This is a genomic window from Zoogloea sp., from assembly GCF_028689785.1.
Lineage (GTDB): Bacteria > Pseudomonadota > Gammaproteobacteria > Burkholderiales > Rhodocyclaceae > Zoogloea.
Window position 1 is genome coordinate 1 of sequence record NZ_JAQVCN010000015.1, and the last position, 55,406, is coordinate 55,406.

Annotated in this window: 56 protein-coding genes and 1 tRNA gene (1 of these 57 running past the window's edge); 21 read left to right on the plus strand and 36 right to left on the minus strand. The window is 64.9% G+C overall.

Annotated elements, in window-relative coordinates; translation table 11 throughout:
• From PHI64_RS08940 to fliN, 3 genes are all read left to right on the plus strand, one after another.
• Positions 1–229: flagellar basal body-associated protein FliL (locus PHI64_RS08940; RefSeq protein WP_299881787.1), on the plus strand; the 229-nt coding region annotated here is incomplete at its 5' end.
• Between the two features lie 12 nt (positions 230–241).
• A complete protein-coding gene (gene fliM / locus PHI64_RS08945; RefSeq protein ID WP_299881789.1) occupies positions 242–1,234 on the plus strand; it encodes a flagellar motor switch protein FliM in 993 nt (330 codons plus the stop codon).
• 9 nt (positions 1,235–1,243) lie between these two features.
• Entirely contained in the window at positions 1,244–1,702 is a 459-nt protein-coding gene (gene fliN / locus PHI64_RS08950) for a flagellar motor switch protein FliN (RefSeq protein ID WP_299881791.1), read from the plus strand.
• 34 nt (positions 1,703–1,736) lie between these two features.
• On the opposite strand, the gene PHI64_RS08955 is transcribed toward fliN, so the two are convergent.
• Positions 1,737–1,955 carry a hypothetical protein gene (locus tag PHI64_RS08955; RefSeq protein ID WP_299881793.1) on the minus strand — a complete coding sequence of 73 codons (219 nt, stop codon included), beginning with the start codon at positions 1,953–1,955 and terminating at the stop codon, positions 1,737–1,739.
• Positions 1,956–2,125: 170 nt separating this feature from the next.
• Between PHI64_RS08955 and fliO the strand changes: the two genes are divergently transcribed.
• Genes fliO through PHI64_RS08990 form a run of 7 tightly spaced genes read left to right on the plus strand, consistent with a single transcriptional unit; the run spans position 2,126 to position 10,405 of the window.
• A complete protein-coding gene (gene fliO, locus PHI64_RS08960) occupies positions 2,126–2,542 on the plus strand; it encodes a flagellar biosynthetic protein FliO (RefSeq protein WP_299881795.1) in 417 nt (138 codons plus the stop codon).
• An 8-nt stretch (positions 2,543–2,550) separates the two neighbouring features.
• Positions 2,551–3,285, plus strand: a complete 735-nt coding sequence (fliP, locus tag PHI64_RS08965) for a flagellar type III secretion system pore protein FliP (protein ID WP_299881798.1) — start codon at positions 2,551–2,553, stop codon at positions 3,283–3,285.
• A gap of 9 nt (positions 3,286–3,294) precedes the next feature.
• Positions 3,295–3,564 (plus strand): flagellar biosynthesis protein FliQ, encoded by a 270-nt coding sequence (gene fliQ / locus PHI64_RS08970; protein WP_296565578.1) that lies wholly within the window; start codon positions 3,295–3,297, stop codon positions 3,562–3,564.
• 13 nt (positions 3,565–3,577) lie between these two features.
• Positions 3,578–4,381 (plus strand): flagellar biosynthetic protein FliR, encoded by an 804-nt coding sequence (gene fliR / locus PHI64_RS08975; RefSeq protein WP_299881801.1) that lies wholly within the window; start codon positions 3,578–3,580, stop codon positions 4,379–4,381.
• Entirely contained in the window at positions 4,378–6,219 is a 1,842-nt protein-coding gene (locus tag PHI64_RS08980; protein WP_299881803.1) for a PAS domain-containing sensor histidine kinase, read from the plus strand. Before fliR ends, PHI64_RS08980 begins: the two co-directional genes overlap by 4 nt.
• 53 nt (positions 6,220–6,272) lie before the next feature.
• The gene (locus PHI64_RS08985; RefSeq protein WP_299881805.1) at positions 6,273–7,319 is read left to right on the plus strand and encodes an HD domain-containing phosphohydrolase; all 1,047 of its coding nucleotides are present in this window, start codon (positions 6,273–6,275) and stop codon (positions 7,317–7,319) included.
• Positions 7,316–10,405, plus strand: coding sequence for a response regulator (locus PHI64_RS08990; RefSeq protein ID WP_299881807.1), 3,090 nt, complete (start codon positions 7,316–7,318; stop codon positions 10,403–10,405). Before PHI64_RS08985 ends, PHI64_RS08990 begins: the two co-directional genes overlap by 4 nt.
• Positions 10,406–10,449: 44 nt before the next feature.
• Here the strand turns inward: PHI64_RS08990 and gloA are convergent, their stop codons facing one another.
• From gloA to glyQ, 6 genes are read right to left on the minus strand one after another with little or no spacing between them, the layout of a single operon-like run.
• Complete coding sequence (gene gloA, locus PHI64_RS08995; protein WP_299881809.1) at positions 10,450–10,848, minus strand: lactoylglutathione lyase; 399 nt, start codon at positions 10,846–10,848, stop codon at positions 10,450–10,452.
• 17 nt (positions 10,849–10,865) lie between these two features.
• Positions 10,866–11,591 carry a SprT family zinc-dependent metalloprotease gene (locus PHI64_RS09000; RefSeq protein ID WP_299881811.1) on the minus strand — a complete coding sequence of 242 codons (726 nt, stop codon included), beginning with the start codon at positions 11,589–11,591 and terminating at the stop codon, positions 10,866–10,868.
• On the minus strand, positions 11,588–12,337 hold the full coding sequence (locus PHI64_RS09005; protein WP_299881813.1) for a 1-acyl-sn-glycerol-3-phosphate acyltransferase: 750 nt from the start codon (positions 12,335–12,337) through the stop codon (positions 11,588–11,590). Before PHI64_RS09005 ends, PHI64_RS09000 begins: the two co-directional genes overlap by 4 nt.
• A 9-nt stretch (positions 12,338–12,346) precedes the next feature.
• Positions 12,347–12,880, minus strand: coding sequence for a D-glycero-beta-D-manno-heptose 1,7-bisphosphate 7-phosphatase (gmhB, locus tag PHI64_RS09010; protein WP_299881815.1), 534 nt, complete (start codon positions 12,878–12,880; stop codon positions 12,347–12,349).
• A gap of 9 nt (positions 12,881–12,889) precedes the next feature.
• Positions 12,890–14,974 carry a glycine--tRNA ligase subunit beta gene (gene glyS, locus PHI64_RS09015; protein WP_299881817.1) on the minus strand — a complete coding sequence of 695 codons (2,085 nt, stop codon included), beginning with the start codon at positions 14,972–14,974 and terminating at the stop codon, positions 12,890–12,892.
• Entirely contained in the window at positions 14,974–15,882 is a 909-nt protein-coding gene (gene glyQ / locus PHI64_RS09020) for a glycine--tRNA ligase subunit alpha (protein WP_299881819.1), read from the minus strand. Before glyQ ends, glyS begins: the two co-directional genes overlap by 1 nt.
• A gap of 243 nt (positions 15,883–16,125) precedes the next feature.
• On the opposite strand from glyQ, the gene PHI64_RS09025 reads away from it, so the two are divergent.
• Positions 16,126–17,751 carry a methyl-accepting chemotaxis protein gene (locus PHI64_RS09025; protein ID WP_299881820.1) on the plus strand — a complete coding sequence of 542 codons (1,626 nt, stop codon included), beginning with the start codon at positions 16,126–16,128 and terminating at the stop codon, positions 17,749–17,751.
• 93 nt (positions 17,752–17,844) lie between these two features.
• Here the strand turns inward: PHI64_RS09025 and PHI64_RS09030 are convergent, their stop codons facing one another.
• From PHI64_RS09030 to miaB, 7 genes are all read right to left on the minus strand, one after another.
• Positions 17,845–19,218: a TrpB-like pyridoxal phosphate-dependent enzyme gene (locus PHI64_RS09030; protein WP_299881822.1), complete on the minus strand. Its 1,374-nt coding sequence runs from the start codon at positions 19,216–19,218 to the stop codon at positions 17,845–17,847.
• Between the two features lie 79 nt (positions 19,219–19,297).
• Positions 19,298–19,699 (minus strand): hypothetical protein, encoded by a 402-nt coding sequence (locus PHI64_RS09035; protein WP_299881824.1) that lies wholly within the window; start codon positions 19,697–19,699, stop codon positions 19,298–19,300.
• Positions 19,700–19,754: 55 nt separating this feature from the next.
• Positions 19,755–21,248, minus strand: a complete 1,494-nt coding sequence (gene lnt, locus PHI64_RS09040; protein ID WP_299881826.1) for an apolipoprotein N-acyltransferase — start codon at positions 21,246–21,248, stop codon at positions 19,755–19,757.
• On the minus strand, positions 21,248–22,090 hold the full coding sequence (locus tag PHI64_RS09045) for a transporter associated domain-containing protein (protein ID WP_296565518.1): 843 nt from the start codon (positions 22,088–22,090) through the stop codon (positions 21,248–21,250). The genes lnt and PHI64_RS09045 overlap by 1 nt, the downstream gene beginning before the upstream one ends.
• A gap of 88 nt (positions 22,091–22,178) precedes the next feature.
• Positions 22,179–22,661, minus strand: coding sequence for an rRNA maturation RNase YbeY (ybeY, locus tag PHI64_RS09050; RefSeq protein ID WP_299881829.1), 483 nt, complete (start codon positions 22,659–22,661; stop codon positions 22,179–22,181).
• Complete coding sequence (locus PHI64_RS09055; protein WP_299881832.1) at positions 22,658–23,653, minus strand: PhoH family protein; 996 nt, start codon at positions 23,651–23,653, stop codon at positions 22,658–22,660. The genes ybeY and PHI64_RS09055 overlap by 4 nt, the downstream gene beginning before the upstream one ends.
• Before the next feature lie 55 nt (positions 23,654–23,708).
• Positions 23,709–25,043 carry a tRNA (N6-isopentenyl adenosine(37)-C2)-methylthiotransferase MiaB gene (gene miaB, locus PHI64_RS09060; protein WP_299881834.1) on the minus strand — a complete coding sequence of 445 codons (1,335 nt, stop codon included), beginning with the start codon at positions 25,041–25,043 and terminating at the stop codon, positions 23,709–23,711.
• A 49-nt stretch (positions 25,044–25,092) separates the two neighbouring features.
• On the opposite strand from miaB, the gene PHI64_RS09065 reads away from it, so the two are divergent.
• Positions 25,093–25,169: transfer RNA gene (locus PHI64_RS09065), tRNA-Met, on the plus strand.
• A gap of 571 nt (positions 25,170–25,740) precedes the next feature.
• Here the strand turns inward: PHI64_RS09065 and PHI64_RS09070 are convergent.
• Together PHI64_RS09070 and PHI64_RS09075 are read right to left on the minus strand one after the other, a co-directional pair.
• A complete protein-coding gene (locus PHI64_RS09070; protein WP_299881836.1) occupies positions 25,741–26,499 on the minus strand; it encodes a hypothetical protein in 759 nt (252 codons plus the stop codon).
• Positions 26,500–26,581: 82 nt separating this feature from the next.
• Positions 26,582–27,010, minus strand: coding sequence for a hypothetical protein (locus tag PHI64_RS09075; RefSeq protein ID WP_299881838.1), 429 nt, complete (start codon positions 27,008–27,010; stop codon positions 26,582–26,584).
• A gap of 334 nt (positions 27,011–27,344) precedes the next feature.
• On the opposite strand from PHI64_RS09075, the gene PHI64_RS09080 reads away from it, so the two are divergent.
• Entirely contained in the window at positions 27,345–27,776 is a 432-nt protein-coding gene (locus PHI64_RS09080) for a hypothetical protein (protein WP_299881840.1), read from the plus strand.
• A 12-nt stretch (positions 27,777–27,788) separates the two neighbouring features.
• On the opposite strand, the gene PHI64_RS09085 is transcribed toward PHI64_RS09080, so the two are convergent.
• Genes PHI64_RS09085 through PHI64_RS09095 form a run of 3 tightly spaced genes read right to left on the minus strand, consistent with a single transcriptional unit; the run spans position 27,789 to position 30,136 of the window.
• Positions 27,789–28,049: a helix-turn-helix domain-containing protein gene (locus tag PHI64_RS09085; protein ID WP_299881842.1), complete on the minus strand. Its 261-nt coding sequence runs from the start codon at positions 28,047–28,049 to the stop codon at positions 27,789–27,791.
• The gene (locus PHI64_RS09090; protein ID WP_299881844.1) at positions 28,046–28,225 is read right to left on the minus strand and encodes a hypothetical protein; all 180 of its coding nucleotides are present in this window, start codon (positions 28,223–28,225) and stop codon (positions 28,046–28,048) included. The genes PHI64_RS09085 and PHI64_RS09090 overlap by 4 nt, the downstream gene beginning before the upstream one ends.
• Positions 28,226–28,228: 3 nt before the next feature.
• Positions 28,229–30,136 (minus strand): hypothetical protein, encoded by a 1,908-nt coding sequence (locus PHI64_RS09095; protein ID WP_299881846.1) that lies wholly within the window; start codon positions 30,134–30,136, stop codon positions 28,229–28,231.
• 355 nt (positions 30,137–30,491) lie between these two features.
• On the opposite strand from PHI64_RS09095, the gene PHI64_RS09100 reads away from it, so the two are divergent.
• Complete coding sequence (locus tag PHI64_RS09100) at positions 30,492–30,848, plus strand: hypothetical protein (protein WP_299881848.1); 357 nt, start codon at positions 30,492–30,494, stop codon at positions 30,846–30,848.
• Between the two features lie 57 nt (positions 30,849–30,905).
• Here the strand turns inward: PHI64_RS09100 and PHI64_RS23580 are convergent, their stop codons facing one another.
• The 13 genes from PHI64_RS23580 to PHI64_RS09160 all read right to left on the minus strand — a co-directional run bounded on the left by PHI64_RS23580 (position 30,906) and on the right by PHI64_RS09160 (position 41,220).
• The gene (locus tag PHI64_RS23580; RefSeq protein WP_366945164.1) at positions 30,906–31,220 is read right to left on the minus strand and encodes an HGGxSTG domain-containing protein; all 315 of its coding nucleotides are present in this window, start codon (positions 31,218–31,220) and stop codon (positions 30,906–30,908) included.
• A gap of 41 nt (positions 31,221–31,261) precedes the next feature.
• Positions 31,262–31,717: a hypothetical protein gene (locus tag PHI64_RS09105; RefSeq protein WP_299881850.1), complete on the minus strand. Its 456-nt coding sequence runs from the start codon at positions 31,715–31,717 to the stop codon at positions 31,262–31,264.
• Between the two features lie 154 nt (positions 31,718–31,871).
• Positions 31,872–33,251: a replicative DNA helicase gene (dnaB, locus tag PHI64_RS09110; protein WP_299881852.1), complete on the minus strand. Its 1,380-nt coding sequence runs from the start codon at positions 33,249–33,251 to the stop codon at positions 31,872–31,874.
• A complete protein-coding gene (locus tag PHI64_RS09115; RefSeq protein WP_299881854.1) occupies positions 33,251–34,084 on the minus strand; it encodes a helix-turn-helix domain-containing protein in 834 nt (277 codons plus the stop codon). The genes dnaB and PHI64_RS09115 overlap by 1 nt, the downstream gene beginning before the upstream one ends.
• Positions 34,085–34,244: 160 nt before the next feature.
• A complete protein-coding gene (locus PHI64_RS09120) occupies positions 34,245–34,538 on the minus strand; it encodes a helix-turn-helix domain-containing protein (RefSeq protein ID WP_299881856.1) in 294 nt (97 codons plus the stop codon).
• Complete coding sequence (locus PHI64_RS09125) at positions 34,538–34,768, minus strand: hypothetical protein (protein ID WP_299881858.1); 231 nt, start codon at positions 34,766–34,768, stop codon at positions 34,538–34,540. The genes PHI64_RS09120 and PHI64_RS09125 overlap by 1 nt, the downstream gene beginning before the upstream one ends.
• A 147-nt stretch (positions 34,769–34,915) precedes the next feature.
• Positions 34,916–36,298: a hypothetical protein gene (locus tag PHI64_RS09130; protein ID WP_299881860.1), complete on the minus strand. Its 1,383-nt coding sequence runs from the start codon at positions 36,296–36,298 to the stop codon at positions 34,916–34,918.
• Positions 36,299–36,397: 99 nt separating this feature from the next.
• Positions 36,398–36,685 (minus strand): helix-turn-helix domain-containing protein, encoded by a 288-nt coding sequence (locus PHI64_RS09135; RefSeq protein WP_299881862.1) that lies wholly within the window; start codon positions 36,683–36,685, stop codon positions 36,398–36,400.
• Entirely contained in the window at positions 36,682–37,023 is a 342-nt protein-coding gene (locus PHI64_RS09140) for a type II toxin-antitoxin system RelE/ParE family toxin (protein ID WP_299881864.1), read from the minus strand. The genes PHI64_RS09135 and PHI64_RS09140 overlap by 4 nt, the downstream gene beginning before the upstream one ends.
• Before the next feature lie 34 nt (positions 37,024–37,057).
• Positions 37,058–38,404 (minus strand): integrase family protein, encoded by a 1,347-nt coding sequence (locus tag PHI64_RS09145; protein ID WP_299881866.1) that lies wholly within the window; start codon positions 38,402–38,404, stop codon positions 37,058–37,060.
• Between the two features lie 395 nt (positions 38,405–38,799).
• Positions 38,800–39,042 (minus strand): hypothetical protein, encoded by a 243-nt coding sequence (locus tag PHI64_RS09150; protein WP_299881868.1) that lies wholly within the window; start codon positions 39,040–39,042, stop codon positions 38,800–38,802.
• Positions 39,039–40,370 (minus strand): leucine-rich repeat-containing protein kinase family protein, encoded by a 1,332-nt coding sequence (locus PHI64_RS09155; RefSeq protein WP_299881870.1) that lies wholly within the window; start codon positions 40,368–40,370, stop codon positions 39,039–39,041. The genes PHI64_RS09150 and PHI64_RS09155 overlap by 4 nt, the downstream gene beginning before the upstream one ends.
• Positions 40,371–40,401: 31 nt before the next feature.
• Positions 40,402–41,220, minus strand: coding sequence for an FCD domain-containing protein (locus tag PHI64_RS09160; protein ID WP_299881872.1), 819 nt, complete (start codon positions 41,218–41,220; stop codon positions 40,402–40,404).
• 283 nt (positions 41,221–41,503) lie between these two features.
• Between PHI64_RS09160 and PHI64_RS09165 the strand changes: the two genes are divergently transcribed.
• The 7 genes from PHI64_RS09165 to PHI64_RS09195 all read left to right on the plus strand — a co-directional run bounded on the left by PHI64_RS09165 (position 41,504) and on the right by PHI64_RS09195 (position 51,716).
• On the plus strand, positions 41,504–42,346 hold the full coding sequence (locus tag PHI64_RS09165; RefSeq protein ID WP_299881874.1) for a (Fe-S)-binding protein: 843 nt from the start codon (positions 41,504–41,506) through the stop codon (positions 42,344–42,346).
• Positions 42,343–43,017 carry a lactate utilization protein gene (locus PHI64_RS09170; RefSeq protein ID WP_299881876.1) on the plus strand — a complete coding sequence of 225 codons (675 nt, stop codon included), beginning with the start codon at positions 42,343–42,345 and terminating at the stop codon, positions 43,015–43,017. Before PHI64_RS09165 ends, PHI64_RS09170 begins: the two co-directional genes overlap by 4 nt.
• Positions 43,014–44,474: a LutB/LldF family L-lactate oxidation iron-sulfur protein gene (locus PHI64_RS09175; RefSeq protein WP_299881878.1), complete on the plus strand. Its 1,461-nt coding sequence runs from the start codon at positions 43,014–43,016 to the stop codon at positions 44,472–44,474. Before PHI64_RS09170 ends, PHI64_RS09175 begins: the two co-directional genes overlap by 4 nt.
• An 87-nt stretch (positions 44,475–44,561) precedes the next feature.
• Positions 44,562–47,342 carry an FAD-binding and (Fe-S)-binding domain-containing protein gene (locus PHI64_RS09180; RefSeq protein WP_299881880.1) on the plus strand — a complete coding sequence of 927 codons (2,781 nt, stop codon included), beginning with the start codon at positions 44,562–44,564 and terminating at the stop codon, positions 47,340–47,342.
• A 187-nt stretch (positions 47,343–47,529) separates the two neighbouring features.
• The gene (gene lldP / locus PHI64_RS09185) at positions 47,530–49,176 is read left to right on the plus strand and encodes an L-lactate permease (protein ID WP_299881884.1); all 1,647 of its coding nucleotides are present in this window, start codon (positions 47,530–47,532) and stop codon (positions 49,174–49,176) included.
• A 224-nt stretch (positions 49,177–49,400) separates the two neighbouring features.
• Complete coding sequence (locus PHI64_RS09190; RefSeq protein ID WP_299881886.1) at positions 49,401–50,714, plus strand: GGDEF domain-containing protein; 1,314 nt, start codon at positions 49,401–49,403, stop codon at positions 50,712–50,714.
• A gap of 225 nt (positions 50,715–50,939) precedes the next feature.
• A complete protein-coding gene (locus PHI64_RS09195; protein ID WP_299881888.1) occupies positions 50,940–51,716 on the plus strand; it encodes a ferredoxin--NADP reductase in 777 nt (258 codons plus the stop codon).
• Between the two features lie 69 nt (positions 51,717–51,785).
• Here PHI64_RS09195 and PHI64_RS09200 read toward each other — a convergent pair whose 3' ends face one another.
• The 4 genes from PHI64_RS09200 to eat form a co-directional block, all read right to left on the minus strand.
• Positions 51,786–52,634, minus strand: a complete 849-nt coding sequence (locus tag PHI64_RS09200; RefSeq protein WP_299881890.1) for a TorF family putative porin — start codon at positions 52,632–52,634, stop codon at positions 51,786–51,788.
• A gap of 48 nt (positions 52,635–52,682) precedes the next feature.
• Positions 52,683–53,480: an ethanolamine ammonia-lyase subunit EutC gene (gene eutC / locus PHI64_RS09205; RefSeq protein ID WP_299881892.1), complete on the minus strand. Its 798-nt coding sequence runs from the start codon at positions 53,478–53,480 to the stop codon at positions 52,683–52,685.
• Between the two features lie 12 nt (positions 53,481–53,492).
• Positions 53,493–54,875 carry an ethanolamine ammonia-lyase subunit EutB gene (locus PHI64_RS09210; protein ID WP_299881894.1) on the minus strand — a complete coding sequence of 461 codons (1,383 nt, stop codon included), beginning with the start codon at positions 54,873–54,875 and terminating at the stop codon, positions 53,493–53,495.
• 96 nt (positions 54,876–54,971) lie between these two features.
• On the minus strand, positions 54,972–55,406 hold the 3' portion of the coding sequence (eat, locus tag PHI64_RS09215) for an ethanolamine permease (RefSeq protein ID WP_299881896.1). It continues 954 nt past the right edge of the window; 435 of the gene's 1,389 nt are visible here — the last part of the coding sequence; the start codon falls outside the window, past its right edge — the gene reads right to left on this strand; it ends in the stop codon at positions 54,972–54,974.

A 55,406-nucleotide genomic window follows, 5' to 3' on the forward strand; every position in this document is an offset into this window, starting at 1 on the left:
GCTCTACATGCCCGAGCTCAAGCACCGCATCATCATGCTGCTGTCGTCCAAGAAGCCGTCCGACCTGGCCACCTCGGAAGGCCGCGGAGAGCTCGCCGACGAGATCAAGGAAGAAGCCAACGACGTACTCGGCTACGCCCCCAACCCGAAGAAGAAAAACAAGCGCAGTCGCCCGGAAGACGACGGGCCGGTGCTTGCCGTGCTGTTCAACCAGTTCATCGTGCAATAACGGGGTTTAGCCATGGCCCAGGACTTTCTCTCCCAGGAAGAGGTGGATGCCCTGCTAAAGGGCGTCACCGGGGAGAGTGACGACACAGAACACGCGGAGGAGAGCTCCAGCGGTGTCCGGGACTACAACCTGGCCACCCAGGAACGCATCGTGCGTGGGCGCATGCCCACCATGGAGCTCATCAACGAGCGCTTCGCCCGCTATCTGCGCATCGGCATGTTCAACTACATGCACCGCAACGTCGAAGTCTCGGTGGGGCCCATCAAGGTTCAAAAGTTCAGTGAGTTCGTGCGCAACCTGGTTGTGCCCACCAACCTCAATCTGTTCATAGCCAAGCCCCTGCGCGGCACCGGCCTCGTCGTTCTCGACCCGAACCTGGTGTTCCTGGTGGTGGACAACCTGTTCGGTGGCGACGGCCGCTTCCACACCCGGGTTGAAGGCCGCGACTTCACCCCCACCGAACAACGCATCATCCAGGGCCTGCTGAAAGTCACTTTCGACGAATACGCCAAGGCCTGGGCACCGGTGCAGAAGCTGGAGTTCGAGTACGTCCGCTCGGAAATGAACCCTCAGTTCGCCAACATTGCCACGCCCAGCGAGATCGTGGTGGCGGCTTCGTTCACGCTGGAGTTCGGCGGCTCCCAGGCGGAGATGCACTTCTGCTTCCCCTACTCGATGCTGGAGCCGATCCGCGAGACGCTCTACTCGACCATGCAAAGCGACCACATCACCCAGGACAACCGCTGGGTAAACATGATGGGCAAGCAGTTGCAGACGGCCGAGGTCACCGTGGTGGCCCGTCTGGGCACAGCCAAGGCCACCCTGCGGGATATCGTTCACATGAAGCCCGGCGACGTGATTCCCCTCAACATCCCGGAAACCGTTCAGGCGGAAGTGGACGGCATACCGTTCATGGAATGCCACTACGGCGTACAACGCGGTCAATACGCCCTCAAGGTCGAACGCTTCCTGGCCCAGGAAGAAGAAACCGCGGCCAAGGGCTAGGAGCACACCATGTCAGAAACCGACATCCCCGACGAAAACCAGATCAGCGACGACGACTGGGCTGCAGCCATGCAGGAGCAGGCAGCAGCAGAAGGGCTCACCGACCCGGCCGAGCCAACAGAGGACGACGGCTCCCCCTACCAGGCCAAGCCCGCCAGCCAGCTCTTTCCCGACTTCGGCCAGGCCGGGACCAAGGGCGGGTCGATCAATGACTACGACATGATCCTGGACATCCCGGTGCAACTTACCGTGGAACTGGGACGCACCAAGATCGCCATCCGCAACCTGCTGCAACTGGCCCATGGATCAGTGGTGGAACTCGATGGCCTGGCTGGCGAGCCAATGGATGTGCTGGTAAATGGCACCCTGATCGCCCAGGGCGAAGTGGTGGTGGTGAACGACAAGTTCGGGATCCGCCTGACCGACATCATCACGCCGGCCGAACGCATCCGCAAGCTCCGCAGCTGACCTGCCCCAACCGGGTTGCAGCAGACGTCCGCCCTCAACGTACAGGCGCCGCCTCGCCAGCCCTCGGGCGCATCAGCACCGAGCGGATCGGCCGCCGGTCAGGGGCATTGGCCCGATGCAGCAACCAGCGCTCCCCGAGAATCTGCAAGGCCCGCTGACGCTTGGCCTCGTAGGCGTTATCGGAAGCTGACTCCCCAAGCTTGTCTTCAGACGCGCCAGCCACCGGCTGGATGTCACGATGCCACAGCAACATGATCACACCTCCTGAACCCAACACCAGCTTTGATTGATAGCACACCGGGCAGTTCATCGACAACAGGCGCAAAGCACAAAAATATGCCCCTTTTGCACGCCTAATCGCCCCATACCCGGACGGATTTCACGGATAAGCTGGCGGCAGACTCCCCACGCTTCCCGAACCCCATGCACTTCCCGCCTCCAGCTGCAGGCCTGCTTTTCCTGACCGGCTCCGTCATTGCCGCGGACGGCGGCACCTTCGATGCCACCGGAAGTGTTGTCCAGATGCTGCTCGGGCTAGGCCTGGTAATCGGCCTTCTCTACGCCAGCCTGCATGCGCTGCGCCGGATCGGCGGGGGCAACGCTCAGGGGGCGGCCCTGCTGAAGGTGCGCGGCGCAGCAGCAGTCGGCCCCCGAGAGCGGGTCGTACTGGTGGAGGTGGGCGAAAAAATCCTCGTCCTCGGGGTCTCTCCCGGGCGGGTGAATACCCTTCACACCCTCGACACGGTGGATCTCCCCTCCTCTGGCAACAACGCCTCCCAGCTTGGCGGCAAGGATTTCCAGACCTGGCTCAAGCAGACCCTCGAACGCCGCCCCCGATGAAACACCTCATGCCCCTGCTCCGGCGCCTTGCCCCGTTGCTCCTGCTGGCTCCCCTGCCCGTACTCGCCCAGGCCATGCCAGCCCTCACCACCACTCCCACAGGGGGGGGTGGCACCCAGTACAGCCTGTCCATCCAGACCCTGCTGCTGCTCACGTCCCTGAGCTTCCTGCCGGCCCTGGTGCTGATGACGACCAGTTTCACCCGAATCATCATCGTCATGTCCCTGCTCCGCCACGCCATGGGCACCCAGACCTCGCCGCCCAACCAGATCATCGTCGGCCTGTCCCTGTTTCTCACCTTCTTCATCATGTCGCCGGTACTCGACAAGGTCTACACCGAAGCCTGGCAACCCCTGTCGGAGAACCGCATCACCTTCAATGAAGCCCTCGACCGGGCCACCGTGCCGGTCAAGGCCTTCATGCTCAAGCAGGTCCGCGAACCCGACCTCAATCTGTTCTCCAAGCTCGCCAAGACACCCCGGGTAGACAAAGCCGAAGATCTGCCCATGCGGGTGGTGATTCCCGCCTTTGTCACCTCGGAGCTGAAAACCGCTTTCCAGATCGGCTTCATCGTCTTCATCCCCTTCCTGATCATCGACATGGTCGTCGCCTCGGTGCTGATGTCCATGGGCATGATGATGATGAGCCCGGCCATCGTCGCCCTCCCCTTCAAGATCATGCTCTTCGTGTTGGTGGATGGCTGGAATCTGCTGATCGCTTCCCTTGTGCAGAGTTTCGGATAGGAGCGCCCCGTGACCCCCACCACCGTCATTGACCTGGGTCGTCAGGCCCTGGAACTCACCCTGCTCGTCTCGGCCCCGCTGTTCATCGCGGCCCTCGCCACCGGTCTGATCATCTCCATCTTCCAGGCCGCCACCCAGATCAATGAGCAGACCCTCTCCTTCGTTCCCAAGCTGATCGCCACCTTCATCACCCTGGTGCTGGCCGGGCCATGGATGATCACCATGATGACCGACTTCATCCGACGCCTCTTCGAGAACATCCCTGCCATGATCGGCTGACCCTGGCCAGCCCATGCTCACCGTCACCGCGGCACAGCTCGACGCCTGGCTGGCGCTTTTCGCGTTTCCCCTGGCCCGGGTTCTCGGACTGATCACCGCGGCACCCGTGTTCGGCAATAACGCCCTGCCCAGACGCATCAAGCTGGTGGTGGGGCTGGCCGTGGGCATCGGCATCGCACCGGCCTTCCCCGTTGCGGCCAACGTCTCCCTGGACTCCTGGGCCGGGCTGCTCATCCTCCTGGAGCAGACCCTGATCGGCATCGCCATGGGCTTGGCCATGCGCGTGGTGTTTGCAGCACTCGACCTGATGGGCGAACTCATCAGCCTGCAGATGGGCCTCTCCTTTGCCACTTTCTTCGACCCCATGGCTGGTGGCCAGACAGCGGTCGTGGCCGAACTCCTGGCCCTACTGGCGACCCTCGTTTTCCTGTCCCTGAATGGTCATCTGGTGATGCTCGACACCCTGGCCCGGAGCTTCGAATGGCTGCCGATCGGCAGCGGCGATCTGCACAAGGAGGGCTGGATGGTGCTGGTCCGCTCGGGAAGCACGATCTTCGCCTCCGGCCTGCTGATGGCCCTGCCGGTGGTCACTGCCCTGCTCATCACCAACATCGCCCTGGGCATCCTGACTCGCGCTGCACCGCAACTGAACCTGTTCGCCATCGGTTTCCCCATCACCATGACAGTCGGCTTCGTCGTTCTGCTGCTCGCGCTCGGGCACCTGGCGCCCCTGCTGCAACGCTTCTACGACATGGGATTCGACACCATGGCGAGCATCCTCCGCACCCTTCATCAGGCCGCCCCCGGGCTGCAATGAGCGCCCTGCCCATTGCAGCGCTGCTCGCCGTCACCGTAGTCGCCCTCATCGCGCTTGTCCTCGGCTGGCGCCAGCTGGGTGCGGCCCGGCGTTCCATGGCCGACCTGACCGCAGCACTGCAGGCCGAGCAGGCGCGCCGCAGCAGCGCCGAGGACACCCTCGACGCTGCGCACGAACGCTTCTCCGCAGCCTTCCACTGCAGTCCCGACTACATCACCATCAGCCGCCTCTCAGATGGCGCCATCCTTGATGTCAACCAGGCCTTCGTCCAGCTTGTCGGCTGGTCGCGGGAAGAGTCCATCGGCACCACCTCCCTGGACCTCGGCCTATGGCCGGTCCCCGAAGAACGGATGGCCGTGGTGGAGCGAGTCAGCCAGTACGGCGCCCTGCGCAATTTTCCCTGCACCATCGGCACCCGCGGAGGCCTGCGGAAGCACTGTCTGCTTAATGCCTCCACCGTGGAGATCGAGGGCCAGACCTGCCTCATTGCCATCGTCCGGGACATCTCCGAGCAGAAGGCCGCCAACGACGCCCTTCAGGAGAGCCAGGCAAAGTTCTCACGCATCTTCGCATCGGCACCGGTAGCCACCTCCCTGACCCGCTTGGCCGACCGCACCCACGTGGATGCCAACCCCGCCTGGGAGAACCTCTTCGGGCTCAAGCGCAGCGCCGTCCTCACCCGTAGCACCGGCGAACTCGACTTCTGGGTAGATACCGACGTTTACGACGATCTCTATGCCCGCATTACCCGCGACGAAATCGTGGCCCAGCGGGAGGTCCGCATCCGCCCCCGGGGTCGCGACGAAATTGCCACCTGCCTGGTTTCCGGGTGCCACCTGCGCATCAATGGCGAAGACTGCGGGCTGTGGTCCCTGGTGGATATCACAGAACTGCGGCGCGCCCAGGCGCACATCGAGGAGCTCAACGAAGGGCTGGAGCGACGGGTCGCAGAACGCACCGCCGAACTACGGAGCACCCTTGAGACCCTGCACCAGGCCCGGAACGAGTTGGTGCGCAGCGAAAAGCTGGCCGCCCTCGGCGCCCTCGTGGCGGGTATCGCCCATGAGCTCAACACACCCATCGGCAACAGCGTCACTGTTGCCACTACCCTCGCTGCCCGCACCGAGGAACTAGCCCGGGAATTCGCCTCCGGCGGGCTGCGCCGAAACAGCTTCGATGCCTTCATGGAGAACACCCGGGAAGCCGGCGAACTACTCACGCGCAACCTGCATCGCGCCCAGGAACTAGTCCGCAGCTTCAAGCAGGTTGCCGTCGACCAGAGCAGCGAGAACCGCCGCCCCTTCGAGCTTGGCGAGATGCTCCACGAGATCGCCGTCACCCTCGGCCCGATGCTCAGGGGCAGCCACTACACCCTCGACATTGCCCCGGCAGAAGCACTCCAGATGGACAGCTACCCCGGTGCCCTCGGGCAGATCCTCACCAATCTGATCAGCAACGCACTGACCCATGCCTTTGCCGGACGCCCCGATGGCCACATCGCCGTCACTACCCAGGCGGGCTCCGACAGCGTCCGCATCAGCGTCACAGACAACGGCCACGGAATCGACAGTGCCAGCCTGCAGCGCATATTCGACCCCTTCTTCACGACCCGCCTCGGCGAAGGAGGGAGCGGGCTTGGCCTGTACATCGTATACAACCTCGTCACCCGTACCTTGGGCGGGCAGATTGACGTTCAGAGCACCCCAGGCAGCGGCACCCGCTTCACCCTGACATTACCCTGCACGGCCCCTGCCGACGGAGCCCACCAGGACGCCATGGCCATTCCGGTTCATGATCGGCCCTCGCTTAACTTCAAGGACTTCGGGCCGATAATCTGACATTGCCCAAGTCACCGGGACAGGCCCCTGTGCCCCGTCCCCCCGGAGCCCCCATGGCCATCGCCATCGTTGATGACACCCCCCTCAACCTGACCCTGATCCAGGCGCTGGTCCGCAAGCTGGCCCCGGCCGGCACCGAGATTGTGTGCTTCACCTCACCGCTGGAGGGGCTCAGATGGTGTGAAAGCCACGAGGCCGACCTGATCATCGTCGACTACATGATGCCCGACCTCAACGGCATCGAATTCATCAAGGCCGTGCGCCAGTTGCACCCGGCCGACGTAGTGCCCATCCTGATGGTCACTGCAGCCCACGAGAAGGAAGTTCGCTACCAGAGCCTCACGGCCGGCGCCAATGACTTCCTGACCAAACCCATCGACCGCCACGAGTTCGATCCCCGAGTGCGCACCATGCTGGCCCTGCGCAGCAGCCACACCCGCCTGCGCACCTGGAACGACGACCTCCAGGCCGAAGTCCGCCGCCAGACCGCCGACATCATTGCCCGCGAGCGCGAGACCATCGCCCGCCTCGCCCGCGCCGCAGAATTCCGCGATCCGGAAACGGGCGCCCACATCCTGCGCATGGCCCACTACTCCGAGCTCATCGCCCAGCGCTTGGGCCTCAAGCCGGAACTGTGCGAGCGCCTCCTGAGTGCAGCCCCCATGCACGACGTCGGCAAGGTTGGCACCCCCGACCACATCCTTCTCAAGCCCGGGCGCCTCACCGATGAGGAAATGGACATCATGCGGCGCCACGCAACCATCGGCTACGACATCCTCAAGGGCTCCTCTTCACCGATGATCCAGCTGGCTGCTGAGATCGCCCTCACCCACCACGAGAAATTCAACGGCAGCGGCTACCCCGCCGGGCTGGCCGGGGAGGCGATTCCCCTGGCCGGGCGCATCGTCGCCGTTGCCGATGTCTTCGACGCCCTCACCTCCGCACGCCCCTACAAGCCCGCCTGGGACATGGAACGAGCCATCGACTTCCTCAAAGCCGAACGCGGCCAGCACTTTGACCCAGCCTGCGTCGACGCCCTGCTCGACCGTTGGGCCGACGTACTGGCCGTGCGGGAACGTTTCCAGGACGAAGAGGAATGATCAGCCTCCTCAGTCGCCTGGCGGACCGCGCGGGGCTCCACTCCCTCGGCCAGCAGCTCACCCTGCTGTTCGCCCTGCTGCTGACCCTCTCCGTCTCCGCCTACTCGCTCTACACCGGTTTCGACCAGGCCAACTACGTCGAACGCCTCGAACGAGCCCACGCCGACGAACTGACCCAGCACCTGGCGGCAGCACTAGAGCCTCACGTTGCCAGCAACGACCGTCGCGGCATCACCGAGCACCTGCAGGACATCTCCAGCAACTCAGCCATCCTGCGGCTAACCGTCACCGACCGGCAGGGCAACCCGCTGGCCAGCGTGCGGCGGACCACCGACACCGCGCCCCTTACCGCAGAACCGGACAGCGACACCCCCATTCCCCTGCCGGAGCAGGGGCGCCAGGCCGGCAGCGTCGAAGCCCAGGCCGGTAGCTCGGTAATCGAGGCCTGGGTCGGCATCGGTGACAAGGCCCCCATCGGCTGGCTGCGCAGCGAGATTCATCCGGCTGCAGCCAACGACAGTCTGCAGCACATTCTCATGGACAGTGTCCTGGCCGGCCTGCTGACACTGCTGATCAGCACCGCGGCCATCCTGATCTTCCTGCGTCCTCCCCTGCGCAGCCTGGAGCGTGCCACCGCCTTTGCCGAAGCCATGGAGAACTGCCAGGGCGACACCCTCAACGAACCCACCTCTGTCGTCGAAATCCGCAAGCTTGTGGACGCCCTCAACTGGACCTCCATCCGGCTCTTCGACGGCCAATCCGCGCTGGCAGCCAGCGAACTGCGCAACCGCGCGATTGCCGAGGCAGCCCTCGACTGCATCATCACTGTCGATGCCCTCGGGCGCATTCTCGAGTTCAACCCGGCCGCCGAGCGCACCTTCGGCATCTCCCGGGCCGATGCACTGCATCAGCCGGTCTCCGAGCTTCTGTTCCCCGAACGGCTGCGTGACACCCACTCCGCCAGGCTGCGCGAGCTTCTCGAATACCCACCCTCCGACACCCAACGGCAACGCATCGAGACCCTGGCCCGACGCTACAACGGCGATGAGTTTCCAGTGGAAATGGCCCTGGTCACCGTGGACGGCGGCGGCAGCCGCCTGATCACCGCCTACCTGCGGGACATCAGCGAGCGCAAGGAGACGGAGCGGATCATGCGGCAGGCCAAGGAGTCGGCCGAGGCCAACAGCCGCTCCAAAAGCGACTTCCTGGCCAACATGAGCCACGAGATCCGTACGCCCATGAACGCCATTCTGGGGATGACCGACCTGGCCCTGGAAACGGAACTTGACGAGGAACAGAAGGAGTACCTGACCTTGGTGAAAAGCTCCGCCAACTCCCTGCTCGGCATCATCAACGACATTCTCGACTTCTCGAAGATCGAGGCCGGCAAGCTCGACTTTGAGCACATCGACTTCAGCCTGCGGGACTGCGTAGCGCTGGCCGTCCGGACCCTCCAGCAGCGGGCCGCCGAGAAGGACCTGCTGCTCAGCGTCCAGGTCGCTCCCGAAGTCCCCGACAGCCTGATCGGCGACCCTCACCGGCTGCGCCAGGTCCTGATCAACATGATCTCCAATGGGATCAAGTTCACTGCTGAAGGCAGCGTCAGAGTCATCGTGCAGGCAGGGCCGGTGATAGAAGACGGGGTTTCCATCGAATTCAGCATTCAGGACACGGGGATGGGCATTCCCCCCGAAAAGCAGGGGCTGATCTTCGAGGCCTTCTCCCAGGCAGATACCTCCACGACACGGCGCTACGGCGGCACCGGCCTCGGGCTTACCATCAGCGCCCAGCTGGTCCAGGCCATGGGCGGCCAGATCAGTGTGGACAGCCCCCCCGGCGCAGGGAGCACCTTCCGCTTCACGGCCCACTTCGAACTGGGCCAATGCACGGCCGGCACCGATGAGCGCGCCCACCTGGAAGGCCTGCCGGTACTCATCACCGTGGACAACCCCTCCGAGCGCGCAACCCTCATCGAACTCCTGAGCCAGTGGCGGATGGCCCCCACCTGCGCACCCGACGCCAGCACCTGCCTGCGCGAGCTGACCCAGGCTGCCAGCAACGGCCTGCCCTACCGGGTGGTCATCCTCGGTACCCAGCTACCCGATGCCGAGGGCTTCTCCCTGGCCGAGACGATTCCCCAAACAGGCATCCCTCAGCCCTGCGTGATCATGCTGGCCGGGGAAGGCCGCCGCGGCGACGGGGCCCGCTGTCGGGAGCTGGGCATCGCCGCCTACCTGCCCATGCCGGTTGAGGCCTCCGACCTGCTCAACGCCATCCTGCTGTCGGTCGACCCCCTCGACGAGCGCCCGCTGATCACCCGCCACACGCTGCGCGAGCAACGCCGCCAGCTGCGCATCCTGCTGGCAGAGGACAACGTGGTGAACCAGACCCTGGCCATGCGCCTGCTGGCCAAGCTGGGGCATCACGTGGAGGTGGCGAACAACGGCGAAGAAGCGCTCGCCCTGCATGCCGCGGGGCGGTTCGATGCCATCCTGATGGATGTGCAGATGCCCGTGATGGGCGGCTTTGAGGCCACCGTCGAGATCCGCGGGCGGGAAGCCGCGGGCATGCCCTATACCCCGATCATCGCCATGACCGCCCACGCCATGAAAGGCGACCGGGAACGCTGTCTGCAGGCCGGCATGGACGGCTACCTGTCTAAACCGGTACACGCCCCCGATCTGGTGGAAGTGCTGATTCACCACACCGGCCACAATGACCCAGCCCCGGTCACTGAATCCCCCCCTGTGGGCGGCCCGGTGTTCGATCGGGAACAGGTGCTCGCCAACCTGGGCGATGACGAAGATCTACTCGCCCAGCTGATGGTCATGTACAGCGAGGACGAACCCCGTCTGCTGGCCGACGTCGAGGCCGCGGTCACCGCGGGTGATGCTGAGGCCCTCCATGGAACGGCCCATGCACTGAAGGGTGCGGTATCCAACTTCTGCGCCAGCCGGGCCCAGGCCAAGGCTCAACAGCTCGAACGCATGGGGCGTGAGAAAAACCTCGAACAAGCGCCGGCAGCCCTACGCGAGCTGCATCAAGAGCTTGCCGCCCTGCGCGAGGCCTTCGGCCAGTACTGCTGAATCCACCGCTCACCGCAGGAAGCCTCCCGCGGCAGCACCAGGGCTCAATGGGCGCTGGTGCCCTTGGCCTGGATCAGCTCGACCTTGTATCCATCCGGGTCTTCCACGAAAGCAATCACCGTGGTGCCGTGCTTCATCGGGCCGGCTTCGCGCACCACCTTTCCGCCACGCGCCCTGATGGCATCACAGGCGGCATAGGCGTCGGGCACCTCCAGGGCGATGTGGCCATAGGCCGTGCCCAGTTCATAAGCATCCACCCCCCAATTGTGGGTCAGTTCGAGCACGGCACCGGCAGACTCCTCCTGATAACCGACGAAAGCCAGAGTGAACTTGCCCTCGGGATAGTCGTTGCGACGCAGCAGGCGCATGCCGAGAACCTCGGTGTAAAAGGCGATGGAGCGGTCGAGATCGACCACACGGAGCATGGTATGGAGCAGGCGCATGGTGCTAATCCTTGGGTTCAGAGATGGGGAAGACTCGCCGCCGCATCCCGGAGCGCGCGGCGGGCCGCAGGGTGCTCGGGGTACAACGACGTGACAAGGGACCAGAATCGTGGTGAGTGGTTCATTTCGATCAGATGGGCCACTTCATGGGCCACCACGTAATCGATCAAGGCCAGGGGCAGGTGGATCAGGCGCCAATGCAGGCGGATACCGCTGTGACTGCTGCAGCTGCCCCAGCGGGTACGGGCATTGGACAGCCCGACGGGCGGAACCGGCAGCCCCAGGCGCGCGCAGAACTCCTCGACCCGATTGCCGAACAGGAGCAGGGCACGCTGCTGCAAGGCCCTGAGAAGCAACAGACGCGGGTCAGCCCCGGCACGCAGGGCCAGCTCCAGTGTCGGTGCCTCCCCGGCCTCATGCCAGCGGACCTGGTTGTTGCCCTCCCCCAGGCGCAGGCGGCAGGGCTGCCCGAGATAAGGCAGCACGGCCCCCTCGCCGATCTGGAAAGGTGGCGTGGCGGCCTCGGTTGAGCGGGCGCGGACACTCAGCTTTTCGATGATCCAGACGGCGTGGCTGCGCATGAAAGCCTCGGCGTCGCCGAGGCGCGCGCGCAGCGGCACACCAACAATCAGCCCTCTGTGGTCAATACGCAGGCCGAGGGTCTTGCGAGCACTCCGACGCAACAGGTAAGGCACTCGCTGACCATTCAGGACGATCTCGCGGGTCTCGACAGCCGCACTCACGCCGCAGCGGTGTCCTTGTTGCGCAGCTCGCGATAGTGGTGGGGGAAGAGCCGCCTCATCTCGGCCTCGACCCAGGCCTCCGCCTTGGCGTTGATCTGCTCGGCATTCAGGCCGGTGGTGTCGATCACCGGCCCGATACTCACCACCACCTCGCCCGGCGTCTTGAAAAAGGCATTGCGGGGCCAGAACTCACCGGCGTTATGGGCCACCGGCACCACGGGGGTTCCGGTCTGGGCTGCCAACCACGAGGCACCAGCCTTGTAGCGTTTCTTGCTGCCAGGCGCCACCCGGGTGCCTTCGGGGAAAATGGTGACCCAGAAGCCGTGGGCAAGGCGGTCACGCCCCTGCTCCTCCACCTGGGTCAGGGCATCCTTACCGGCGGCGCGGTCGATGGCGATCATCGGCATCTGGGAGATGCCCCAGCCAAAGAACGGCACCTTATGGAGTTCCCGCTTCATCACAAAGACCATGGGCGGAAAAATGTCCTGCAGCATGATGGTTTCCCAGGCCGACATGTGCTTGGAGATGACAATGGCCGGGCCGGCCGGGATGTTCTCACTGCCGATCAGCCGGTACGGAATGCCCAGCACATGCTTGATGACCCAGGCCATGATGCGTGGCCAGCCACGGATCAGCTTGTGGCGGGTCTTCGGACCGAAGGGAAAGGTGGCCATGCCGATCAAGGCGTACAGCGGCGTGAAGATGGCCAGGGCCACCATGAACAGGAGGTTACGGATCAGGACCACGGGTTTCTCTCAGGCGGTTAGGTGCGCGACCACGGCCGCCAGGTCAGGGAATATCTCGGTGCCTTCAGGCAAATCGGGGTCGAGCGCGGTCTTGCTGCCCTTGCCGGTTTTCACCAGGTAGGGCTTGCAGCCCACGGCCATGCCCGCCTGCAAGTCGCGCAGGCTATCGCCAACCACCGGCATGCCCTTGAGATCGACATTGAAGCGCTCAGCGATCTCGATGAACATGCCCGGCTTGGGCTTGCGGCAAGAACAGGTTGAGTCGGCGGCATGGGGGCAGAAGAAGATCGCATCCAGCCGCCCGCTCACCTGGCCGAGAGCCTTGGTCATTTTCTCATTGATGGCATTGAGGGTGTCCATGTCGAAAAGCCCGCGCCCGACCCCGGACTGGTTGGAAGCCACCACCACCCGCCAGCCCGCCTCGTTGAGGCGGGCAATGGCTTCAAGGGAACCGGGGATCGGCTTCCATTCGTCCGGCGACTTGATGAACTGGTCGGAGTCGAAATTGATGACGCCGTCCCGGTCGAGCACGATGATCTTCATGGCTTGCCCTCAGGCAGACAGGCGGGAGATGTCGGCCACCTGGTTCATCAGGCCGGCGAGCTGCTGGAGCAGGGCCAGACGGTTCTGACGGATCAGCGGCTCCTCGGCCATCACCATCACCTCATCGAAGAAGCGGTCCACCGCGGTGCGCAGGCCGGCCAGCACGCGCAGGGCGTCGGTGTAGGCCTCGTTCTGGAAGTGGGATCGGGCCAGCGGAGCCACGTCGGTAATGGCATGGAACAGCGCCTTCTCGGCGTCCTCGACCAGCAAGGCCAGGTCAGGCTCACCGATATCACCCTCAGCCTTCTTGAGGATGTTAACGATGCGCTTGTTGGCAGCAGCCAGAGCCGCGGCTTCGGGCAGTTGCTGGAAGGCCAGCACCGCATCCAGCTTCGGTACCACGAGATCGATGCGGGTCGGCTTGAGGGCCAACACGGCATCCACCACGTCCTGGGCATGACCGGCGTCGCGCAGGGTGTTGCGCAGGCGCTCAAGCATGAAGTCGTAGAGCGGCCCCGCCACCTCGGCGCTCAGCCGCCCCGGCGTGAAGCTGGCGGCGGACTCGGCGATCAGCTCGGCCAGATCCAGGGGCAGAGGCCCTTCCATCAGGATGCGCAGCACGCCGAGGGCAGCCCGGCGCAGGCCGAAAGGGTCCTTGTCACCCGTGGGAATCTGGCCGATGCCGAAGAAGCCGCTCAGGGAATCGAGCTTGTCGGCCAGGGCCAGGGCCCGGCCGATGTTGCTGTCAGGCAGGGCATCGCCGGCAAAACGCGGGCGATAGTGCTGCTCGATGGCCTCAGCGACCACCGGAGCAGCCCCTTCGGCGAGGGCGTAGTAACGGCCCATGGTGCCCTGCAGCTCGGGGAACTCGCCAACCATGTCGGTCAGCAGGTCGGCCTTGGAGAGCAGCGCGGCGCGGTTGGCCAGGTTCTCGTCGGCACCGAGCAGTCCGGCTACCTTGCGGGCAACGATGGACAAGCGCTGGACACGATCACCCACGGAACCGAGCTTGTTGTGATACACCACCGCATCCAGCTTGACCACGCGGGAGGTGAGCCCAGCCTTGATGTCCTGCTCGAAGAAGAAACGGGCATCGGACAATCGCGGGCGCACCACGCGCTGGTTGCCGGTGATGATGTTGGACGGGTCGGCCAGCTCCATGTTGGAGACGATCAGGAAGCGGCTCTTCAGCTTTCCGTCGGCATCGAACAGGGGGAAGTACTTCTGATTGGCCCGCATGGTTAGGATCAGGCACTCCTGGGGCACGGCCAGAAACTCGGCCTCGAACTCCCCGACATAGACGGTGGGGTGCTCGACCAGGGCAGTCACTTCGTCGAGCAGATCGGCGTACTCACCAAGAGTGGCGCCCTGACGGCCCGCCTCCGTGACCAGCTGCTTCTCGATGTTGGCCCGGCGCTCGGCAAAGTCGGGGATGACCTTGCCTTCGGCCAGCAGGGTCGGCTCGTAGGCATCGGCGGTGGCGATCTCGATCTCGCCACGGCTCATGAAACGGTGCCCCTTGGTGGTGCGTCCGGACTGGATGTCGAGCACCGAGCCCGGCACCACGTCGGCACCGTGCAGCAGGGTCAGCTTGTGGGCGGGGCGCACGAAGGTCGCGTCACCGTCACCCCAGCGCATCACTTTGGGGATGGGCAGCTGCTTGAGGGCGTCTTGCACGATGCCACCGAGCACATCGGCCAGCTTCGCACCGGCCACCGTAGAGGTGTAGAACAGGGCTTCGGCCTTGCCGTCCATACGGCGCTCGAAGCTGGCCAAGGCTGACAGGGGAATGCCCTTGGCCTCAAGCTTCTTGCTCAGGGCCGGGGTCGGCTGGCCGTCGGCGGTGAGCGCCACAGAGACAGGCATGATCTTCTCTGTCACGTCCTTGGCGCTTGCTTCGGCGACCACATTGGAGATGGTCACCGCCAGGCGGCGCGGCGTGGCGAACCAGCGGAAGTCACCATCTGCCATCGCCAACCCGCGGGTGCGCAGGCCGGTCACGATGCCGTTGGAAAAAGCCTGGCCCAGCCTGGGCAGGGCTTTGGGTGGGAGTTCTTCGGTGAGCAGTTCTACGAGCAGGGTCGCGCTGGTCATCACGCGGCCTCCTTCTTGAGCATCGGGAAGCCGAGGGCTTCGCGGGAGTTGTAGTAGGCTTGGGCCACTTCGCGGGCCAGGGCACGCACGCGACCGATGTAGGCGGCGCGCTCGGTCACGGAGATGGCACCGCGGGCGTCGAGCAGGTTGAAGGTGTGGGAACACTTCATCACCATCTCGAAGGCCGGCAGCACCAAGGGCACGGCCATCAGGCGCTTGGCCTCGGCTTCGTATTCGCCGAACAGGCGGAACAGCCACTCCACGTTGGAGTGCTCGAAGTTGTAGGTGGACTGCTCCACCTCGTTCTGGTGATAGACATTGCCGTAGGTGACCGGTGTACCGTCGGGGCCGATGGACCACACCAGGTCATAGACGTTCTCGACGCCCTGCAGATACATGGCCAGGCGCTCAAGACCGTAGGTGATCTCGCCCAACACCGGCTTGCAGCTCAGCGAGCCCACTTCCTGGAAATAGGTGAACTGGGTGACCTCCATGCCATCCAGCCAGACCTCCCAGCCCAGGCCCCAGGCGCCCAGGGTGGGGGATTCCCAGTCGTCCTCGACGAAGCGAATGTCGTGGGCATTGGGATCGATACCCAGAGCCCGCAGGCTGTCGATGTAAAGCTCCTGAATATTGGCCGGAGAGGGCTTGAGCACCACCTGGTACTGGTAGTAATGCTGCAGGCGGTTGGGGTTCTCGCCATAGCGGCCATCCTTGGGGCGGCGGGAGGGCTGCACATAGGCGGCGTTCCAGTGCTCCGGGCCGATGGAGCGCAGGAAGGTGGCCGTGTGGAAGGTGCCGGCGCCGACTTCGATGTCATAAGGCTGGAGCAGGGTGCAGCCGTGCTCGGCCCAGAAGTTCGAGAGGCGCAGGATGATCTGCTGGAAAGTCGGTTTTTGGACGGACATGGGCGCTCCGCGGCACGGGCCGCGCGAATTTGGGCAAAACGCGGATTTTACTGGGTTTCCACTGAGTTTGAACGCCTGATGGCACGCTGGGCGGCAAAGCCCGGCGCAGCAAGCCTCCCCTGTCACCGACGAAATCTGTAAAGGAAATGTAGGGACGACCGTAAATAATGCACAACTAATAAACACCGACGCCCTGGCGGCCGGTGATCCACCTAGAGCTCCGCCCGTCGCTGAGGAACCACCATGAGTCTCGACAATCTTAGCGTCGCCACGCGTATGCGACTGCTCGTCGCCCTTGCCCTTGTAGGCCTCTCCATCCTATGCGCGGTAAGTCTCGCGCATCTGCGCACCAGCATGCTTGAAGACCGCAAGCTCCAGACCAGGCTCCTTGTCGAGAACGGCAGCGGAGTGATCGAGCACTTTTACAAACAGCTCCAGGCTGGCGCGATGAGCGAGGCAGACGCCAAAAAGGGGGCCATCGAAACCCTGCGCACCATGCGCTACGACAAGACCAACTACCTGTTCGTGGTCGATCAACGCAGCCACTATGTGCTGATGCCCCCCAAACCCGAACGGGAAGGCACCGACGCCAGCGACCTCAAGGATGCCAACGGCAAAAGCATCATCGTCGAGCTGGTGCGGGCAGGCGGTACCGGTGGCGGCTTCGTGGATTACTGGTTCCCGAAGGCCGGGGAGACTGAAGCGCAACCCAAGCTGTCCTATGCCCTGCCCTTTACCTCCTGGGGCTGGATCCTCGGCACCGGCATCTATATCGATGACGTGGACCGGGAGTTCCGCAGCATCGCCCTGCTCCTCGGCGGCATCTCTGCCATCATGCTGATCGTGCTCGGCCTGGCTGGCTGGAGAATCAGCACCAGCGTCACCGCCCAGCTCGGCGGCGAACCCGGGCAAGCCACGGCAGTGATGCAGCAGGCCGCCGCCGGCGACCTCACCGCGGCCGTCGGCAATCCCCGCGACGGCAGCATGCTCAAGGCCTTGGCCAGCATGGTGGGCGCCCTGCGCTCGATGATGGGCGAGATCAATGAGGGCGCCAACCAGCTCGTCCATAATGCCGACCACATCACCCGCGTATCCTCCGAAGTCGCCGATGCCGCCGTACGCCAGTCGGATGCCACTGCCGCCATGGCCGCAGCCATGGAGGAGCTGACCGTCAGCTCCAGCCATATTTCTTCCAGCGCCCTGGAGACCGAACAAAACTCCCAGGAAGCCATGCGCCTTGCTGCCGAAGGCAGCGAACGTGTCGGTCAGGCCTCCGAGGCGATCCGCAAGATGTCCGAGACGGTCACCAGCGCGTCGGGGCGCATCCTGGCCCTGGAGGAGCGCATCGGTCAGGTCTCGTCGATTGCCAACGTGATCAAGGAGATCGCCGGACAGACCAATCTGCTGGCCCTCAATGCCGCCATCGAAGCCGCCCGGGCTGGCGAGCAGGGCCGCGGTTTTGCCGTGGTGGCGGACGAAGTGCGCAAGCTGGCCGAGCGCACCTCATCAGCCACCACCGAGATCGAGCAGATGATCTCCGGCATCCAGGGCGACACCAGCAGCGCGGTGGATGCCATGAATGCGGCCCTGCCCGAGGTGGACCAGGGTGTCGCCCTGGCAGCCGCGGCCGCCGAAGCCCTGCAGGCCATCGAAGCCGGTGCCCGCCAGACCCTCACCCGGGTGCGTGAGATAGCCGACGCCACCCGGGAGCAAAGCGCCGCCAGCACCTCCATCGCCCAGCGCGTCGAGGAGATCTCGAACATGGTCGAGAGCACCTCGGAGAACATCCGCGGCGCCGCCGATGCCGCTGTGGGCCTGGAGCGCATCGCAGTCAGCCTGAAGGACCAGATCGCGCGCTTTCGGGTATAGGAAGAAGCACGCGCGCCGGGCAGATCCGGACAGCACAGCACCAAGCAGAAGGGGGCCTCGCGGCCCCCTTCCCGTTCACCTGAACGCGCTATCTCAGGCTTCGACCTTCGGCAGGCCGGCAAGGGCAATGGCCAGAGCCTGCTCGTCGTAGGGCTGGTCGGTGAGCTTGCCCGACAGGTAGTTGGTATACGAGGTCATGTCGAAATGACCATGACCCGACAGGCAGAACAGGATGGTCTCGCTCTTGCCTTCCGCCTTGCAGCGCAGGGCCTCGTCGATGGCGCCGCGGATGGCGTGGGTGGATTCCGGCGCGGGGACGATGCCTTCGCTGCGCGCAAACATCACCCCGGCCTCGAAGCAGGCGGTCTGGTGTACGCCCCTGGCCTCGATCAGGCCCAGCTCCTTCACATGGCTGACCAGCGGCGCCATGCCGTGGTAACGCAGGCCGCCGGCGTGCAGCCCGGGGGGCGTGAAGTCGCTGCCCAAGGTGTGCATCTTGACCAGCGGGGTCAGGTGGGCGGTATCGCCGAAGTCGTAGGCATACTTGCCACGGCTGAGGGACGGACAGGCCGACGGCTCCACGGCCACGATGCGGCGCTTCTTGGCGTTGGGGCCACCACGCAGTTGCAGGCCGATAAAGGGAAAGGCGATACCGGCAAAGTTGGAGCCGCCGCCCACACAGCCCACCACCACGTCCGGATCGTCACCGGCCATCTCCATCTGCAGGATGGCTTCCTCGCCCACGATGGTCTGGTGCAGCAGCACGTGGTTGAGCACCGAGCCCAGGGCATACTTGGTGTCGTCGTTCCTGGCCGCCACCTCCACCGCCTCGGAAATGGCGATACCGAGGGAGCCGATGTGGTCCGGGTACTGGGCCAGCACGGCGCGGCCGTACTCGGTTTCTGCCGAGGGCGATGCAATGCAGCGCGCCCCCCAGGTTTCCATCAGCGCACGCCGGTAAGGTTTCTGATCGTAGGAAACACGCACCTGGAACACCGTCACATCCAGCCCGAAGAGCCCGCCCGCGTAAGCCAGGGACGAGCCCCACTGGCCGGCACCGGTTTCGGTGGACAGGCGTTTGACGCCTTCCTGGGCGTTGTACCAGGCCTGAGGCACGGCGGAGTTGGGCTTGTGGCTGCCGGCGGGGGACACTCCCTCGTACTTGTAGTAGATCTTGGCCGGGGTGCCGAGGAGCTTCTCCAGCCGGCGGGCGCGGAACAGGGGGCTGGGGCGCCACTGGGTCAGCACCTCACGGACTGGCTCGGGGATATCGATCCAGCGCTCGGTGGACATCTCTTGGGCAATGATCGCGTTCGGGAAGATCGGCGCCAGATCGGACGGGCCCAGCGGCTGCAGGGTGCCCGGATGCAGCGGCGGCGGCAAAGGCACCGGCAGATCGGCGGCGATGTTGTACCAGGCCCTGGGCATACGGTCTTCGTCGAGCAGATACTTGATCTGGTCGCTCATGGCTATCCTCCTGAGTTGTCTTGGTTTTATGGGTCGAAAGCGGAAAACGGCGCGGGCGGACCAGCTCCGCCCTGGTGGGTCAGGCGGCGGCCAGATCCTCGAGGCTGAGGCTCCAGCGGCTCATTAGAAAGCGCAGCAGGGTCTCTTCGCCCTCGCTCACGCTGCCGTCGCTCTTGGCCAGAATCAGCATGGCGGACAAGGCCACCTTCTGCAGGGCCGGATCGGTGAGATCGTCGGCGAGGCGGGCCAGGCGGTGGTCCTCAAGCAGGAAGACACGCTCCTGCTCGGCTTCGTTGATCACGTCACGACAACAGTCCAGCAGGACCTGGATCAGGGTGTCCCGGTCAACGCCCAGCAGGGCCGCCGTGTCGTTGTGCTTGATCCAGTCCACCTCCCGGTTGTCCAGGCGGCCATCGGCAAGGATCGCCATGGCCACCAGACGGGCTAGGGCTTCGGGACTGTTCGTAGGATAGGAGCGCATGGTTCGGGGATGTTCTGTCTTTGAATGGGCGAAGCGCGATGATACGCTCTCCGCCTCAGCTCCGCCGCCACCCGACGCATACCAGCAGAGCCAGAGCCGCCAGCCCCACCGCCAACCCGTTGCCCCAGCGGGCGTAAGGCGTCAGCCCCTGGTGGCCCCGCACCTCCACCACCAGCCCGCCAGCCTGGAAGGCCGGCAGCACTGCCTCCACCGCGCCATTCGCCTGCACCAGCGCGGTCATTCCCGTATTGGTGGAGCGCAGCATCGGCCGCCCCGTCTCGAGGGCCCGCATGCGGGCGATCTGCAGGTGCTGGGGCTGGGCAAAGGAATCACCATACCAGGCCAGGTTGGAGATGTTGAGCATCAGCGTGGCCTCCGGCAGGCTGCGGATCAGCTCCTCGCCGAACACATCTTCATAGCAGATATTCACGGCCACTTTCTGCCCAGCCAGTGCCAGGGGCGGCTGACGCTCGGCGCCCCGGGTCTGATCGGCCATGGGGATATCCACCAGGCTGTAGAACCAGTGGAACAGCGGCGGTGAGTATTCACCGAAGGGCACCAGATGCTGCTTGGCATAGTGCCCCGCCGGCGAGAGGCCAAGGCTGATCGCCGCGTTGTAGATGCGGCCGGCACCATCACGGGTGAAGGTGCCGAGGATCACGTCGCCCCCGTTACCGGCAGCAATGCGCCGCAGCTCGTCCAGATAGCCCGTGGGCAGATGCTCCACCAACAAGGGCAGGGTGGTCTCGGGGAGGACGGCGATATCGGCCGGGTGGTCGCGGAGCAGGTCGAGATTGACGTCGAGCCAGCGCTGCAGCATCTCGGGGCGCCACTTGAGGCTCTGTTCGATGTTGGTCTGCAGCAACGCGACCTTCACCGGCGCCCCGACGGCTTCCGTCCACGCAACCTGGCGCAGCCCGGCCCCTGCCGCAAGCACCGTGAGCACCGCCAGTAGCGGCCCGCGTCGGCGCCCAAGCAAGGCCTGGCATGCCCACGCTGCCGCCAGGGCGAGCAGCCCACCCACCCCGAAAACCCCGAGCACCGGCGCGAACCCTGCCAAGGGGCTGGGCGGGCTCTGACTATAACCACTGACCAACCACGGAAAACCGGTGAACATCCAGCCCCGCAGCCATTCGGTGAGCAACCACAGAGCAGCAAAGAGGACCGCGTCGCCCCATGCCCTGCCCCGCCGCAAAGCGGAAAACAGCGCACCGGCCAGGCCGGCATACAAGGCCATGCCGGCACAGAAGAGCAGGACAGCGGAAGCCGCCAGGGGCATGGGCATGCCACCAAAGCGATGGAGGGCGATGTAAACCCAGGACACCCCACCCAGCAGCGCTCCCAGCCCCCAGGCAAACCCGATGGAGAACCCATGCCGTGCCCTCCGCGTGCGGGGTGCATCTGCCAGGCTGGGCGGAGAGAACGGGTCGAGCAGTCCGTACAGCACAGCCAGGCTCAGGAAAGCCAGGGGGAAGAGTTCGAACGGGGCGTAAGCCAGCACCGACGCGCCCCCCGCCAGCAGGGCCAGGCCCTGTCGCCAGACAGCCATCAGCCGCCAATCGCCTCGGGGTCAGGCATGCGTTCGACGAGCAGGGAATGAACGCGCCGGCTGTCGGCCCGCAGCACCTGAAAACGCAGGCCTTCGAGCTCGACGATCTCGTTGCGCTTGGGCAGACGCCCCAGCTTGCGGATCAGCAGGCCGCCGACGGTATCGTATTCGGCATCGCTGAAGGTGGTGGCGAAGGCTTCGTTGAAGTCTTCGATCTCGGTCGCCGCCTTGACCCGGTACCGCCCGGCCTGATCGAGGCGGATGTTGTCGGCGGTCTCGTCGAAATCGTATTCGTCCTCGATGTCGCCAACGATCTGCTCAAGCACGTCCTCGATGGTGACCAGCCCGGCCACACCGCCATACTCGTCCACCACGATGGCCATGTGATTGCGGCTGACCCGAAAATCCCGCAACAGCACGTTGAGGCGCTTGGACTCCGGCACGAAGACGGCCGGGCGCAGCATGTCACGCAAATTGAAAGATTCGCCGGCAAAGACGCGCAGGAGATCCTTGGCCAGGAGGATGCCGGCCACGTCGTCCTTGTTCTCACCGATGACGGGAAAACGGGAATGGGCCGCGCCGATGGCGAAGCGGGTGATGTCCTCGACAGAATCGTCGAGACAGACAACGTCCATCTGTGCCCGCGGGACCATCACGTCCCGCACCTGCATCTCGGAAACCTGCAGGGCACCTTCAATGATCGCCAGTGCATCCGCATCAAACAGATTGCGGTCGTGGGCGGAATGCAGGAGGTGCAGCAACTCTTCCCGGTCTTCCGGCTCCCGGGTCAGGAGGGCGGAAAGCCGTTCAAGCAAGGACGGTTTACTACTGGAGGGTTCCATAAAAAAGGTGGATGAGAAATGGGCCATGGGCGATGGAGACCGCTGCTGCATCCCTCCATCGCCCATGGCGCATTGCTCACCTCACCACTCAGCGCTCCCCCGCGTACGGGTCGGCATAGCCCAGACTGGCCAGAATCTGGCGTTCCCGGGCTTCCATGTCGTCGGCTTCGGCGTCTTCCAGGTGGTCAAAACCTTGCAAATGCAGCATACCATGCACGGATAAGTGGGCGTAATGCGCGTCCAGGGCCTTGCCCTGCTCGGCAGCCTCCCGCTCCACCACCTGCCGGCACAGCACCAGATCGCCCATCAGGGGCAGGCCTTCGGGCAAGGGCATGTCATCCCCCTCACCATAGGCGAAGGTCAGCACATTGGTGGCGTAATCCTTGCCACGGTAGTCCCGGTTCAGCTCGCGCGCCTCCTCCTCGTCGACGATGCGCACGGTAACGCGCGCCGCACCGGGCTCGGCGGCGCGCAACCAGCGGCGAAATTCGACCCGGGAAGGTACGCCGTCGCGGTTACAGGCGTATTGCACGGACAAGTCGAGGCGGCGGGGCAGCTTGATGTCGCTCATTGTTGCTGGGTCTGCTGTTGCTGATTGTTGTGTTGGGGCACTGCCTGCGCCGCACTACGCTGGCCGTGCTTCTCATAGGCATCGACGATGCGGGCTACCAGCGGGTGGCGCACCACATCCTCCTTGAGGAAGCGGGTAAAGGCCACCCCACGCACGTCGGCCAGCACTTGCGCAGCCTCCGCCAGGCCGCTCTTCTGGCCGCGGGGCAGGTCCACCTGGGTCAGGTCGCCGGTGATCACCGCCCGGGAGCCAATACCGATGCGGGTCAGGAACATCTTCATCTGCTCCGGCGAGGTGTTCTGGGCCTCGTCGAGGATGATGAAGGCCCGGGACAGGGTACGGCCACGCATGAAGGCCAGAGGTGCGATCTCGATGCAGCCGCGCTCGAACAGCTTGGCCACCCGCTCGAAACCCATCAGATCGTAGAGGGCGTCATAGAGCGGGCGCAGATAGGGGTCAACCTTCTGGGCCAGATCGCCGGGCAGGAAACCCAGGCGCTCCCCCGCCTCCACCGCCGGGCGGGTAAGAACGATGCGCTCCACGTGCTCGCGCTCGAAGGCATCCACGGCGCTCGCAACAGCCAGGTAGGTCTTGCCGGTACCCGCAGGGCCGATGCCAAAGGTAATGTCATGCTCCTGGATCTGGCGGATGTAATCCACCTGCCGGGGCGTGCGGCCGTGCAACTCGCTCTTGCGGGTCATCAGCACCGGCGCGGGCCCACCGCCCTGGCCCAGCTTGACCACCTCGATCAGGCCCAGCTGGATGTCATCCACCGACAGGGCCTCGTCGGATTTCTCGTAGAAGTGGCGCAGGGCACGCGCCGCATGATGCATCTGGGGTGCCGCGCCATGCAGCGTGAAACGCTCGCTGCGGCGGGCGATAGTGACGTCGAAGGCGGTCTCGATCTGACGGATGTTCTCGTCAAGCGCCCCGCACAGATTGGCGAGGCGCACGTTGTCGAGGGGATGCAGGACGATTTCCGTGGGCTTCATTGGCCGCATGCTGCCAGACTGAAGCCCGCCGGGGAAGGGAAAACCATCAAATTCGTCAATCCCGCGTCACGATCTCGCCGCGCAGAGAATGGGGCAGCGCCGAAACGATGCTCACATCAACAAAGTGCCCGACCAGACGCGGGTTGCCGGCGAAGTTGACCACCCGGTTGTTATCGGTGCGGCCGGCAAGCTCGTTCGGATCCTTCTTCGATGGCCCTTCAACGAGGATGCGCTGCACCGACCCGACCATACCGGCACTGATCGTCGCGGCATGCTCCTCGATGCGCTTCTGCAGGCGCGACAAACGCGCCAGCTTGACGTCCTGGGGCGTGTCGTCGGCCAGATCGGCGGCTGGGGTGCCCGGGCGGGAGCTGTAAACAAAGCTGAAGGACGTGTCGAAGCCCAGATCCTCGATGAGCTTCATGGTGGCCTCGAAGTCCGCCTCGGTCTCGCCTGGGAAACCGACGATGAAATCGGACGACAGGGAGATGTCCGGCCGCGCCGCGCGCAGCTTGCGCACCAGCGACTTGTATTCGATCACCGTGTAGCCCCGCTTCATGGCCGCCAGCACCCGGTCGGAACCAGCCTGCACGGGCAGGTGCAGGTGCGACACCAGCTTGGGCAGGCGGGTGTAGGCGTCCACCACGCGCTGGGTCATCTCCCGGGGATGGGAAGTGGTGTAGCGGATGCGCTCAATGCCGGGGATGTCATGCACGCACTCCAGCAGGAAGGCAAAGTCGGCCATCTCGCCGTCTTCCCCGTCCACAGGCGCACGCCAGGCGTTCACGTTCTGCCCCAGCAGGGTCACTTCCTTGACGCCCTGGGCCACCAGCCCCGCCACCTCGGCCAGCACATCGGCCAGGGGGCGGTAGATCTCGTCACCCCGGGTGTAGGGCACGATGCAGAAAGTGCAGTACTTGGAGCAACCCTCCATGATCGACACGAAGGCGCTCGCCCCCTCCACCCGGGCCGGCGGCAGGTTGTCGAACTTCTCGATCTCGGGAAAGGAGATATCCACCTGGGAACGCCCCGACGCCTTGCGCTCGGCGATCAGCTTGGGCAGGCGATGCAGGGTCTGAGGCCCGAACACCAGGTCGACGTAAGGGGCCCGCGCCACGATGGCCTCCCCCTCCTGGCTGGCCACGCAGCCGCCCACACCGATGATCAGATTGGGGTTCTTCTGCTTGAGGTGCTTGACCCGCCCCAGATCATGGAAGACCTTTTCCTGAGCTTTCTCGCGCACGGAGCACGTATTGAAGAGGATCACGTCCGCCTCTTCGGGGTTGTCCGTCTTCTCCAGCCCATCAGCCGCCCCGAGCACATCCGCCATCTTGTCCGAGTCGTACTCGTTCATCTGACAACCGAAGGTGCGGATATAAAGCTTTTTCATCACGTGTTGACCAAGAACCATCAAACCCCTATTATAGCGGGCTTCGGTTGGTGATGTAGCTCAGATGGTTAGAGCGATGGATTCATAACCCATAGGTCGGCGGTTCGACTCCGCCCATCACCACCAATAAATTCAAGCACTTAGGCCAATCCTCCGGGGTTGGCCTTTTTGCTTTTGGCGGTCATTGCTCCCCCATTGCTCCCGTAGCGTTCAACACCGATGCATGAGGGGAACCCGCCCGCCATCGCCATCAAAGAAAAACCCGCCACTTGGGCGGGTTCCTTGTTGTCGCTTCATCCTGGTGCGGACGGAGAGATCCGAACCAACACCCTTGAAGCCCCATCACCACCTCGGATCATTCGCCGCCACGCTATCCAGCTTCGCGCACGCCCAGCGCCTGATCCGTAGCAGTGCCTCCGCCCAACTCCGGGGCGTCAGTAGCCGCCAAGCCGCTTCAGGATGCGGCCAGATCCGACGCACCCGGAACATGAGGATGTCGGGCTGCGACAGGTCCGCCGGGTTGGCCTCGTGGCCCACCTGGTACAGAACCACGTAGGCCGGCAGCCCGGAGCGCCGGGCGGTACTGGTTCGATCCGAGTACCGTTGAAGGTGGTCAGAACCAACGAACCCGCCACGTGGGCGGGTCGGTCGGTTGAGAATCGCCCTTACAAGGCGAATGTCGGCGCCGATGTCGCTGTCAGCTCAAAAAGAGGCGGCCCCTTGCGCCGTCAAGCGGTACAAGGCTGCCAATCGTCTTCGCCAGAAAGGCTTGATACCGCTCGTCTAGCCTTGCGGCACATCCCCGCACACGACTTTTGTTTGCGATCGATAGCGTAAGGGCGGACGCGGGGCAAGGGTTTATCCGCTCAAACGTTAGAGCCCACGTGCCACGACCGACCATCTCAAGCGTCCACTTGAAGCCGTCGCCGAATCCACTCCTGCGCTCTCCGGTGGCTGATGTCTTTCTACCCTTTGGAAAGTCCTCTGCCTGAACGGCTCCGTGCTTGATCATCGCGGCCTTCGTTCCCCTGATGGTCAATTTGTTGTTGTCCAGCGAGGAGGTGCGCGATAGACCATCAAACTCGTCCAGCGACAGAACGTCGATCGCGCTGACGACGTCCGAACTTTTGGCGGTTCTTTCGACGTTGCGTTCCTCGATCTTGTCTCGAAGGAATACGGTGTAAAGCGATGCACCTACGCGCCAAATGTATCGTGCGTCATTGGCTGAATCGACATACTTGACATTGCCATCCGTTGGAAAATCATCGCCCGGCCAGTACCCGCCCCGCGCCACCTGATCGCGGGTGCCTGTGATGACGACCGCACCCACATAGCGCCGTATCTCCAATTTGCTTGCAGGCGATTTTGCTCGAGAGGGCGCACCCGCCGTCCGGCTTCCGCCGCGCTTCGGTGATCCGTTGGTATCAGCCGGGGCGTGCTTGCGTGCGGCGCTCATGCTGCGGCCCTCCCAGCGAAGGCCAGGGCCGGGCCGGCGAAGCGGCGGATGGTGTGGTACAGGGCGAAGCGGGTCCGGGCGCTCATTGGGTCACCCCGCGCAGCATGTCGATGGCAGCTTTCTCGGCTTGCGTACGAGATTCATTGGCGAGGCGCTGCGCCTCGTCGCGTGCAGCTAGGTCTGCTTCGGCGTAGCTTTCGAGTCCTGCGCCTTCTTGGCCCGGATCTTCATGAGCGCAAAGGCCGCGGCCTTCTTGCGCTGCTCGGGGTTGAGCTTGCTCAGGCGCTCCCTGACTTTCTCGAAAGCCTGTGCCGTCGATGGCTTCATTGATATCCCCCTCAGAAAACCCCAGTGCGCGCATTTGTTCGTCTGCGGAGAGTATGCGCGCATCGGCCAGATCAATATCAGGCCGAACGGAAAACAGCGAAGCCCCTTGGGGCGCGCAGGGGAAGAACGGGTGTTTTGCGGTGAAGGGGCTGGGCGTGGAGAGGCCCGGAGTGGTGGCGTGCATGGTGGAGCTCCTTGGTTGCGGACTGCAATTCCGCTGCCCACCGCCAAGCGGGCGAGCGGATCCGTGCAGGTTGGCGGACCGGAACCAAGGAACCGGCAGGGTTTCCCCTCCCGCACGGCCCGCCCATAGGCGCTACCATGCTGCGGACGTAAAAAAACCGCTCAGGGCGGTTGTCCGCCTTGGTATTCCAGGCCGCCAAGCCTGCGCCGCTGCTGTTTCAGCGGCAGTGGAAGACTATCCGGCCAAGTGCCTAGCGTCAACGGGAGTATTGCCCTCAATCTGGCGCCCAATCCGCCGGTGCGTGATGTCAAGAAGCATTTTTCACAGAAACGGCGTGAGCAATCTCGCTGCGTTTCGTCACCCGGAAGCCTATTGTCATGTATCCGATACGGATAAAAAGGGCGGCATAGTGACTCGGCAGATAATGGAGCGGATGTTGGTGCACCAATACCCGCACTCGATGCGGCACCTTCAGCAGCTGATCATGGATGCAGAACGGTGCCAACAAAACCACGGGAAAAAAGGTTGGTTCGGCGGCGACAAGTATCTGCCTGCGCTTGAGCGCTTCCAGAACACGCTGGGGCGCTGTATGGTCGCCCTTGTGGATGACGGCAAGCTCGCGAGCTTGAACGATCCTATCGCCACCATCGAAGCGGTGAACGCTGCGATGGGGATGTTTCAGTTGGCCTATGACAACTGGCCGGATGGGTTCTCGTTTTGGCGCAGTTATCACGCAGCCTACCGACTTCATCCGCCGCAGATATAAGCTGCCAATCTGTCAGCCACGAACTGCGATATCGCTCTCCCGGCGGATTCGTGCCGCCAGGCCTTCCGCATCCGCTACCCTGGTCTTCCCCCGCTTCATTGCCGTCTGGCTGCCGATCTGCTGCTCCACGTAGCCCAGCACATCCCGTTCCATCAGCACGTAGGCCCGGCCGATCCGCGCGGCTGGGATCTTGCCGTCATTGATCATCCGCCCCAGGGTGACCGGGTGGATCTTCATCAAGGCAGCGGCGCCCTGCAGGTCGAGGGTGGTCATTCGGTTGCTCCTTTCTTCGTGGTGTCCGCTTCGGCCTCGCGCTTCAGCTTGCGCCCGTGCATCACCTTGAGTGACCCCACCAGCTTCTTCCGCTCCTCCTGCGTCAGCCTGGCGAGCGCCGCCCGGCCCTGCTCGATCTGATTGCCGTTCATCGGGATCTTGAATCTTTCCGCCATCGATCAATTCACCTCCGTTGCGCCCGTTCCGTCCCACTTCACACGCCGACCGTCGGCCAGCACATAGACCATCCCGGCCTTGCGCTGGGCCTTGTCGGCCGGCATGGGATTGGCCTGCTGTCCTGATGGCTCCGCCGCCTGCCCAAGCCCTGCCGCCCGCAGCATCGGCTCCGCCCAGGTCTCAAACGGAACAGGCTTTCCGTCGGCAATAGGCTGGGATGCTCCGTACTGCTTGCCCAGTTCGGCAATCAGGTTCATCCGGGCCTTCACCATTTCGCTGTCAGCTCTCGGAGGCTCCCGCCCCGACAGATCCCGGATCTGCTGCGCAATCGCGCTGCGCTCTTCCGGGGTCTTGGCGGCTTCGTAGCGGGCCTGCAGTTCTTCCTGGCGTCGCGCGGCCCGGGTCTGGAAGCCCTGCGCTTCGCGCTTGAGGCCAAGTTCCTCGTTTGCAATGCCCTGGCGGTTCAGCGAATCTTGCACCTTCATTGCAAGCTGTCGTTGATCATTCTCCTGCTGGTCCGCGGCTTCCTGGCGCCCACTCATGTAGTTCAGCGCGGCAATTCGTGATGCGGCCTTGTTAGAAAAGAGCAATTCCCGCACAGCCTCATCCGGCGTCCGCTGACGGAACCCGATGCCGTTGCCGCCGTTAAACGCGATCTCGTCGCGCAGCGATGTCATACCGGCCCGGATCTGGTTTTCCCGCTGCAGGATGCCCATCACGTCGGGGCCGCCGATCCCGTTGGGCTGAAAGCCCAGGCCCGGCCCCGACGGCGCCGCGCCGGCCGCATCACCCCGCATCGACGCAGGCCGAAATCCTCCCACCGGGTTGCCCTTCATCTCAGCCACGGCCTGGCCCGGGTCGATGTTGGTGAAGAGCGGCGACTTCCCCGGCTGGTTGATGCGCTGCACGCCGTTGGTGTTCTCAACGGGCGTCACGGTGTAGGGAACGGGGCCGGCGTCCATGTAGCTCTTGGCAGGATCGGTGACGGGCTTGGTGTCAAGATTTGCTGCCGTGGCGGCGGGCGTTGTCGGGGCTGGGGCTGCGGGCGCGGGAGTCGCCGCCGGGGCCGGGGTCGGCTTGGAGTCCTCGATCCCAAAAAGCCCTTTTCCAAACTCGACCGCCGGCTGCATTCGCCGCGCCGTCGTGTTCATGCTGTCTTCCATCGCCGCGGGGATCATCGCTGCCGTCCCGCGCAGGGTGGCGCCGGCGGCCTTCGCATAGTTCCCCTTGTCGGCGTTCTCGTTCCAGGCGTTACCGATCTGGCCGGCAACCATCCGGGTCTGGCTTCCGTCTGCCAGCAAGGAGGCGCCCGGGACTGCCCGGGATGCATCGCCGATCCGCGTACTCATGTCCGCATTGGACTGGGCGTAGATGTTGCCGGCCCGCTCCGCCTGGTTGCCCGGGTAGGTGTTGGTCGGGCTGGTGGCAAGCGGGCGCTTCTTGTTCGGGTCTTCGACCATGCCGCCGTCGGCAAAGAACAGCTCCCGGGTAGATGCGTCGTCGCCGTCACTGCCGCCTTGCTCGCCGGCGGGGGTGTGGGTCGCCGCCTTCATGCCCTCCAGCACCTGCACGCCGATGGCGTGGACCTGCTCCGGAGAAAGGCGAAACTCGCCGTTGCTCAGATTGACGGGCACCTTGGACGTGGGGCCGAAGCCCATTCCCGGAATGTTCGGCGCCTTGGGCTTGCTGCCAGGGCGGAACCCTACCGCGCTCAGGGCTTCCGGGCCGATCTGCTGCGTGCTGTCCGCCGGCATGATGTAGGTGCCTTCCGGAACAGAAGTCTTCACCGAGTCGGAGGTGCCCGTGCCCGGGCCACGCACCAGCCCGCCGGCCCGGAAGCCCCGCGCGGAAGCGTCATCAGGGGGTGCGGCGGGTGGGGCTTGATGGGGGCGTTTCTGAAATCCGTACATGGGGCTGTCTCCGCGAAATGTCTCTGCACCCATTTTTCGGCAGTGAGCCAACAGCTCCAATCCCCAGAAGGGGGAGTGGCTGATTCCTGCTGTGCATGGCTGCGTGTCGCTTCATGCAGCATCGGTGGCGAGATGCGCTCTTGGCCTGCTCTGAAAGGTACGGCCGTGCCGTAACCTTGCCCTCTGTAACCTTTGTTTCCGTGGATACCTGACTGGATACCCTGCCCCTGGATACCGGGCCGGAGGGATCGCGACCTGAAGTTTTCTGAAGTGGTGAGCTCTCTCCGGCGGTTTCAAAGGGTGCGATTTGCTGTTACATCGGCTGTTACAGCCTGATCTGTTACGGCGCCTTTCCATGGCAACCGAGTTGGCAACCAGGGTTTTGGCAACCCGCGTTTTCGTGGAAACCGCCTTGGAAACCTCCGATTTGGAAACCGTGCTTTCCATGGATACGAAGCTGGATACCGGCGCCTTGGATACCGCGACGCCTGGACCATCGGGCTCGAAGCTGGTGCTGGCCTGTGCATTGGCGCCGATGATCTGCATCGGCCGACCAATCACCGATTCGGTGCGAACCGGGCTGCGAACCTCTTCCCTGCGAACCGCTTTCTTGAGGGCCACCGATCCCGTGGTAACCAGCCTGGTAACCGCGCATCTGGTAACCGTCGATTCCTTGCGTACCACACTGCGTACCGCCAGCTTGCGTACCTGATCCGCCCCGATTCAGGTCCGGAATCGGAGTGGGAAAACGCTAAGTTTTGCTAGCCCCTCATGGGCTTCGCTTCGCCTTCGGCAGAAAACCGTTCATGGCAGCCCTGGCCCGGCCCGCATCGGACGTGGGGCCGGTGCTGAGCCCACCATGGAGCTTGCACCGGCCGTTCTCCCAAAGGTCCGTCCGCTTGCAGGGTGTGCCGGCCCGAGTCTTCGCACCGCAGGTGAGCCCCTGAAGATCCTCGGGGAGCGCAGGGAAAGCCGGGGGCGGATGCCCGTAGCCCCGGGCTCGCCAGGCTGCGCCGATCTCCGCACTGGCTTGGCAATAGGCCCGCCAGCGGGCGCGGCGTACCTTGTTCAAATCGATGCCCATTCCCTGCGCCTCCTACTTCAGCCAGTGCCTGGTGTCCTTCCTCATTCGTCGAGTGCGCTGGATGTCGCCTTCTGTCGCGCCTCCAACTCGTGGATCTTGAGACGCAGATCGGCCACGACCTGAACGATGGTCTGCTCGGTGTCGATCCCGATGAACTGCAGTGCGGCTCCGGCCTGGACACCTGCCAGGGTCCGATCTTCGCGAGGGGTGAGCGTCAGCACTTCATCCCCGATCTCGATCTTCACCAGGCCATCGGGCATCACGGTTTTTGAGATCGGGCGCGCTGGCGGGTGGATCACCGCCGGGACGAACACACCGCGGCTTTTCCGGATCAGTAGCCCGTCATCCACCAGGGTGGCGAGCCGGTCATCAATGATCGTGAGGGTCAGCCCGGTGAGCTCCCGCAGCGCTTCGCGGGTGACCATTTGTTGGGCGTTATGCATGTCCTGCACCGCGTCAAGGATCTGCTGCTTCGTTGTGCGCTGGATTGCGGCCATCAGTGTGCCTCCTGAGTCTGTTGCATCGTGGTGCCTTGGTGGAATCGTGGGTTCGTGAAAATCGGGCCGCTGGTGCGTTTTTCTGGGGTGGGGTGCGGCATGCCCATGTCCGACCCCTCAAAAATCGAAGGGCGGGGCTTTCTCGTCGGCCCGGTCATGCTTCGAATCCTTTTGATCGCCCCGGCTTTCTGGGGTGAGTCGATTCGGGGTAGGGGCCGTCGAAGTCGGAGAACCGCATCCGCGGGCCATCCAGGGCCAGCAGGCATTCACCGGTCGGGCCGTTGCGGTTCTTGCGGATCAGCAGGTGGGCGATGCCTTCCCACTCCGGGGCGTCCTTGGGCATCGACTCGCGGTGGAGCATTCCGACAATGTCCGCGTCCTGCTCGATTTCGCCCGAGTCCCGCAGGTCGGCCAGTGTGGGCTTCTTGTCCAACCGCCCCTCGCTGGCCCGGTTGAGCTGGGCCAATGCAATTACCGGCACCCGCAGTTCCTTGGCCATGGCCTTCAGCCCACGGGAGATGCTGCCCACCTCTTGCGCCCGGTTGTCACCGGTGCCGCGCATCAGACCCAGGTAGTCGATCACCACCAGCCCCAGTCCGTGGGTGCGCTGGATGCGTCGTGCCTTCGCCCTGACGTAGGGGACGCCCACGGCCGGCGTATCGTCGATGAACATGGGCCAAGCCATCGAGGCGCCCACGGCTGCGCTCATGCGGTCCCAGTTGTAGCGGTCATCTGTGCCGGCACGCATTTCCTGCACCGATACGCCGGATCGGGCCGCCAGGATGCGGGCGGCTATCTCGCGGCGGGTCATCTCCAGCGTGAAGAACGCCACTGGCGTGCCGCCGGCTGCGACGTGGGCGGCGATGTTGCAGCCCGCAACGGTCTTGCCGACGCTGGGGCGGGCGGCCACGATCACCAACTGCCCGGGCTCCAGCCCGCCGGTCATCTCGTCGAAGCGGTGAAAGCCGGTTCCAAGCCCGGCGAGCTTTCCGCCATGCTCCATTCGCGCCTGAACGTCGGCGACCACATCACAGAGCGCATCCTGCAGGCGGATCGGCTCTGTGCCGGTGTGATCGACAAGGGCCTGCATGCTGGCTTCGGCCTCCGCGGCGATTTCCGCAGGGGACCGGCCAGCAGGCGTGGCGCAGGCGGCCAGAATGTCGGCTGCCGTCTGCTGCAGTCCACGCAGGGTGGCCCGCTCCCGGATTGTTCGGGCGTAGGCCTTCGCGTTGCTGGCGAGGAATCCGCAGTTCCCCAGCTCCCCCAGGTAGGCCACGCCGCCGGCGCGGTCTGCCTCGCCCCTGGCTTCCAGGGCGTCGAAGACCGTGAGCAGATCCACTGCTCGGCCAGAGTCGTGAAGAGCCTTGGCCGCGGCGAAGATCGTTCGATGGTCGGCCCGGTAGAAATCCGCAGCACTCACGGCGCCTTCGATGCGGTCGAGCACTCGCGCTCCATCAACCAGTATGGCGCCAAGCAGGCCTTGCTCCGCTTCGATGGAGTGGGGCGGCAGGTTGCGCAGGTCGGGGGCGCTCATCAGATGCACCCCCGAAACATGGCTTCCCGCTGAGCCGGTACCGAGGGCGTGGCCGCCGCTGGCTCATTTTCATACTTGCCTTCGAGGATCTTCACGAAGTTCGAAGGCGTGACGATCCACTCCAGATCGATCTCAAACGGACGGCGCCCTGGCGTCGAGGTCTTGCCCGTCAGAAAGTCGGACTCGGCGATGTAGCCAAAGAACTTGGCCCACCAGTCGAGGCTCTGGCGCTTGGCTTCCTCCTTCCACCTGGCGCGGAGCTTTGCCTTTCTGGTGTCGTTCCAGGATCGGACATGACGGCCTGTCGGCAGAATCTCGTGGTACAGGTCCATGATCGCCTGATGCGGGCAAGGGTCGGCAGCTTTGCTGCTGACAGGGGGCTCGTCCCCTACCTTGGTCTGTTCACTGGTCTGTTCTATGGTCTGTTCTTTGCCCGTTCCCGATTCCGGTACCCGCAAGCGTGTACCCGATTCCGGTACCCCTCCCGTCCCCGATTTCGGAACCGTTCCGTAATTCGGAACCGTTCCGGTTTCGGGTACCGTTTCCGCGTCAATCAAGTCGGGAACCGTGATTGCGTAACGGGTCGATTTCGAGTGACCGCCTTTGCCATCTTTGCGCAGCCAGCCCAAGCGCTCGAGGTCGGTGGTTGCCGTCGAAACGTGGCAGACGCTCATGCCGCAGCGTTCAGCGATCTGTGCACGCGACGGCCACACGATGTCCGTGTTCTTGTTTCGGAACGAGAAGAGCACACCAAGGACGCGCATCTGCTTGAGCGTCAGGCGCTTGTCGGCCCAGACTTCAACCGGGACTATTGAAAAGATCGCCGTGGCCATCGCTACAGGCCCGCCTTCCTTGCAGCCCGAAGGCATGCCTGGGCGTACTCGACCGGAGACAGCCCAGCTCGGCGAAACTCTGCCTTCAGAGCCTCATAGCGCTGGACGGCCGCATCCACTGACCGAGCCAGCTTGACCCTCTTTCGCTTCGGGGGCGCCCTCATTCGAGTCCCCCTTCTGCCTGGAAACCCGGAGCCGGCCAAAGCGGTACGCCAAGCGAGTACAGCGCAACATTGCGCCGGATACGGCCACGAAACTCCACTGCAGGCAGGAGCGTGGTCACGACGTTGAATCCCTGGGCGCGCAGATCGTAGACACGAGCGGCAGCTTCGGGGATGGCAAGCTCCGCGGTCAGACGGAAGGACAGCACAGACCCTTCGCTGCGCAGCAGCTCAAGCACCTCGGCGCATTGCCCGGTGACGGCTGGCGGCCTATGATCGCGGGAGGGAGTCATCACGCCACCTCGCCGCGGGCCAGTGCATCTATCTGATCGACGGGCCAAGCCAAAAACCGGTTGGCGCGCTTGACCGGCCGGACGCCGTAGTACGCGCCATCGCGGCACAGGGCGGCGCGCAGGGTCTGGGGACGGACGCCGAGCATTGCGGCGGCTTCTTCGGTGGAGTAGGTGTGCAGGATCGACGCACAGTCCGTGCGCCGGGTGCTGGGGATGGTTACGGCTTGCATCGCGGTTTCTCCGTGCATTGATCACGGAAACCACGATATTTAGCGGCGTTGCTCGGCGAAAATCCGGCGGAATGCTGGCGGAAAAGTGGCGGAAGTTTGACGCATTCCGCCGACCCTCGCCTGCTTTGCTGGCGGGAAAGTGGCGGATTAGTCGAAGTCGCCTGTCAGCAGGTGCCTTGAGTCACGGGAGCGGGCCGGAAGGTTGTTTGCAAGTTTTCGCGCGCACCTAGACCAATCCCACCCAGCGGGGCATTGCTCGTTAATCCACCAGCGAGCGGCAAGATATGGATTGAATTTACCACGCCCCACTCTTGCCAATGCCAGACCGTTGCGAGCGGCACGCTCGGCGTATTTCGCCCACTTCTCGTTGTCGGGGAACATAGCCTCAAGCTGCGCACTTCCCACTGAATCAAACAGGCCCTCAAGCTCCTGCTCATAATCTCTCGGCTCGCCCCCAGCCCCATGGAGCGCACCTCCCGGCGCCCGCTCAATCCGTCGCGCTTCCGCTTCGATCCGCTCGTCCTCCAGGCGCTTGACCTCGGCTGCGGACTCTTCCTGCCGCTTGCGGACGGCCTCCTGCTGGGCGCGCAGCTCGGCGGCCTGGCGGTCAAGTTCAGCGCGCACCTCCCGGGCCTTGGCCTCCTGGGCCTCACGCTGGCGGGCGATCTCGGCACGCTCGGCGGCAAGGCGGCCCCCTTCAGCGGCACGCTCCTCCGCGGCCTTGCGCTCTTCATCTTGGCGGCGCGCTTCAGCCTCGGCACGCAGGCGGGCCAACTCTTCACGATTGGCACCCGCGCTGACGGGCTGCTCGGGAGTCTGCGGAAGCGGCTCCAATAGCTGGCGGACCATCGCGCCTCTCCATTGAGCGGCTTTCGCAGCGGCTTCCGACTTAGCTATTTGAGTGCGCTTACGCAGGTCTGCAAGAGACTCGACCACCAGTGCGCGCCGCCGGCTTGCCTCTTCGGGGGAAATGTCGCGGGCGAAGACACCCTGGCTGTGATTCTCTTCTCGCTCCGCTTCATCAAGCTGTTCAGTAAGCGAGTATGCCAACTCCTGAGCCTCGATATCGGGCAGGCCGACGATCTGCTGGGCGCGTTCGGCTTCGACATAGGCTGCGCGAAGAGCTTGGCGCGGCAACTTTTTTCGAACCCCTCCCAGCTTCGATAGTTGATCTTCATCGAGCTGCCCAATTCGGCCTAGCCTCTCTTGGATGTAATTGCCAACTCCATAGAGCAAAAACGCAGCCAGTTCTTTCGCAGTAAAGGGGACTGGCAATAGTGGCGCAGCTTCCGGGTCCGTGTCGTCCTCAGTGTCACAGGCGGGGTTCCACTCGAATACATTCCCCGCCTCGATACCCTCCCCGCCTGAAGGGAACAGACCGATATAGGTTTCCGAAACATAAACTCCGGGGGTATGGCCGTCGTCTCGAAACTCGAGAAATTCATAACCACCAGACTGGTTGTTGACCAGCTCCACGATGAACGTGGCGGTTTCCTTGCCAAACTGGCGGTAGGGCTGATGCTCCTGCATCTGCGCTCCTTCGTGCGCCCTTCAATGGGGTGCCGCGCCAGGCGGGTGAAGGTGTCCCGCTTTTCGGTTGGCCGACCTAGGCGCGGCGGTGGTGCTCGGTCAGGCGGTCAGCGCCTCAATGACGGCGGCCGGGTTATGCTGAATGACGTTCAGCAGGACCAGCGCGGGGCCATGCGGGGCGCGGTCGCCTCGCTCCCAATGACGCAGGGTCGCCGTCGAGAACCCGAAGCGGGCGGCGAACTGCTCCTGCGTCATGCCCACCTTGGCGCGAAGAGCCTTCACGTCCACCGGGCGTGGGCGGTGGATGCGGGTTTGCGGTGCGCGGCCTTCGGCGTGCTCGATGGCTTCCAGCAGGCCACGCTTGATGCTGTCGAATGCGGTGCTCATGGTCGTTTTTTCCTCCATGCTTCGATAAGTATTCCGACCAGTTCCGCAAGCTCGTTGCGCTCGCCCTTGGTCAGATTGGCGCGGTCGCCCTTGGCGAACAGCGTCAGCAGGTACAGCGGCATGCCTTCATCGTGGAAGTAGTAGATGATTCGCACACCTCCGCTTTTTCCCTGCCCGCCGCGTCGCCATCGCAGCTTGCGCACGCCTCCCGTGCCTTCCATCAAATCACCGTCCTTGGGGTGTTCTGCCAAGTAACGGATGACGTCTTGCCGCTCTCCCTCGCTCAGAAGCTTGTCGGCAGTGCGGATGTATTCGGACAGTTCAGCAACGGTCAGCATGGGTTTGATTGTAATCCAATGGGACGGCTAGTGTTCATGCTTTCACCACCCGCAGCCCGGCCGGTTGTTCTTCCCTCGGCTGCTCGATGCCGGCCTGTTCCAGAATCCAGCCTTCAATCTTCGCGTGCCACATGCGCAGCAGGTCGAGCGGACGGCGGCGGTAGTGCTTCTCTGCGGTGGCACTGGGCTTGTGCCCCATGATTTGCGCAACGATGCCGGCGGGCACCTCCACCCACTCGGCCAGGGTGCCAAACGAACGGCGCAGGCCGTGGATTGAGAGGGGCGGAAGGCCTGCTGCCAACAGCGCCTTGTTGTGGGCAATGCGTGGCTCTTGGAGCCTTCCATCTTCGGCCGTGGTACTGGAGAACACCCACTCATTCCGGCGCGGCAGAGACGCCAGCAACGCGGCCACGTAGGGTGTCAGCGGGATGGTGCGCTCTCCCTCCACCTTGTCCTTGATGGTGATGGACTTCCACTGAAAATCCACGTCAGCCCACTGGATGCCCGCCACCTCCTCCCGGCGCGCTCCAGTCAGCAGAGCCGTTTGCAGATACGCGGCGATGACGGGGTTTTGAATCTGGCAGACGTGCGAGAACCACGCCGGCAACTGCTCCCGCTGAAGGCAATCATCCTTTGCCGCCTTCTTCGGCAGCGCTTCCTTCGCCTGGCGGGCGGCGCAAGCATCCGCATGGACTTGGCTGCGGTACTCGGGACGGTCGGCGCACCAATTCAGGAAGGCGCGTAGCAGCCCAAAAGCAAGCCGGGCGTGGGTCGGGCGGCGGTCGGCTTCCTCCTCCAGCCACACGCGCACCCGGTCGGCGTCAATCCGGGCCAGGGGAAGCAGCAGCAGCGGGCGCAGGGCTCCGGGCAGGGTCAAATTGCTTTCCCCCTTCCTGCGGCCTCTGGTGCGCAGCTCGCCCCCTTCCTTGCTGACATTCTCATGGTCACGAATGTGCGGCTCGCTCCACTTGGCACGGCGGGCCTCGATGTAGGCATTCCAGGCCTCCAGTGCAGGCGATTCGATGCGCTCGGCTTCGCGCTTGGCGGCCTCGTCAGCGGCCTTCTTGGCTTCGATGGCGGCCAGCTTGTCAGCTTTCTCCTGGCGCGGGTCGATGCCCTGGTCAATCAGCGCTTGGAGGCGGCGGGCCTCGGTGCGGGCGTCGTCGAGGTTCCACACCTTCACGTCGCCGATGGTGACGCGCAAAGGGGCCTTGTGGAGCTTACCGGCGAACACGAAGGACTTTGCCCCGGCGGGTGTCACTCTGACGCTGAGTTGCTTGGGGTCGTCATCGAACACATAGACCGCTTGGCTGCCAGTCGGTGGGGCCAGTTTGCGGATGCGGTCGAGGGTCAAGCGGATGCGTGAAGTGTCGCGGGCCATGGTCGTTGCTCCTTGGTGCCGGGAGCAAAAGAGATTCCATTGCTCCCCCATTGCTCCCGATTCTAGCAACACCCATCAACATCGTTCAATGCAGAAAGAGCACACAATCCATATTTTTCAATTAGATATGTGATTTTATGAACCCCCATCAACGCCGAAAAATGCGATCACCTTCGGATTCATAACCCATAGGTCGGCGGTTCGACTCCGCCCATCACCACCACAGATTCAAGCAAAAAGGCCAATCCGCAAGGGTTGGCCTTTTTGCTTTTCAGACCGTGCGGTCACCGAACAGCCAGAGTTGGGCGCATCCCGACGTTAGCCACCTCTACCGGCGACGATAGTTCTTTTCGGCGGTCGCTGACACGCCGTTTCCCCACACCAGGAATACGTGCTCAGCTCTCCCACTCCCGATGCCGCACCAAACACCCGCGGATCCGCTCCACGGTCTCCTCTACCGGAGCCTTTCTCGATACCTCCAGCCCCAGATCCCGGGCAATGGCGTTCACCCTCGCCGGATTGAGAGGGATGCCGCCCCGGTCAATGGCGTCTATCAGCTGGCGAGCCCGGCCGATCTCCGTTAGCGGCGCGGCGCGCTGGAAACGCTGACGAACCCACAAAATGAAGCCGGCCTTCATTGCCCACCCCGCAAGGTCGAGAGCGCCCCCACCAGCTCGGCAAAGAGGGGCCTGGCGCCGGGGTCGAGGTGCAGGCAGCGGTCGCGCAGGGCAACCAGTGCCGGCATGACGGCGCCAGCAGGATCACTGTCGTCGGAGTGCTCGATGAGCTCCTCCAGCAGGCAGCCGAAGGCCCGCACCTCCAGGCGCTGCAACCCATCGGCCAGCGCGCGATCGTCCAGGGGAATGAATGACGCCGCCCCAAAATCCCCCAGCAGCGCCTTGCCATCGGGCCGGTGCAGAATGTTGTGGGCGTAGAGGTCGCCGTGCAGAATGCCCCGGGCATGCAGATGAGCAGCCACCGCAGCCATGTCGGCCGCCAGGCGCAGAGAGGCCGCCGCGGAAAGAGTCAGCCCGGGCGTGTATACATCCCGGGTGCATGAGGCGCGGCTGGGCGGCCCGGCGAGGGTGGAAAAGCCCGGATCGACCCGCTCCATCACCAACCCTTCGATACCCTCCGGATGGCCCTGCAGGCGCCCCAGCACCGGGATGAGGCCAACATGCCGGCCGCTGTCCAGACACACCACCATCTCGTTGCCGGGCAGACCGTCGCTGGTGACGGCGCCCTTGAAGCACTTCACCGCCACATCCCGCGCGGCACCGTCGGCATCCCAGCGGGCCTGATGGATCACGCCTGAAGCCCCCTCACCCAACACCTGCTGCAGCATCAGCTCGCTCCAAGGCAAGCCGGGCACCTGGATGCACGCCTTGCGGGCAGCCTCCAGCCCGGCGCAGAAGGGATTGCCGGCATACGCCAGCCAGCTCAGGCGAGGCATCTTCAGCAGCCAGTCAGGCAGCTCGACAAGCCGGTTTGCAGCAACACGCAGGAGCTCCAGGCGGGCACACCGGGCCAGCTCCACCGGCAGCGTTTCAAGCAGGTTGCCCGCCAGCATCAGCTTCTGCAGCCGCCCTCGGCGCCCGATGGACGCAGGCAGCTGCCTGATGCGGTTGTCGGTGAGGATCAGCCAGCGCAAACGGGGCGGTAGCGCCTCGGCAGGCACACTTTCGATGCGACACGACTTGAAACCCACCATTTCGAGCTGTGGGCAGCGCCCCAGCACCTCGGGGAGGACGCGAAAGGGGTTGCCGGAGCAGAACAGCACGCGCAGGCGATGCAGGCGCGGCAGATCATCCGGCAGGCTGTCCAGCTGGTTGCCCGACAGATCCAGCACCTCCAGGCTGTCGGCGAAATCAAAGATCTCGTCGGGGAAATTGGTCAGACCAGAAGACAGGCGCAGTTCACGCGCTCCATGCAGACGCCCGGCGCGCAGCTCATCAAGGGTATCCATCGGCAATCAGATCGGCAGCCAGAACACAGACCTACGGCACGCCGGCATCGCTCTCGCCCAGCTCGCGGCCCAAGCCAGGCTTGGTCAGCCGCCGCGCCACCCGGGCCCGGGACTCGCGCTCCTCGTGACGTGCCCGCGCCACCATGCTCTCGCGGACGAAGTCGATGTGCGCCCGCACGGCGGCCGAGGCGGCAGCGGGATCGCGGTTGCGAATACCGTCCCAGATCGCCCGGTGCTGATCACGCAGCTTCAGCCAGTCGCCGTCCTGGCGTCGCAAGTGACGCAGGTTGCGGTCAATGTGATCGTTGATGACCCGAAACAGGCTTGCCGTCAGATGACCGAACATGACGTTGTGGGCCGCTTCGGCAATGGCCTGATGAAAGGCCAGATCAGCCTTCACCTGCTGCTCCAGGACTTCCGGCGAGGTACCCTGGGCAAACAACGACTCCACTTGGGCAAAGGTATCACCGATGCGCAGCAGGTCGGCCTCGGTGGCGCGCTGGGCCGCCAGGGACGCGGCCTCACACTCCAGCATGCCGCGAAATTCGAGCAGATCCGCCTGGATGTTGGGGTGCTGGGCGAGCATGTCGTGCCAGGGGTCGGTAAAGCCCACATCGAGCCGGTCGGTCACGTAGGTGCCGCCGCCCTGCCGGCTCTGCAGCAGCCCCTTGGACACCAGTTTCTGGAGCGCCTCGCGCAGGGACGGACGTGACACGCCCAGTTCAGCCGCCAACTCCCGTTCAGGCTGAAGGCGGTCACCGGGCTTCAGGGCACCATCCAGGATGCGCCGCTCAAACTCGTGGGCGATGGTGTCGGAAAGGCGCTGGACCGCCAGTTTGCCATTGGCCATGTACATGCCACCTTGATTGGTCAGACCAAAATTCTAGGTTGCCACCCCGAAGACCACAAGCCACCCACCTTTCCGCCCCCACCCCGCCGCTATAGGTTTACCCCTATAACCCCATGAAATCAATCCTTTGAGTGCACCCCCCAATTGACGCGAAGAACATCGAAGCGTACATTTCCGTACATCCGATTAATTGGTCTTACCACTTTACCGGAAAATCCAATACCACAGACAGTCAGGCCCGCTGCGACACCCCTCGTCGCGCACCGGCAGAACTGGAGGAGACATGAGCAAGGCCCCCGAGATGGCAGGCGCTGGTCACGGCACGCGCAGCTACCCCCCGCGACCAGAAGCGGTGTATTTCTACGGCACCTGCCTCGTGGACATGTTCGTCCCCGAAGCCGGCATGGACGCCATCACCCTCCTGGAGCGGGAAGGCGTACGTGTGATCTTCCCCGACAACCAGACCTGCTGCGGCCAGCCCGCCTACACCAGCGGCTTCCCCGACGAAGCCCGCCAGGTGGTCGAATCCCAGCTCGATCTCTTCCCTGGCGACTACCCCATCGTGGTGCCCTCCGGCTCCTGCGGCGGCATGATCCGCTGGAACTGGGAGAAGGTCGTCGCCAGCGATCCAGCCCTCAAGGCCCGGGCCGCCGCCATCGCCGAACGCACTTTCGAGTTCGCGGAGTTTCTGGTGCATGTGCTGGACTTCAAGCGCCCTGATCAGGGCCCCGCCGTCACCGTGGCCCTGCATACCTCCTGCTCGGCCCGCCGCGAGATGGGCACCCTGCTGGTCGGCCGCGAGCTGCTCGCCCGCCTGGACAACGTGACCCTGGCCATCCACGATCACGAATCCGAATGCTGCGGCTTCGGCGGTACCTTCTCCCTCAAGCACCCGGACGTATCCACCGCCATGGTCAGCGACAAGGTCGCCTCCCTCAAGGCCACCGGCGCCTGCCAGATGGTCACTGCCGACTGCGGCTGCATGCTCAACATCACCCGCCGCGCAGCCCGGGAAGATCTGGATGCCGGCCGCACCACGCCGTCCCTGCCCGGCGAGCACCTGGCCACCTTCCTGCTCCAGCGCACCGGAGGCAGTGAGACCACCCGCAAGGAAGACGCCCGATGAGCGCCCGCGATCGCATCCTTGCCAAGCTGCGTGGCGCCCGCCCCGCCGAACCCCTGCCCCGCCCCGACCCGGCCCCCCACTACGCAGCCCGGGCTCGCAACGAATCGAAGGCCGAAGCGCTGACCCGCTTCCGCGCTGCCATTGAAGGCTTCCACGCTGATGTGCATGTCACCACCGAAGCTGACTGGCCTGCCCTGCTCGCCCGCCTGTGCGCCGACAAGGGCGTGGGCACGCTCCTTTTCGGGGCTCAAACCCCGGCCGGCCGTCGCCTAGAACCCGCGACGTTTGCCGGCACCACCCTGCGCCCCTGGGCCGGTCAGGTGGAGGACATCAAGGCCGATCTGTTCCACCGGGTCGACGCTGGCTTCACCCAGACCCGCGGCGCCATCGCCGAGACCGGCAGCCTGATCCTGTGGTCGTCCGCCGACGAACCGCGCACCCTGTCGCTGGTCCCGCCGATCCACTTCGCCCTGCTCGACGCGGCCCACATTCACCCCACCTTCTACGACGCCCTGGTGAGTGAGAACTGGGCAGCAGGGCTGCCCACCAACGCCCTGCTGATCTCGGGCCCGTCCAAGACCGCCGACATCCAGCAGACCCTGGCCTACGGCGCCCACGGCCCGAAGGAGCTGATCGTGCTGGTCATCAATGCCGAAGGAGACCTGCAATGAGCGCCCAGGCCAACACCACCGGCAAAGACGCCGGCCAGCCCATCGCCTTCGTCTCCGCCCAGGCCCTGCGGGCGCGCATGCACGACGCGGTGAATGACCCGCACCTGCGCACAAGCTTCCGCGGCGCCATGGACTTCCTGATGGCCAAGCGCGCCGCCCAGTTCCCCGATGCGGACGAGCTGGACTCCCTGCGCAGCCTGTCCGAGTCCATCCGCCAGTACAGCCTGTCGAAGCTGCCCGACCTGCTCGAACAGCTCGAAGCCAACCTGACCCGCAACGGCGTGCAGGTGCACTGGGCCGAAACCCCTGAAGAAGCCAACGCCATCATGCTGGGTATCGCCCAGCGCCATCAGGCCAAGCTGATCGTCAAGGGCAAATCGATGGTCAGCGAGGAGATCGAGTTCAACCACGCCATGGAAACTGCCGGCGTAGGCGCCCTCGAATCGGACATGGGCGAATACATCGTCCAGCTCGCCGGCGAAAAGCCGTCCCACATCATCATGCCGGCGATCCACCAGACCAAGCAGCAGATCGCCAAGCTGTTCGCCGAGCACATCCCCGGCGTCGATTACACCGACAACGTGGATGCCCTCATCCAGATCGGCCGCCGGGTGCTCCGCGAAAAGTTCGAAGTCGCCGACATCGGCCTCTCCGGCGTCAACTTCGCCGTGGCCGAGACCGGCACCCTGTGCCTCGTCGAGAACGAAGGCAACGGCCGCATGTGCACCACCGTACCCAAGGTGCACATCGCCATCACCGGCATCGAGAAAGTGGTCGAGAAACTGGAGCACGTCGCCCCGCTGTTCTCCATCCTCACCCGCTCGGCCACCGGCCAGGCCGTGTCCACCTACTTCAACATGATCTCCGGCCCGCGCCGGGGCGAAGACAAGGACGGCCCCGAAGAGGTGCACCTGGTGCTCCTCGACAACGGCCGCAGCCAGGCCTACGCCGACGAACAACTGCGCAAGACGCTGCAATGCATCCGCTGCGGCGCCTGCATGAACCACTGCCCGGTCTACACCCGGATCGGCGGTCACGCCTACGGGACCACCTACCCCGGTCCCATCGGCAAGATCGTCTCGCCCCACATGATGGGGCTTGAGCAGACCCACCTGCTGCCCACCGCCTCCAGCCTGTGCGGTGCCTGCGGCGAGGTCTGCCCGGTGAAGATCCCCATCCCCGAACTGCTGATCCGCCTGCGCGGCGAAGCCAACAGCGAACCCCACGCCAAGCCCGCCATGCGTGGCCAGGGCGCTGGGCACAGTACGCTGGTGAGCTTCGTGTGGCGCATGTGGGCGCGGGTCCACGCCCGCCCCGGCAGCTACCGGGCCTTCAGCTGGCTGGCCACCCGCTTCCGCGCCTTCACGCCCACGCGGCAAGGCGGCTGGACGGCGGCCCGCACACCTCTGCAACCTGCCCCGCGAAGGCTCCGAGACATGGTCAAAGACCGACGCTAGCGTGGATGGGCGACTGAAGTCGCCCCTACACGTCGCCCCGCCATACCCCCCGAATCTCAACCCAATCCCTGCCCGGGAGGCCCCGTCATGTCCGCACTCATCGACGCCCTGCGCAAAACCCTCTCCACTGACCGTGTCATCACCGACGAACTCCGCCGCCTTGCCTATGGCACGGACGGCAGCTTCTACCGCCTGATTCCCGAGGTGGTGGCAGTGGTCAATAACGAAGGCGAGGTATGCAAGGTGGTAGAGCTGGCCCGCCAGCACGGGCGTCCGGTCACCTTCCGGGCCGCGGGCACCAGCCTGTGCGGCCAGGCCGTCACCGACGGGGTGCTGGTGCTGCTGGGTGAAGGCCTGGCCACCTGCCGCATCGCCGCCGACGGCAACAGCGTAGAGGTGGGCACAGCCATGATCGGCGCCGAGGTGAACCGCCGCCTCGCGCCCCTGGGCCGCAAGATCGGCCCCGACCCCGCCTCCATCAACGCCGCCAAGATCGGTGGCATGGCGGCCAACAACAGCTCCGGCATGTGCTGCGGCACCGCTCAGAACAGCTACAACACCCTGACCTCGATCCGCGTACTGCTGGCCGACGGCACCCTGCTCGACACCGGAGAGCCCGCCAGCGTCGCAGCCTTCCGGATCAGCCATAAAAGCCTGCTCGACCACCTCGCAGCCCTGGCCGACCAGGTGCGTGCCGATAAAGCCCTGGCCCAGCGCATCCGCAGCAAATACAAAATCAAGAACACCACCGGCTACAGCCTCAACGCCCTGGTGGACTACAGCGATCCGGTGGACATCCTGGCCCATCTGATGATTGGCTCCGAGGGCACTCTCGGCTTCATCTCCCGCATTACTTACCAGACCGTCCCCGAATACGCCCACAAGGCCAGCGCCCTGGCGTTCTTCCCCGACATGGAGACGGCCTGCCGCGCCGTGGCCGGGCTCAAGTCGCGCCCGGTGGATGCGGTGGAGCTGCTCGACCGCGCCTCCCTGCGCTGCGTCGCCGACAAGCCGGGCATGCCCGCCCTGCTCAAGACCCTGCCCGACGGTGTCACCGCCCTGCTCATCGAGACCCGCGCCCCCAACGCCACCGAGCTGCAGGTCCGGATCACCTCGGTGCTCGAAGAGCTGCACGCCTACCCCCTCATCGAAGCCCCCGCCTTCACCACCGACCCGGCCGAAATCGAACGCCTGTGGAACGTGCGCAAGGGCACCTTCCCCGCCGTCGGCGCAGTGCGCAAGCCTGGTACCACGGTGATCATCGAGGACGTGGCCGTCGCAGTGCCCGACCTGGCCGCCGCCTGCCTCGATCTCCAGCACCTCTTCGCCAAGCACGGCTACCACGAGGCCATCATCTTCGGCCACGCCCTGGAGGGGAACGTGCACTTCGTGTTCACCCAGGACTTCGGCATCGAATCCGAAGTGGCCCGCTACGCCGCCTTCATGGATGACCTGTGCCAGGTGCTGGTGGCCAAGTACGACGCCTCCCTCAAGGCCGAGCACGGCACCGGCCGCAACATGGCCCCCTTCGTCGAGCTGGAATGGGGCGCCCAGGCCTACACCCTGATGAAGGAGATCAAGACCCTGTTCGACCCGGAGGGCCTGCTCAACCCCGGCGTCATCATCAATGACGACCCCGCAGCCCACCTCAAGCACCTCAAGCCCATGCCCGCCGCCGGCCAGCTCTACGCCCCGGTGGACCGCTGCATCGAATGCGGCTTCTGCGAGCCCCAGTGCCCATCCCACGGACTCACCCTGTCGCCCCGCCAGCGCATCGTCGGCTGGCGCGAACTGTCGCGCCGCCAAGCCGCCGGCGAGGCCCCCGGCCAGCTCGGCGAGGACTACCTCTACATGGGCCTCGACACCTGCGCCACCTGCGGCCTGTGCTCCACCGCCTGCCCGGTGGGCATCGAGACCGGCGCCCTGACCCGTGCCGTGCGTGGTGAAAAGCTCTCCAGCGTGGCCCGCAGCCTCGGCCAGGTGGCCGCCAACCACTTCGGCGCCACCCAGGCCCTGGCCCGCACGGCCATCAAGGCCGGCCACCTCGCCGAAGCCATCGTCGGCACCCAGGCCTTGTCGCGCCTCACCGGCGGCGCCTGGAAGGCCCACATGCCGACACCCCAGCCACTGGGCCGCGCCTCGCGCAGCCGCGGCGACAAGGTCGTGTACTTCCCCACCTGCGCCGGCCGCATGTTCGGTGCCGACACCCCGGAACACGCCCTCTCCGCCACCGTCATCCGTGTGCTGGAGCGGGCCGGCTACGCCCCCATCGTGCCCGACGACGTCAACAGCCTGTGCTGCGGCCAGTCCTTCGCCAGCAAAGGGCTGGAGGCCGACGCCGACCGCAAGTCGGCCGAGCTCGAAGCTGCCCTGCTCAAGGCCAGCAACAACGGGGAATACCCCATCGTGCTCGACGCCAGCGCCTGCTCCCTGCGCATGAAGACCTTCCTGGCTCAGCGCCTAAAGGTGTACGACCTGGTCGAGTTCGCCCACGACGCCCTGCTGCCGCGCCTGATGCTGCACAAGAAGGCCGACCCGGTGCTGGTGCACCTCAACTGCTCGGCACGCCGCATGGGTTTCGAAAGCAAGCTCAGGCAGCTCGCCAGCGCCTGCGCCGATCAGGTGGTGCTGCCGGCCGAGGTGAAGTGCTGCGGCTTCGGCGGCGACCGCGGCTTCGTGGTGCCCGAACTCAACACCCACGCCCTGCGCAAGCTCCACGCCGACGTGCCGGCCGGCTGCTGTGGCGGCTACTCCAGCAACCAGACCTGCGAGATCGGCCTCACCAACGCCACGGGCCTGCCCTACCGCTCCATCGTCCATCTGCTCGACGAATGCAGCGCAGAGGCCAGCCGCCTGGCCACCTGCTGAAGATGAAGTGCTTTAGGGGCGGCTTCAGCCGCCCACGGACTCTGATCGGACACCTGCGGGCGGCTGAAGCCGCCCCTACCGCCCCAACCACCCAATAAAAGCAGCACCACACGCAGTACCGACGACACCGCAGCAACGGCAATACCCATATAGCCATACCACCGCATTCACCAAGGAGGAAACACGAATGCAACCCTGGATGCAGATTTACGACCCCTTGGGCAACCTCTGGTTGTCCTCGCTGGTCGCCGCACTACCCATCATCTTCTTCTTCGTCGCGCTGGCCGTGCTGCGCCTGAAGGGGCACGTGGCCGGCACCATCACCGTGGCCATCGCCCTGGCCGTGGCCATCTTCTTCTACAAGATGCCCGTAGAGATGGCACTTGCCTCGGCCGGCTACGGCTTCCTCTACGGCCTGTGGCCCATCGCCTGGATCATCATCGCCGCGGTCTTCCTGTACAAGATCACCGTCAAGACCGGCCAGTTCGACATCATCCGCGCCTCGGTAGTCTCCATCACCGATGACCAGCGCCTGCAGATGCTGCTGGTGGGCTTCTCCTTCGGCGCCTTCCTGGAAGGTGCTGCGGGCTTCGGCGCCCCGGTGGCCATCACCGCCGCCCTGCTGGTGGGCCTGGGCTTCAACCCCCTCTACGCCGCCGGCCTGTGCCTCATCGCCAACACCGCCCCGGTGGCCTTCGGCGCCATGGGCATCCCCATCATAGTGGGCGGCCAGGTCACCGGCATCGACCCCTTCAAGATCGGCCAGATGGCCGGCCGCCAGCTGCCGCTGCTGTCCGTCATCGTCCCGTTCTGGCTGGTGGCCATGATGGACGGCTGGCGCGGCATCAAGGAAACCTGGCCCGCCATCCTGGTGGCCGGCCTGAGCTTCGCCGTCACCCAGTTCTTCACCGCCAACTACATCGGACCGGAACTGCCCGACATCACCTCCGCCCTGGTCAGCCTGATCTGCCTGACCATCTTCCTGAAAAACTGGAAACCCAAGCGCATCTTCCGCTTCGACAACCAGCACCACACCGAACTGGGCGAAGACAGCCACCACAGCTTCGGCCAGATCGCCAAGGCCTGGTCGCCCTTCGTCATCCTGACCATCATGGTCACCATCTGGAGCCTCAAGCCCTTCAAGGCCCTGTTCGCCAAGGACGGCCCCCTGTACTCGCTGGTGTTCCAGTTCCCGGTGCCCATGCTCGACAAGCTGGTCATCAAGATGGAGCCCATCGTTGCCAAGGCCACGCCCTATGCGGCGGTATATAAGCTGGACATCCTCTCCGCCACCGGCACCGCCATCTTCCTGGCGGCCCTGATCAGCATGTTCGTGCTGGGCATGCGCGGTGGAGAGGCCACCAAGGCCTTCAAGGAGACCGTGGTCGAACTGAAGCGCCCGATTTACTCCATCGGCATGGTCCTGGCCTTCGCTTTCGTGGCCAACTACTCCGGCCTGTCCGCCACCCTGGCCTTGCTGCTCGCCGGCACCGGCGGCCTGTTCCCGTTCTTCAGCCCCTTCCTGGGCTGGCTGGGCGTGTTCCTCACCGGCTCCGACACCTCGTCCAACGCCCTGTTCTGCTCCCTTCAGGCCACCACCGCCCACCAGGTCGGCGTGTCCGACACCCTGCTGGTGGCCGCCAACACCACCGGTGGCGTCACCGGCAAGATGATCTCGCCCCAGTCCATCGCGGTGGCCTGCGCCGCCGTGGGCCTGGTCGGCAAGGAGTCGGACCTGTTCCGCTTCACCGTCAAGCACAGCCTGATGTTCGCCACCATGGTGGGCATCATCACCACCCTGCAGGCCTATGTATTTACCTGGATGATCCCCTGATCCATCCAGCGCTTTCTTCAGTACGGGGATGATGCGTCCCCTGGGAGCCTCGACGGCGGCCGGTAAAACGGTCGCCGTCTTTTTACGTGCCCCCCGACAGGCCGTGATGGAGCGCACACCCAGGCTCATCCACCGCTCGACACGCTTGCGGCCGCCACCTGGAATCAGCCACTCTATGCGCCAGGCGCCACCTCGAAGCGCCACCGAAGGAAACCCCCAGCAGCATGGAACGGCAACTCGAAAACCGGCTTCTCAAATGCGTCGACCTGCTCCTCGACGCCGTCTTCCTCGTGGACGAGGGCGGGCGCATCGTCTACGTCAATGCCGCCTGCGAGGGCATCCTCGGCTACATGCCGGCCGAGATGATCGGCCGGTTCATGGCCGATTTCATCCTCCCCGAGGACCGAGCCCTGACCGCCCGGGAATCCGCCCAGGTGATGGCCGGTCATGCCCGAGTCGGTTTCGAGAACCGCTATCTTCACAAGGACGGTCACACCGTGCACATCATGTGGTCGGCCCGCTGGTCCGAGGCCGACCGCCTGCGCATCGGCGTAGCCCGGGATGTCACGCGGCAGAAGCGTGCCGAGGCTTTCCAGATCACCACCTACGCCGTCTCCGAAGCTGCCCACCAGGCCACCGACCTGGACAGCCTCTTCGAATGGATCCACGCCATCATTGCCGGGCGGGTCCCTCTGGCGGGGCTGGCCGTGGCCATCCGCCCTCCTCACAACGGTGAGCTGAGCTTTCCCTACCAGAAAGGCGAGGGAGGCCTGTCGCCCATCCTCGACGAAGCCCGGGCCCGGGCCCTGTGCGCCCGGGTCATGACCGAGGGGACTGCACTGCACCTCAGCACCGACACGCTGGAGCTGGCCTCAGCCGGCCAGAGTCCGCGCTACGCCTCATGGCTCATCCTGCCCCTGGTCACCCGCCAGGAGGCCATTGGCGCCCTGGTGCTGCAGGCCCCCGCCGGCGCCCGCTACGATGACGCCGACCGGGAACTCCTGCACTTCGTCTCGGCCCAGGTGGCCACCGCCATCGAACGTGGCCAGCTCAAGGCCGAGCTGTTGCCGGCCGCCCAGTACGACGAGCTCACCAGCCTCCCCAACCGGCGCCTCTTCCACGACCGCCTCAACACGGCCCTGGCCCGCAGCAGGCGCAAGCAGCGCAGCATGGCCCTGCTCTACATCGACATCGACGATTTCAAGCACGTCAACGACACCCTCGGCCACGCCGCCGGCGATCTGCTCCTGCAGCACATCGCCCGCCGCCTCGAAGGCTGCGTACGCAAGGCCGACACCGTGGCTCGCCTGGGGGGTGACGAATTCGTGGTGATCCTGGAAGAAGTGCATGGCCCCGGCGATGCCCGGGAGGTCGCCGACAAGATCCGCAGTGCGCTGCGGGACAACATCCGCATCGACGACCGCCTGCTGCGCACCGAAGCCAGCATCGGCATCGCCATCTACCCGGAGAACGGCACTGACGCCGAAGCGCTGCTGAAGCAGGCCGATGGCGGCATGTACCGGGAGAAGAAGGGCTGAGCTCCGGAGCCCCCGGCAGGGCGCAGCAAGCCCTGCTGCTGGCCTGCCGGGGGCTCCTCGACCTCGAAACTGAAGCGCTTGCCCAGGCTCGGGCCAGAACGGCAGGCATCGACGCGGATGCGCTGCCGCCCCCCTGATGTGTGATAAGAATATGAAGGAAAATTTGCTGCGGACCAGGGGAGCGACGGAGGATAATACGGCACCTCCGATCTTCCGCTTTTTGACATGGCTGCCTACATCACCGAGAAAGTCCTCAGCGTCCATCACTGGAACGACACCCTGTTTTCCTTCACCACCACGCGGGATCGCTCGATCCGCTTTGAAAACGGCCAGTTCGTGATGATCGGCCTGGAGGTGGACGGCAAGCCACTGACGCGGGCCTATTCGATTGCCAGCGCCAACTACGAAGAGACTCTGGAGTTCTTCAGCATCAAGGTGCAGAACGGCCCCCTCACCTCACGTCTGCAGCATCTGCAGCCGGGTGACGACCTGCTCGTGTCACGCAAGCCCACCGGCACCCTGCTGCTCTCCGACCTGTTGCCGGGCCGATATCTCTACCTGTTCTCCACGGGCACCGGCATGGCGGCCTTCATGAGCGTGATCCGCGACCTCGATGTGTACGAGCGCTTCGAAAAAGTGATCCTGATCCACGGTGTACGCCAGGTGAGCGAGCTGGCCTACCACGACTACATCACCAAGGAGCTGCCGCACCACGAATACCTGGGCGAGGCCATCTCCGAGAAGCTGATCTACTACCCCACCGTGACCCGCGAGCCCTTCCGCAACCAGGGCCGCCTGACCGACCTGGTGGAGAGCGGCAAGCTCTTCGAGGACATCGGCCTGCCGCCCCTCGACCCGGCGGTTGACCGGGCCATGATCTGCGGCAGCGCCGCCATGCTCAAGGACAGCCGGGCCATGCTCGACAAGCGCGGCTTCCGCATGTCCAAGCGCATCGGCGACCCGGCCGATTACGTGATCGAGCACGCCTTCATCGAGAAGTAAGCACCTGCTTCGCACACACAAAACCGGGGCGTGCCGCACAAGGGCACGCCCCGGTTTTTATTACCGGGCTCAGAAGGCCTTGGTGACGCTCACGAAGAACTTCTCCTTGGCAATGTCGTGCTTCGAGGTGCCGTTGTTGAGGCTGTAGTAGCTGCGATAGGCGTCGGGCTCGCTGGTCGCCGAAACGAAGGCACCGGCGCTCCAGCCGTCAGGCAGGGCCTTGGTGATGCCGAGCTTGTAGTAGCTGATGTCCAGGCCGGTGGCGTGGGCGATGACCTGGCGGCCGATCTGGCCGCTGAGGTTCCAGCCTTCGGCAATGTCGTAGGCGGCGTTGAGCTCGTAGAAGTGGGAACCGCGGGTGTTGCCGGTGACGCCGGCGCTGGCGTCGCCGAAGAAGCCGCCGTTGGTCGGGGAGTTGTTGGTGCTCCAGCCGAAATACTCGGTGAGGTTGCGGCCGGTCTTGAAGGTGAGCCACTCGTAGCTCAGGGCAATGTAGGCCTCCATGGTGTTGAGGCTGTTGGAGCGGTTGTAGCCGGCAAACACCGAATCCGTCCAGTTGCCGCCCGGGTAGGTGTAGTAGATCAGGCCGGCGTCGTAGCCGACGGTATCGGCAATCTTGCCCCGGTAGCCGCCGTAGAAGTCCATCTCCACCGCTGCACCGGGCAGCCAGTGATCGGAGACGTTGGAGGCGAAGAAGCCGGCATAGACGCCGGAGGTGTGGGCCGCCTCGACGCTGAACTGCAGGGCCGGCTTGCCCCAGGTCTGGGTCTGGCCGCGGAAGATGTAGTCGCTGACGAAGCCGAGGCTGACCGGTACGGTCCACGCGGATTCATCGGCGGCCAGGGCCGGGGTGGCGGCGCCGAGGCCGGCACAGGCGAGGCACAGGGCGGCCGAAGCGCGCAGGGAAGCGTGGGACATGGGGTTCTCCTTGAAGTAAATGGCGAGCTGAAAGGTCGGGTTGAAAATCTAGGCGCCCAGGCCCACGGCGGGTCGGGCGGTATCGGGCAGGGCGGTGTCGCTGTCGTCCTTCAGATCGACACCAGTGCGCCCCAACTTGAGGGCACCGGCAATCAGGAAGGCGAGTTTGCGGGCAGCCTCGGGGTAGTTCAGCCCTTCCGGGCGCACGTTGGAGATGCAGTTGCGCTGGGCATCGGTGAGGCCGGGCCGGGGGCGGGCGGTGAGATACAGGCCCAGGCTGTCGGGCGACGACAGCCCCGGGCGCTCGCCGATCATGACCACCACCTGCCCGGCGCCCAGGGCCTGACCGATCTCGTCCCCCAGGGCAACCCGAGCCTCGCTGGCGATGATCACCGGCAGGCCGGGCAGGTCGGGAAAATAGGGCTGCAGCGCCTGCAGCAGAGGCAGCCCGTGGCGGGCAACCGCGAGCGATGACAAGCCGTCCGCCAGCACCACCGCCAGCCGCGGTCGGGGCGCCCACAGGGACGGGCCCCGGTCGCCCAGCAGGGCCAGGCTTTCAGCGGCCAGGCAGCGCCCCCGGTCGGGGCGGCGCAGATACATGCTGCGGTCCGTGGCCTGGCTGGACACGGCCAGGCTGGCAAAGCCGGCGTCCTGCAGATCAGCCTGCAAGCTGGCCACGTCGAGGGCCTGATGCACCGCGTCCCGGGCCTGGGCGTGGGCGGTGCCAAAACGCAGGACTTCGCGGGTGGGCAGGCTGACCCCGGCGCGGCCCAGAGCCACCCGGGCGCGGGTCAGGCCCTGCAGGCGCTGCCAGGGGTCGGGGGTAAGGATGGCGGGCTTGCTCATGGTCTTATCCCCTTACAGCGTGGCCGCCAGAGCCAGCAGGGCCTGCTGCTCGCCCTGGGGCAGCAGATTGCCGCGGAAATCGGCGATGCCCATGCGCTCCAGCCAGTCCTCGAACTCCGGTGCCCGGCGGCGATCCAGCACCCTGCGCACATACAGGGCGTCGTGGAAAGAGGTGCTCTGGTAGTTGAGCATGATGTCGTCGGCCCCCGGCACACCGATGATGAAGTTGATGCCGGCCACTCCGAGCAGGGTCAGCAGGGTGTCCATGTCGTCCTGATCAGCCTCGGCGTGGTTCGTGTAGCAGATGTCGCAGCCCATGGGCAGGCCCAGCAGCTTGCCGCAGAAGTGGTCCTCCAGCCCGGCGCGGATGATCTGCTTTCCGTCGTAGAGGTATTCCGGCCCGATGAAGCCGACCACCGTATTCACCAGCAGCGGCTGGTAACGCCGGGCCAGGCCGTAGGCGCGGGCCTCCAGGGTCTGCTGGTCGGCGCCATGGTGGGCGTTGGCCGACAGGGCGCTGCCCTGCCCCGTCTCGAAGTACATCACGTTGTTGCCCACGCTGCCGCGGCCCAGGGCCAGGGCGGCGGCATTGGCCTCGTCGAGCAGGGCGGCGCTGACGCCGAAGCTGCGGTTCACCGCCTCGGTGCCGCCGATGGACTGGAACACCAGATCCACCGGGGCGCCCTTGTCAATGGCGCGGAGCGTGTTGGTGACGTGGGTGAGCACGCAGCTCTGGGTGGGCACCTCGTACTGCTCCCGAAAATCGTCGATCAGGCGCAGCAGGGTGGTGATGGCGGGCAGGCTGTCGGTAGCCGGGTTGATGCCGATCACCGCATCGCCAACGCCATAGAGCAGGCCGTCGAGCATGGACGCGGCAATGCCCCGCGGGTCGTCGGTGGGGTGGTTGGGCTGCAGGCGCACAGCCAGCCGGCCGGGCAGGCCGAGGGTGTTGCGGAAGCGCGTGACCACCTGGCACTTGGCGGCCACCAGGATCAGGTCCTGGTTGCGCATGAGCTTGCTCACCGCCGCCACCATTTCGGGGGTGAGGCCCGGCGCCAGGGCCTGCAGGCTGGCACTCTCGGCCGCATCGGAGAGCAGCCAGTCGCGGAACTCCCCCACGGTCAGGCCGGCCACCGGGGCGAAGGCAGCGGTGTCATGCCCGTCGAGGATCAGGCGCGTCACCTCGTCGTGCTCGTAGGGCACCACGGCCTCCTGCAGGAAGCGGGCGAGGGGCAGGTCGGCCAGCACGATGCGGGCGGCCATGCGCTCTTCTTCCGAGGCGGCGGCGACGCCGGCCAGCATGTCGCCCGAGCGGGCCGGGCTGGCCTTGGCGAGGAGGGTCTTCAGGTCGCCGAACACATGGCGACGGAATCCGAGGGTGCAGGCGTAGGTCATGGTCTTGTTCTTCGTCTGTAGTCATCCTGCATCTGCATCGCGCCGGCCCCCGAGCTGGCGGGCGCCGGATCGCATTTGCAGGTTCTGTGCCAGCACTCAGCCTTCGGCCCGGGCCAGCTCGGCAAAGGGCAGCTCCTCGCGCTGCTTGTGGGTGAGCTGGAAGTAGCCGTAGCCCAGGGCCAGGATCGCCACGAAAACGCCGGTGAGCAGCGGGTTGAACCAGGCCACGGTGCCCAGGCAGATCAGTGCCCCCACCAGGGCCACGGCCGGGAACACCGGGTAGAAGGGCACCTTGTAGGGCCGCGCCAGGCGCGGCTCGGTGGCACGCAGCTTGAACAGGGCGGCCATGCTCAGCACATACATCAGCAGGGCGCCGAGCACCGCCATGGTGACGATGTTGGCGGTCAGGCTCTGGCCACCAAAGGACAGCAGCTCGTCACTGAAGATGGCGGCGATACCCACCACGCCGCCAGCCAGAATGGCCCGGTGGGGCGTCTTGAAGCGCGGATGGACCACCCCGAACCAGGCCGG

Excerpts from the sequence above, each read along its gene's own strand:
- fliM (WP_299881789.1), top strand. The coding sequence starts at position 242 with ATGGCCCAGGACTTTCTCTCCCAGGAAGAGGTGGATGCCCTGCTAAAG.
- fliN (WP_299881791.1), top strand. The coding sequence starts at position 1,244 with ATGTCAGAAACCGACATCCCCGACGAAAACCAGATCAGCGACGACGAC.
- PHI64_RS08955 (WP_299881793.1), bottom strand. The coding sequence starts at position 1,955 with ATGTTGCTGTGGCATCGTGACATCCAGCCGGTGGCTGGCGCGTCTGAA.
- fliO (WP_299881795.1), top strand. The coding sequence starts at position 2,126 with ATGCACTTCCCGCCTCCAGCTGCAGGCCTGCTTTTCCTGACCGGCTCC.
- fliP (WP_299881798.1), top strand. The coding sequence starts at position 2,551 with ATGCCCCTGCTCCGGCGCCTTGCCCCGTTGCTCCTGCTGGCTCCCCTG.
- fliR (WP_299881801.1), top strand. The coding sequence starts at position 3,578 with ATGCTCACCGTCACCGCGGCACAGCTCGACGCCTGGCTGGCGCTTTTC.
- PHI64_RS08980 (WP_299881803.1), top strand. The coding sequence starts at position 4,378 with ATGAGCGCCCTGCCCATTGCAGCGCTGCTCGCCGTCACCGTAGTCGCC.
- PHI64_RS08985 (WP_299881805.1), top strand. The coding sequence starts at position 6,273 with ATGGCCATCGCCATCGTTGATGACACCCCCCTCAACCTGACCCTGATC.
- PHI64_RS08990 (WP_299881807.1), top strand. The coding sequence starts at position 7,316 with ATGATCAGCCTCCTCAGTCGCCTGGCGGACCGCGCGGGGCTCCACTCC.
- gloA (WP_299881809.1), bottom strand. The coding sequence starts at position 10,848 with ATGCGCCTGCTCCATACCATGCTCCGTGTGGTCGATCTCGACCGCTCC.
- gmhB (WP_299881815.1), bottom strand. The coding sequence starts at position 12,880 with ATGAAGATCATCGTGCTCGACCGGGACGGCGTCATCAATTTCGACTCC.
- glyS (WP_299881817.1), bottom strand. The coding sequence starts at position 14,974 with ATGACCAGCGCGACCCTGCTCGTAGAACTGCTCACCGAAGAACTCCCA.
- glyQ (WP_299881819.1), bottom strand. The coding sequence starts at position 15,882 with ATGTCCGTCCAAAAACCGACTTTCCAGCAGATCATCCTGCGCCTCTCG.
- PHI64_RS09025 (WP_299881820.1), top strand. The coding sequence starts at position 16,126 with ATGAGTCTCGACAATCTTAGCGTCGCCACGCGTATGCGACTGCTCGTC.
- PHI64_RS09030 (WP_299881822.1), bottom strand. The coding sequence starts at position 19,218 with ATGAGCGACCAGATCAAGTATCTGCTCGACGAAGACCGTATGCCCAGG.
- PHI64_RS09035 (WP_299881824.1), bottom strand. The coding sequence starts at position 19,699 with ATGCGCTCCTATCCTACGAACAGTCCCGAAGCCCTAGCCCGTCTGGTG.
- lnt (WP_299881826.1), bottom strand. The coding sequence starts at position 21,248 with ATGGCTGTCTGGCGACAGGGCCTGGCCCTGCTGGCGGGGGGCGCGTCG.
- PHI64_RS09045 (WP_296565518.1), bottom strand. The coding sequence starts at position 22,090 with ATGGAACCCTCCAGTAGTAAACCGTCCTTGCTTGAACGGCTTTCCGCC.
- ybeY (WP_299881829.1), bottom strand. The coding sequence starts at position 22,661 with ATGAGCGACATCAAGCTGCCCCGCCGCCTCGACTTGTCCGTGCAATAC.
- PHI64_RS09055 (WP_299881832.1), bottom strand. The coding sequence starts at position 23,653 with ATGAAGCCCACGGAAATCGTCCTGCATCCCCTCGACAACGTGCGCCTC.
- miaB (WP_299881834.1), bottom strand. The coding sequence starts at position 25,043 with ATGAAAAAGCTTTATATCCGCACCTTCGGTTGTCAGATGAACGAGTAC.
- PHI64_RS09070 (WP_299881836.1), bottom strand. The coding sequence starts at position 26,499 with ATGAGCGCCGCACGCAAGCACGCCCCGGCTGATACCAACGGATCACCG.
- PHI64_RS09075 (WP_299881838.1), bottom strand. The coding sequence starts at position 27,010 with ATGCACGCCACCACTCCGGGCCTCTCCACGCCCAGCCCCTTCACCGCA.
- PHI64_RS09085 (WP_299881842.1), bottom strand. The coding sequence starts at position 28,049 with ATGACCACCCTCGACCTGCAGGGCGCCGCTGCCTTGATGAAGATCCAC.
- PHI64_RS09090 (WP_299881844.1), bottom strand. The coding sequence starts at position 28,225 with ATGGCGGAAAGATTCAAGATCCCGATGAACGGCAATCAGATCGAGCAG.
- PHI64_RS09095 (WP_299881846.1), bottom strand. The coding sequence starts at position 30,136 with ATGTACGGATTTCAGAAACGCCCCCATCAAGCCCCACCCGCCGCACCC.
- PHI64_RS09100 (WP_299881848.1), top strand. The coding sequence starts at position 30,492 with ATGGCAACCGAGTTGGCAACCAGGGTTTTGGCAACCCGCGTTTTCGTG.
- PHI64_RS23580 (WP_366945164.1), bottom strand. The coding sequence starts at position 31,220 with ATGGGCATCGATTTGAACAAGGTACGCCGCGCCCGCTGGCGGGCCTAT.
- PHI64_RS09105 (WP_299881850.1), bottom strand. The coding sequence starts at position 31,717 with ATGGCCGCAATCCAGCGCACAACGAAGCAGCAGATCCTTGACGCGGTG.
- dnaB (WP_299881852.1), bottom strand. The coding sequence starts at position 33,251 with ATGAGCGCCCCCGACCTGCGCAACCTGCCGCCCCACTCCATCGAAGCG.
- PHI64_RS09115 (WP_299881854.1), bottom strand. The coding sequence starts at position 34,084 with ATGGCCACGGCGATCTTTTCAATAGTCCCGGTTGAAGTCTGGGCCGAC.
- PHI64_RS09120 (WP_299881856.1), bottom strand. The coding sequence starts at position 34,538 with ATGACTCCCTCCCGCGATCATAGGCCGCCAGCCGTCACCGGGCAATGC.
- PHI64_RS09125 (WP_299881858.1), bottom strand. The coding sequence starts at position 34,768 with ATGCAAGCCGTAACCATCCCCAGCACCCGGCGCACGGACTGTGCGTCG.
- PHI64_RS09130 (WP_299881860.1), bottom strand. The coding sequence starts at position 36,298 with ATGCAGGAGCATCAGCCCTACCGCCAGTTTGGCAAGGAAACCGCCACG.
- PHI64_RS09135 (WP_299881862.1), bottom strand. The coding sequence starts at position 36,685 with ATGAGCACCGCATTCGACAGCATCAAGCGTGGCCTGCTGGAAGCCATC.
- PHI64_RS09140 (WP_299881864.1), bottom strand. The coding sequence starts at position 37,023 with ATGCTGACCGTTGCTGAACTGTCCGAATACATCCGCACTGCCGACAAG.
- PHI64_RS09145 (WP_299881866.1), bottom strand. The coding sequence starts at position 38,404 with ATGGCCCGCGACACTTCACGCATCCGCTTGACCCTCGACCGCATCCGC.
- PHI64_RS09150 (WP_299881868.1), bottom strand. The coding sequence starts at position 39,042 with ATGAAGGCCGGCTTCATTTTGTGGGTTCGTCAGCGTTTCCAGCGCGCC.
- PHI64_RS09155 (WP_299881870.1), bottom strand. The coding sequence starts at position 40,370 with ATGGATACCCTTGATGAGCTGCGCGCCGGGCGTCTGCATGGAGCGCGT.
- PHI64_RS09160 (WP_299881872.1), bottom strand. The coding sequence starts at position 41,220 with ATGGCCAATGGCAAACTGGCGGTCCAGCGCCTTTCCGACACCATCGCC.
- PHI64_RS09165 (WP_299881874.1), top strand. The coding sequence starts at position 41,504 with ATGAGCAAGGCCCCCGAGATGGCAGGCGCTGGTCACGGCACGCGCAGC.
- PHI64_RS09170 (WP_299881876.1), top strand. The coding sequence starts at position 42,343 with ATGAGCGCCCGCGATCGCATCCTTGCCAAGCTGCGTGGCGCCCGCCCC.
- PHI64_RS09175 (WP_299881878.1), top strand. The coding sequence starts at position 43,014 with ATGAGCGCCCAGGCCAACACCACCGGCAAAGACGCCGGCCAGCCCATC.
- PHI64_RS09180 (WP_299881880.1), top strand. The coding sequence starts at position 44,562 with ATGTCCGCACTCATCGACGCCCTGCGCAAAACCCTCTCCACTGACCGT.
- lldP (WP_299881884.1), top strand. The coding sequence starts at position 47,530 with ATGCAACCCTGGATGCAGATTTACGACCCCTTGGGCAACCTCTGGTTG.
- PHI64_RS09190 (WP_299881886.1), top strand. The coding sequence starts at position 49,401 with ATGGAACGGCAACTCGAAAACCGGCTTCTCAAATGCGTCGACCTGCTC.
- PHI64_RS09195 (WP_299881888.1), top strand. The coding sequence starts at position 50,940 with ATGGCTGCCTACATCACCGAGAAAGTCCTCAGCGTCCATCACTGGAAC.
- PHI64_RS09200 (WP_299881890.1), bottom strand. The coding sequence starts at position 52,634 with ATGTCCCACGCTTCCCTGCGCGCTTCGGCCGCCCTGTGCCTCGCCTGT.
- eutC (WP_299881892.1), bottom strand. The coding sequence starts at position 53,480 with ATGAGCAAGCCCGCCATCCTTACCCCCGACCCCTGGCAGCGCCTGCAG.
- PHI64_RS09210 (WP_299881894.1), bottom strand. The coding sequence starts at position 54,875 with ATGACCTACGCCTGCACCCTCGGATTCCGTCGCCATGTGTTCGGCGAC.